This is a genomic window from Streptomyces sp. NPDC090445 (assembly GCF_044769385.1).
Taxonomy (GTDB): Bacteria; Actinomycetota; Actinomycetes; order Streptomycetales; family Streptomycetaceae; genus Streptomyces.
The window spans coordinates 53896-110083 of sequence record NZ_JBIVXV010000023.1 but is presented as its reverse complement, the minus strand read 5'-3'; the positions used below and the strand labels follow the sequence as shown (position 1 = coordinate 110083).

General features: G+C 72.8%; 45 protein-coding genes and 3 pseudogenes (2 of these 48 running past the window's edge). 23 read left to right on the top strand and 25 right to left on the bottom strand.

Annotated elements, in window-relative coordinates; all coding sequences use genetic code 11:
• Positions 1 to 770: the 5' portion of a hypothetical protein gene (locus tag ACIQUT_RS31130; RefSeq protein WP_403567763.1), read on the bottom strand. 2059 nt of this gene lie to the left of the window's left edge; only the first 770 of its 2829 coding nucleotides appear in the window; its start codon is at positions 768 to 770; the stop codon falls past the left edge of the window.
• Between the two features lie 168 nt (positions 771 to 938).
• On the opposite strand from ACIQUT_RS31130, the gene ACIQUT_RS31125 reads away from it, so the two are divergent.
• Both ACIQUT_RS31125 and ACIQUT_RS31120 read left to right on the top strand, forming a co-directional pair.
• Entirely contained in the window at positions 939 to 2162 is a 1224-nt protein-coding gene (locus ACIQUT_RS31125) for a M20 family metallopeptidase (protein WP_403567761.1), read from the top strand.
• A 142-nt stretch (positions 2163 to 2304) separates the two neighbouring features.
• A complete protein-coding gene (locus tag ACIQUT_RS31120) occupies positions 2305 to 4125 on the top strand; it encodes a protein kinase (RefSeq protein WP_403567759.1) in 1821 nt (606 codons plus the stop codon).
• Positions 4126 to 4180: 55 nt separating this feature from the next.
• On the opposite strand, the gene ACIQUT_RS31115 is transcribed toward ACIQUT_RS31120, so the two are convergent.
• Positions 4181 to 7963: a hypothetical protein gene (locus ACIQUT_RS31115; protein WP_403567757.1), complete on the bottom strand. Its 3783-nt coding sequence runs from the start codon at positions 7961 to 7963 to the stop codon at positions 4181 to 4183.
• Positions 7964 to 8111: 148 nt separating this feature from the next.
• Between ACIQUT_RS31115 and ACIQUT_RS31110 the strand changes: the two genes are divergently transcribed.
• From ACIQUT_RS31110 to ACIQUT_RS31100, 3 genes are all read left to right on the top strand, one after another.
• Positions 8112 to 8579 carry an RICIN domain-containing protein gene (locus ACIQUT_RS31110; RefSeq protein ID WP_403567755.1) on the top strand — a complete coding sequence of 156 codons (468 nt, stop codon included), beginning with the start codon at positions 8112 to 8114 and terminating at the stop codon, positions 8577 to 8579.
• 153 nt (positions 8580 to 8732) lie between these two features.
• Entirely contained in the window at positions 8733 to 13445 is a 4713-nt protein-coding gene (locus tag ACIQUT_RS31105) for a HEAT repeat domain-containing protein (RefSeq protein WP_403567753.1), read from the top strand.
• Between the two features lie 299 nt (positions 13446 to 13744).
• The gene (locus ACIQUT_RS31100) at positions 13745 to 14248 is read left to right on the top strand and encodes an RDD family protein (protein WP_403567751.1); all 504 of its coding nucleotides are present in this window, start codon (positions 13745 to 13747) and stop codon (positions 14246 to 14248) included.
• A 39-nt stretch (positions 14249 to 14287) separates the two neighbouring features.
• Here ACIQUT_RS31100 and ACIQUT_RS31095 read toward each other — a convergent pair whose 3' ends face one another.
• Positions 14288 to 14479 carry a hypothetical protein gene (locus tag ACIQUT_RS31095; protein WP_403567749.1) on the bottom strand — a complete coding sequence of 64 codons (192 nt, stop codon included), beginning with the start codon at positions 14477 to 14479 and terminating at the stop codon, positions 14288 to 14290.
• Positions 14480 to 14697: 218 nt separating this feature from the next.
• On the opposite strand from ACIQUT_RS31095, the gene ACIQUT_RS31090 reads away from it, so the two are divergent.
• Both ACIQUT_RS31090 and ACIQUT_RS31085 read left to right on the top strand, forming a co-directional pair.
• On the top strand, positions 14698 to 15393 hold the full coding sequence (locus ACIQUT_RS31090) for a VC0807 family protein (protein ID WP_403567747.1): 696 nt from the start codon (positions 14698 to 14700) through the stop codon (positions 15391 to 15393).
• Positions 15390 to 16598, top strand: a complete 1209-nt coding sequence (locus ACIQUT_RS31085; protein ID WP_403567745.1) for an aromatic ring-hydroxylating dioxygenase subunit alpha — start codon at positions 15390 to 15392, stop codon at positions 16596 to 16598. The genes ACIQUT_RS31090 and ACIQUT_RS31085 overlap by 4 nt, the downstream gene beginning before the upstream one ends.
• A 254-nt stretch (positions 16599 to 16852) precedes the next feature.
• Here the strand turns inward: ACIQUT_RS31085 and ACIQUT_RS31080 are convergent.
• A pseudogene (locus ACIQUT_RS31080) lies at positions 16853 to 17479 on the bottom strand (class I SAM-dependent methyltransferase); the annotation flags it as partial.
• 138 nt (positions 17480 to 17617) lie between these two features.
• A pseudogene (locus tag ACIQUT_RS31075) lies at positions 17618 to 17728 on the bottom strand (class I SAM-dependent methyltransferase); the annotation flags it as partial.
• A 94-nt stretch (positions 17729 to 17822) separates the two neighbouring features.
• On the opposite strand from ACIQUT_RS31075, the gene ACIQUT_RS31070 reads away from it, so the two are divergent.
• The 4 genes from ACIQUT_RS31070 to ACIQUT_RS31055 all read left to right on the top strand — a co-directional run bounded on the left by ACIQUT_RS31070 (position 17823) and on the right by ACIQUT_RS31055 (position 22576).
• The gene (locus ACIQUT_RS31070; RefSeq protein WP_403567743.1) at positions 17823 to 19526 is read left to right on the top strand and encodes an immunity 49 family protein; all 1704 of its coding nucleotides are present in this window, start codon (positions 17823 to 17825) and stop codon (positions 19524 to 19526) included.
• A 106-nt stretch (positions 19527 to 19632) separates the two neighbouring features.
• Complete coding sequence (locus ACIQUT_RS31065; RefSeq protein ID WP_403567779.1) at positions 19633 to 20322, top strand: HEAT repeat domain-containing protein; 690 nt, start codon at positions 19633 to 19635, stop codon at positions 20320 to 20322.
• 6 nt (positions 20323 to 20328) lie between these two features.
• On the top strand, positions 20329 to 21333 hold the full coding sequence (locus tag ACIQUT_RS31060) for a HEAT repeat domain-containing protein (RefSeq protein ID WP_403567741.1): 1005 nt from the start codon (positions 20329 to 20331) through the stop codon (positions 21331 to 21333).
• Between the two features lie 160 nt (positions 21334 to 21493).
• Positions 21494 to 22576: an alpha/beta hydrolase gene (locus ACIQUT_RS31055; protein WP_403567739.1), complete on the top strand. Its 1083-nt coding sequence runs from the start codon at positions 21494 to 21496 to the stop codon at positions 22574 to 22576.
• Here the strand turns inward: ACIQUT_RS31055 and ACIQUT_RS31050 are convergent.
• The 5 genes from ACIQUT_RS31050 to ACIQUT_RS31030 are packed head-to-tail and all read right to left on the bottom strand — an operon-like array spanning position 22566 to position 29238.
• A complete protein-coding gene (locus ACIQUT_RS31050) occupies positions 22566 to 23876 on the bottom strand; it encodes an NAD(P)/FAD-dependent oxidoreductase (protein WP_403567737.1) in 1311 nt (436 codons plus the stop codon). The two genes, ACIQUT_RS31055 and ACIQUT_RS31050, sit on opposite strands and share 11 nt — an antisense overlap.
• Entirely contained in the window at positions 23876 to 24664 is a 789-nt protein-coding gene (locus tag ACIQUT_RS31045; protein ID WP_403567735.1) for an ABC transporter ATP-binding protein, read from the bottom strand. The genes ACIQUT_RS31050 and ACIQUT_RS31045 overlap by 1 nt, the downstream gene beginning before the upstream one ends.
• On the bottom strand, positions 24661 to 26634 hold the full coding sequence (locus ACIQUT_RS31040; RefSeq protein ID WP_403567733.1) for a dipeptide/oligopeptide/nickel ABC transporter permease/ATP-binding protein: 1974 nt from the start codon (positions 26632 to 26634) through the stop codon (positions 24661 to 24663). Before ACIQUT_RS31040 ends, ACIQUT_RS31045 begins: the two co-directional genes overlap by 4 nt.
• A 7-nt stretch (positions 26635 to 26641) precedes the next feature.
• The gene (locus ACIQUT_RS31035; protein ID WP_403567731.1) at positions 26642 to 27634 is read right to left on the bottom strand and encodes an ABC transporter permease; all 993 of its coding nucleotides are present in this window, start codon (positions 27632 to 27634) and stop codon (positions 26642 to 26644) included.
• Between the two features lie 14 nt (positions 27635 to 27648).
• Positions 27649 to 29238 (bottom strand): ABC transporter substrate-binding protein, encoded by a 1590-nt coding sequence (locus ACIQUT_RS31030; RefSeq protein ID WP_403567729.1) that lies wholly within the window; start codon positions 29236 to 29238, stop codon positions 27649 to 27651.
• 210 nt (positions 29239 to 29448) lie between these two features.
• Between ACIQUT_RS31030 and ACIQUT_RS31025 the strand changes: the two genes are divergently transcribed.
• Entirely contained in the window at positions 29449 to 31149 is a 1701-nt protein-coding gene (locus ACIQUT_RS31025; protein WP_403567727.1) for a DUF885 domain-containing protein, read from the top strand.
• Between the two features lie 288 nt (positions 31150 to 31437).
• Positions 31438 to 31821: a DUF5132 domain-containing protein gene (locus ACIQUT_RS31020; RefSeq protein ID WP_403567725.1), complete on the top strand. Its 384-nt coding sequence runs from the start codon at positions 31438 to 31440 to the stop codon at positions 31819 to 31821.
• A gap of 145 nt (positions 31822 to 31966) precedes the next feature.
• On the opposite strand, the gene ACIQUT_RS31015 is transcribed toward ACIQUT_RS31020, so the two are convergent.
• The 4 genes from ACIQUT_RS31015 to ACIQUT_RS31000 all read right to left on the bottom strand — a co-directional run bounded on the left by ACIQUT_RS31015 (position 31967) and on the right by ACIQUT_RS31000 (position 35621).
• Entirely contained in the window at positions 31967 to 32704 is a 738-nt protein-coding gene (locus tag ACIQUT_RS31015) for a class F sortase (RefSeq protein WP_403567723.1), read from the bottom strand.
• Positions 32701 to 33528 carry a hypothetical protein gene (locus tag ACIQUT_RS31010; protein ID WP_403567777.1) on the bottom strand — a complete coding sequence of 276 codons (828 nt, stop codon included), beginning with the start codon at positions 33526 to 33528 and terminating at the stop codon, positions 32701 to 32703. The genes ACIQUT_RS31015 and ACIQUT_RS31010 overlap by 4 nt, the downstream gene beginning before the upstream one ends.
• Positions 33529 to 33726: 198 nt before the next feature.
• The gene (locus ACIQUT_RS31005) at positions 33727 to 34497 is read right to left on the bottom strand and encodes a ribosome-inactivating family protein (protein WP_403567721.1); all 771 of its coding nucleotides are present in this window, start codon (positions 34495 to 34497) and stop codon (positions 33727 to 33729) included.
• A gap of 89 nt (positions 34498 to 34586) precedes the next feature.
• Entirely contained in the window at positions 34587 to 35621 is a 1035-nt protein-coding gene (locus tag ACIQUT_RS31000; protein ID WP_403567719.1) for a GlxA family transcriptional regulator, read from the bottom strand.
• A 158-nt stretch (positions 35622 to 35779) separates the two neighbouring features.
• Between ACIQUT_RS31000 and ACIQUT_RS30995 the strand changes: the two genes are divergently transcribed.
• The 5 genes from ACIQUT_RS30995 to ACIQUT_RS30975 all read left to right on the top strand — a co-directional run bounded on the left by ACIQUT_RS30995 (position 35780) and on the right by ACIQUT_RS30975 (position 41027).
• On the top strand, positions 35780 to 36610 hold the full coding sequence (locus tag ACIQUT_RS30995) for a dienelactone hydrolase family protein (protein WP_403567717.1): 831 nt from the start codon (positions 35780 to 35782) through the stop codon (positions 36608 to 36610).
• A 277-nt stretch (positions 36611 to 36887) separates the two neighbouring features.
• A complete protein-coding gene (locus tag ACIQUT_RS30990; RefSeq protein ID WP_403567715.1) occupies positions 36888 to 37868 on the top strand; it encodes a GNAT family N-acetyltransferase in 981 nt (326 codons plus the stop codon).
• Positions 37865 to 39205: an ABC transporter substrate-binding protein gene (locus ACIQUT_RS30985; protein ID WP_403567713.1), complete on the top strand. Its 1341-nt coding sequence runs from the start codon at positions 37865 to 37867 to the stop codon at positions 39203 to 39205. Before ACIQUT_RS30990 ends, ACIQUT_RS30985 begins: the two co-directional genes overlap by 4 nt.
• Positions 39199 to 40161 (top strand): carbohydrate ABC transporter permease, encoded by a 963-nt coding sequence (locus ACIQUT_RS30980; protein WP_403567711.1) that lies wholly within the window; start codon positions 39199 to 39201, stop codon positions 40159 to 40161. The genes ACIQUT_RS30985 and ACIQUT_RS30980 overlap by 7 nt, the downstream gene beginning before the upstream one ends.
• Positions 40158 to 41027 (top strand): carbohydrate ABC transporter permease, encoded by an 870-nt coding sequence (locus ACIQUT_RS30975; RefSeq protein WP_403567709.1) that lies wholly within the window; start codon positions 40158 to 40160, stop codon positions 41025 to 41027. Before ACIQUT_RS30980 ends, ACIQUT_RS30975 begins: the two co-directional genes overlap by 4 nt.
• A 61-nt stretch (positions 41028 to 41088) precedes the next feature.
• On the opposite strand, the gene ACIQUT_RS30970 is transcribed toward ACIQUT_RS30975, so the two are convergent.
• The 5 genes from ACIQUT_RS30970 to ACIQUT_RS30950 all read right to left on the bottom strand — a co-directional run bounded on the left by ACIQUT_RS30970 (position 41089) and on the right by ACIQUT_RS30950 (position 48565).
• The gene (locus ACIQUT_RS30970) at positions 41089 to 43887 is read right to left on the bottom strand and encodes a glycosyl hydrolase 2 galactose-binding domain-containing protein (RefSeq protein WP_403567707.1); all 2799 of its coding nucleotides are present in this window, start codon (positions 43885 to 43887) and stop codon (positions 41089 to 41091) included.
• Between the two features lie 189 nt (positions 43888 to 44076).
• Positions 44077 to 44736, bottom strand: a complete 660-nt coding sequence (locus ACIQUT_RS30965; RefSeq protein ID WP_403567705.1) for an HAD family hydrolase — start codon at positions 44734 to 44736, stop codon at positions 44077 to 44079.
• A 122-nt stretch (positions 44737 to 44858) separates the two neighbouring features.
• Positions 44859 to 46391 (bottom strand): sensor histidine kinase, encoded by a 1533-nt coding sequence (locus ACIQUT_RS30960; protein ID WP_403567703.1) that lies wholly within the window; start codon positions 46389 to 46391, stop codon positions 44859 to 44861.
• Between the two features lie 9 nt (positions 46392 to 46400).
• Positions 46401 to 47525 carry a mechanosensitive ion channel family protein gene (locus ACIQUT_RS30955; protein WP_403567701.1) on the bottom strand — a complete coding sequence of 375 codons (1125 nt, stop codon included), beginning with the start codon at positions 47523 to 47525 and terminating at the stop codon, positions 46401 to 46403.
• Positions 47526 to 47623: 98 nt separating this feature from the next.
• Complete coding sequence (locus tag ACIQUT_RS30950) at positions 47624 to 48565, bottom strand: SigB/SigF/SigG family RNA polymerase sigma factor (protein ID WP_403567699.1); 942 nt, start codon at positions 48563 to 48565, stop codon at positions 47624 to 47626.
• A 181-nt stretch (positions 48566 to 48746) separates the two neighbouring features.
• On the opposite strand from ACIQUT_RS30950, the pseudogene ACIQUT_RS30945 reads away from it, so the two are divergent.
• Positions 48747 to 48890, top strand: a pseudogene (locus tag ACIQUT_RS30945) (AsnC family transcriptional regulator); the annotation flags it as partial.
• Positions 48891 to 48963: 73 nt separating this feature from the next.
• Here the strand turns inward: ACIQUT_RS30945 and ACIQUT_RS30940 are convergent.
• Both ACIQUT_RS30940 and ACIQUT_RS30935 read right to left on the bottom strand, forming a co-directional pair.
• A complete protein-coding gene (locus ACIQUT_RS30940) occupies positions 48964 to 49914 on the bottom strand; it encodes a DNA alkylation repair protein (protein ID WP_403567697.1) in 951 nt (316 codons plus the stop codon).
• A complete protein-coding gene (locus tag ACIQUT_RS30935) occupies positions 49911 to 50387 on the bottom strand; it encodes a MarR family winged helix-turn-helix transcriptional regulator (protein ID WP_403567695.1) in 477 nt (158 codons plus the stop codon). The genes ACIQUT_RS30940 and ACIQUT_RS30935 overlap by 4 nt, the downstream gene beginning before the upstream one ends.
• A gap of 119 nt (positions 50388 to 50506) precedes the next feature.
• On the opposite strand from ACIQUT_RS30935, the gene ACIQUT_RS30930 reads away from it, so the two are divergent.
• Positions 50507 to 50938 carry a DUF1398 family protein gene (locus tag ACIQUT_RS30930; protein ID WP_403567693.1) on the top strand — a complete coding sequence of 144 codons (432 nt, stop codon included), beginning with the start codon at positions 50507 to 50509 and terminating at the stop codon, positions 50936 to 50938.
• Positions 50939 to 51261: 323 nt separating this feature from the next.
• Here the strand turns inward: ACIQUT_RS30930 and ACIQUT_RS30925 are convergent, their stop codons facing one another.
• From ACIQUT_RS30925 to ACIQUT_RS30915, 3 genes are all read right to left on the bottom strand, one after another.
• A complete protein-coding gene (locus tag ACIQUT_RS30925; protein WP_403567691.1) occupies positions 51262 to 51597 on the bottom strand; it encodes a hypothetical protein in 336 nt (111 codons plus the stop codon).
• Positions 51598 to 51683: 86 nt separating this feature from the next.
• Complete coding sequence (locus ACIQUT_RS30920; protein ID WP_403567689.1) at positions 51684 to 51959, bottom strand: isoamylase early set domain-containing protein; 276 nt, start codon at positions 51957 to 51959, stop codon at positions 51684 to 51686.
• Positions 51960 to 52115: 156 nt separating this feature from the next.
• Positions 52116 to 53267 carry a PP2C family protein-serine/threonine phosphatase gene (locus ACIQUT_RS30915; RefSeq protein WP_403567687.1) on the bottom strand — a complete coding sequence of 384 codons (1152 nt, stop codon included), beginning with the start codon at positions 53265 to 53267 and terminating at the stop codon, positions 52116 to 52118.
• Positions 53268 to 53675: 408 nt separating this feature from the next.
• Between ACIQUT_RS30915 and ACIQUT_RS30910 the strand changes: the two genes are divergently transcribed.
• Both ACIQUT_RS30910 and ACIQUT_RS30905 read left to right on the top strand, forming a co-directional pair.
• Positions 53676 to 54146 carry a flavodoxin family protein gene (locus ACIQUT_RS30910; protein WP_403567686.1) on the top strand — a complete coding sequence of 157 codons (471 nt, stop codon included), beginning with the start codon at positions 53676 to 53678 and terminating at the stop codon, positions 54144 to 54146.
• Positions 54147 to 54583: 437 nt separating this feature from the next.
• A complete protein-coding gene (locus ACIQUT_RS30905) occupies positions 54584 to 55153 on the top strand; it encodes a hypothetical protein (RefSeq protein ID WP_403567684.1) in 570 nt (189 codons plus the stop codon).
• 290 nt (positions 55154 to 55443) lie between these two features.
• Here the strand turns inward: ACIQUT_RS30905 and ACIQUT_RS30900 are convergent, their stop codons facing one another.
• Positions 55444 to 55857, bottom strand: a complete 414-nt coding sequence (locus tag ACIQUT_RS30900) for a DUF4345 domain-containing protein (protein WP_403567682.1) — start codon at positions 55855 to 55857, stop codon at positions 55444 to 55446.
• A gap of 92 nt (positions 55858 to 55949) precedes the next feature.
• Between ACIQUT_RS30900 and ACIQUT_RS30895 the strand changes: the two genes are divergently transcribed.
• A protein-coding gene (locus tag ACIQUT_RS30895; protein WP_403567680.1) for a TetR/AcrR family transcriptional regulator crosses the window boundary here: on the top strand, positions 55950 to 56188 show its 5' portion. It continues 370 nt past the right edge of the window; 239 of the gene's 609 nt are visible here — the first part of the coding sequence; the start codon lies at positions 55950 to 55952; its stop codon lies beyond the right edge, outside the window.

Sequence of the window (56188 nt, the reverse complement as noted above, 5' to 3'; positions counted from 1 at the left end):
CCCCGGTCCGGCTGCCCGCTGTTGAGGCCGATGAGCAGCCACTCGTTGACCTGGGGGTCGTCCCGCGTCAGGAAGGCGCGCTCGAACTCGGCCTCCCGGGAGCCGCTGCGGTACTGCCGCCCGTACGAGCCTCCGAGCAGCCGCTGCCATACCGCCCGGTCGCCGGTGTCGATCAGCGCCTGCAGGAGCGGCCCGGCCGTGCTGCCGGAGGCGAGCTCCAGCCGGGCGCCCGGGGCCAGTCGGCGGAGCAGGCGCTGCGGCAGGTCGCCCGGCGCCATGCGGATCAGCCACGCCACCTCGTTCCTCGGGCTGACGGGGGTATCCGGGTCGGCGCCGGCCGGGTCGTGGCGTGCGGCGGCGTCGAGCAGGGCCGGAAGATCGCCGGTGAAACCGTCCGCGAGCAGCTCGAACGCGCTCTGCCAGGCCTGCTCGTCACCGCCCAGCCGGGCCCGGATCCGCCGCTCCACCTCCGGCAGCGGCGCGGTTGTGGCGCCGGCGCGCCGGAAGTCCCCGGCGGGGACGGCACGCCACTGCGCTTCGGCCTCCCCTGCCTCGCCGGCCTGCCCTGCCTCGCCGGCCGCGCCGCCCTCGCCGTGTTCGGCCGCCCAGTCGCGCAGGCCCTGCGGCAGTGCGTACCGCCTCTGCCGCAGGATGCCCGCCCGCTCCTGCGGCGTGAGGGCCTCGGCGACCCTGGCTGCGGCGCCCGGCCCGGCATGGGCGAACAGGCAGAGGAACGCCTCGTCGAGCGTTTCGGGTTCTGGTGTGCTCACATCACCCCACGCTACCCGCGGAGCCTGAGTGTTGATCAAGAGGGGCCGGTCGGACCGGCGGCCGCGCGCGGCGTACGGCCGCCGCTCCACCGGCGTGGCGGCCGGCGATGCGTGGGATACATGGCAGTCGCCGTACGACTCACGACCCGCTCTCGTCGAGGAGATGCCATGCGTGTCGCTCCTGTGGCCGGCGCCCTCGAAGGGCTGCTGGCGGAGGCGCAGGCCGCCCTGCCCGGCATGGTGGCCCTGCGCCGGAGCATCCACCGCTTCCCCGAACTGGGCCGGCACCTGCCCCGTACGCAGCAGGCCGTCCTGGAGGCACTGGGCGGCCTGGGGCTGGACCTGGCCACCGGCGCGCACCTGAGTTCCGTCACCGCCACCCTCGAAGGCGCCCGGCCCGGCCCGGCGGTCCTGCTGCGGGCCGACATGGACGCGCTGCCCCTGGACGAGCAGACTGGTCTGGACTTCGCCTCCCGGCTGCCCGGCGCCATGCACGCCTGCGGACACGACACCCACACCGCCATGCTCGTCGGGGCCGCCCGGCTGCTCGCGGCCCGCCGCCCACGGCTGGCCGGGTCCGTCGTCTTCATGTTCCAGCCTGCGGAGGAATCCGGCGGCGGTGCCCTGCACATGATCGACGAGGGAGTGCTGGAGACGGCCGACGGCACAGGAGTGGCGGCCGCGTTCGCCCTGCACATCACCTCGCGCTTCGACAGCGGCACCGTCCACCTGCGGCCGGGCCCCGCTTTCGCCGCCTCCGACGGGATTCGCGTGACCGTGCGCGGCCGCGGCGGACACGCCTCGGCACCGCACCGGGCCCTCGATCCCGTCCCCGTCGCCTGCGAGATCGTCCAGGCCCTCCAGTCCATGGTCACGCGGACCGTCGACGTCTTCGATCCGGCCGTGCTCACCATCGCCTCGATCCACGCCGGTACGACGTCCAACGTCATCCCCGAGACCGCCGAGATCCGCGGCACCTTCCGTACCCTCTCCCCGACCGCACGGCAGCTGGTACGTGACGGCATCACGCGTGTCGCCCACCATGTCGCCACCGCCCACGGAATGCACGCCGACGTCGGCCTGACCGAGGGCTACCCGCCCGTCGTCAACGACCCCCTCGCCACCGCGGCCCTCCGCGACACCGCGACCGCGCTCCTCGGTCCCGGCCGGGTCCACGACCTGGCCGCGCCGTTCATGGGCGCCGAGGACTTCTCGTACGTCCTGCAGCGGGTGCCGGGCGCGATGGCCATCCTCGGTGCCCGCCCGCCCGGCATCGAGCCCTCGGAAGCCCCCGACCTCCACTCCGACCGCGTCGTCTTCGACGAGGACGCCCTCGCCACCGGAGCCGCCCTCCACGCGGCCGCCGCCCTGCAGGCCGCCCATCCCCGGTGAGGGCCCGGAGGGTGGCGCCCTTTGCCGGGTGCCGGTCGATCCCCTCTGCCTGACGCGGGCATCTGCCGACTGCCCCAAGTACCCTGTTCCCGGCTGCACTTGAACGGATCATGGGCCTGGCCGGCGTTGCGGGGGAAGACGCATGTGGGGACGGGGCACGGTCCTGGGGGACCGGTACACGCTGACCGAGCGGATCGGCGGCGGCGGAATGGGCGAGGTGTGGCGCGCCGATGACGCCGTGCTGCGGCGGCAGGTCGCCGTCAAGGTCCTGCTTCCGGCGCTGCTCGACGATCCGGCGTTCGCGGCGCGGTTCCGGCGGGAGGCCACGGTCCTGGCCTCGCTCAGCCACCCCGGCATCGTGAACGTGCACGACTACGGGGAGAGCCCGATCGACTCGGGTGAGCGGATCGCCTTCATCGTCATGGAGCTGATCGAGGGACGGCCCCTCAACGAGGTCCGCACCCGGTCCGGCCCCCTGTCCCCCGAGCAGGCGCTCGACATCGCCGCACAGGCCCTGGACGCGCTGCACGTGGCACATCTGCAGGGTGTCACGCACCGCGACATCAAGCCGTCGAACCTGATGCTGGGGAGCGGCGGCCGGGTGACCGTCACCGATTTCGGCATCGCCCGTTCCAGCGCGGCCAGTACCGCCATCACCGACTCCCACGCGGTGCTCGGCACGGCCCTCTACATGGCTCCGGAGCAGGCCGAGGGCCTCGGCGCGGTCGCGTCCTCCGACCTCTATTCCCTGGGTGTGGTCGTCTACGAACTGCTGACCGGGGAGCCGCCGTTCACCGGCGGGTCGGTGGTCGAGATCGCGCTCAAGCACGTCCGGGAGCCGGCGCCCGCCCTGCCGGACGCACTGCCCGGGCCGGTGCGCGCGTTCGTTGCCCGAGCGCTGGCCAAACAGCCCGAGGAGCGGTACGCCGACGCTTCCGTGATGGCTGCGGCGGCGCGCCGGGCGGCGGCCGGGCGGCCGCTCGGTGAGCTCGACGCGCCGGCGGGTCCGGTCGTGGCCCGGCCGGCCGAGGAGCCCGCGGCGGGCGGCGTCGGCAGGAAGAAGTGGTGGCGGCTGGGTCTGCCCGCCGGGGTGGCCGTACCGGTCGTCGTACCGATCGCCGTCTCGGTGACGGTGACGGCGACGGTGGCCGTCACCGTCTTCCAGATCGCTCCGTGGGCCCGGGGTGCCGACGCGCGGGACCGCGCGGGCGGGCAGCCGTCCACCTCGGTGTCCGCGCCGTCCGCTGCCGGCAGCGCGGGCGGGGGTCCAGGGGCTTCCGCTTCCCCGGGGCCCTCGCAAAGCGCCGTACCCGGGGCTGTCCCGGGACAGGATCCTGCTGCTGCGGCGCAGGGCGGCGCCCCGGGCGGGGCCGCTCCGGGCGGGGCCGGTGTCGGCGGCGGTACACAGCCGGGCGGTGCGCAGCCGGGCGGGCCGGGCGGTGGATCGCCCGGCGGGGGCGGCGGCAGCCCTTCCGGCGGTGGTCAGCAGCCGACCAGTGGCTCCGGCCCCGGCCCCGGCGGAGCCGGGGGTGCGGGCGGCGGATCCGGGCCGGCTCCGGGGTGCGGCGGAGGGGTCTGGGGCGCCATCACCAACGTCGGGGACGGCCTCAAGGTCGGACTGGACTCCAGCAGCACCGACACGGGCACCAAGGTGGTCATGGGCGGGACCACGGCCCTGGGCTGGGTGTACGAGCGCAGCAACTACGAGTCCTTCCGGGCCTGCTCCCCCGGTGGCGCCCACCTGGCCCGGGCCCTGACGCAGTTCGGCGACACCGTACGCGTCGAACTGAACGGCGGGGGAGGCGGATGGTGGAACCTGGAACGGATCCCGGGGAACGGCGCCTACTCCATCAAGGACATCGCCTTCCAGGGGGGGTGCCTGACCGACAACGGCGCCGGCAGGCAGCTGACGGTGGTCCCCTGCGTTGCAGGGAACAAGGCCCAGCAGTGGCGGATCCCCTGAGCCGGGCTCGTCGGGCACCGGTCGGGCCGTCGGATGGATCGGGAGACGACGGATGTCATGGCGCCGGGCAGGGTGGGTTGAAGTCGACCGCCGGGAAGTACTGTGCCCATTGGGCTCCGGTGATCCGGGGGTGGGCGCTGTCGCAGATGCGGGCGGCGACCCTGTCCAGGCCGGTGTCCCACAGCCTGATCGTGAAGTCGTTGCCGCCGGTGGCCAGGGTTTCGCCGTCCGGGCCGAACGCCACGGCCGGTACGGGGTTCGAGTGGCCGGTGAGGACGGCGGGGGCGGCCGCAGCACCGCTCACGTCCCATAGCAGGGCCATGCCGTCCGCGGCGCCGGCTGCCAGTCGGCGGCCCTCCGCGTCGAAGGCCAGCGTGTAGAGCCAGGAGCCGGACGCCGGAAGCCGCGCCGCCTTCGCCGGTCGGCGGATGTCGCTGACGTCGATCAGCCAGACCGTCTTGTCCGCTCGGTGGAAGGCGGCCAGTCTCCGGTTGTCGGGGCTGAACACGCCGGCGGTCAGAGGGTCGGATCGGAACGGGGACGGCAGTTCCCGGGGGCTGCGCGGATCGCCGATGTCCCAGAGCCGCAGCGAACCGGACTCGCCGCTGCTCGTCACCAGCGTGCGGCCGTCCGGCCGGAACGAGGCCGTCGTGACGTCCGGCCCGTCCTCGGCGATCCGGCTCAGTGGCCGGGGATGGCCGGGATCGGTCAGGTCCCACAGGCCGGCCGTGCCCAGTGCCCAGACGGCCAGCAGGCGGCCGCCCGGGCCGAAGCGGACGCCGCCGACTTCGCCGGCGCCGGGGGTGAGGACCGATGCCAGCCGCGGCCTGCGGGGATCGGTCACGTCCCAGACACGGACGGTGGTGTCCTCACTGGCGGTGACGAGGGTGCGCCCGTCCGGGCTGAACGCCACGGACCGGACGAACTTGGTGTGCCCGTGCAGGACCGACAGCGGCCACAGGGCCCGGCCTCCGGTGACCTGCCACAGGCGTGCGGTGCCGTCCCAGCTGGCGCTGGCGAGCAGCCGGCCGCCGGGGCCGAACGCCAGGGACGTGACCACGTCGTCGTGGGTCGCGAGCGAAAGATCCCGCAGGTCCAGGAGCCGGTCGGAGTTGGCGAGCATGCGGCCGTCGGGGCTGAACGCGGCTTGGTAGAACCCGCCCTGGACCGTGCTGATCCGCTTCGGGTTCGCCCGGGCGGCGACGTCCCAGAACTGGGTGGACCCGCCTACCGAGACGAGCGTGCGGCCGTCCGGGCTGAATGCCACCGACCAGACGATCGCGGGATGGCCGGGCAGCACGGCCGGCGGCTGCGTACGCGGGCTGCTGCCGATGTCCCAGACCCGTGCGGCGCGGTCCCAGCCCCCGGTCGCCACGCTCCGGCCGTCAGGGCTGAAAGCGGCCGAGGTCACCGTGTCGGTGTGACCGCGCAGGACGTCGCGGAGGAGCGGATGCGCGGGGTCGACGACATCCCACAGTCTGGCGGTGGTGTCGCCCGTGGTCGCCAGCGTGCGGCCGTCCGGGCTGAACGTCACCGAGGTGACCGTGCCGGTGTGGCCCGGCACGGCGGCCAGCAGTCGCGGGCGGCGGGGATCGCTCACGCTCCACAGCCGCGCCGTGCCGTCGGTGTGGCCGGTGGCGAGGACGCCGCCGGGCCGGTACGCCACCCACGTCGGCGCGGCGGACGGCTGCTCGGGCAGCGTGCTCAGCTCGGCGGGCGCACGCCGGTTCGCCACGTCCCACAGCCGCACCGCGCGTTCGCTCGCCGTGGCCAGGACACGGCCGCCGTCGCCGAACGCCACCGCCCTCAGCTGCTCCGGCTGGTGCAGCACGGCCAGCTGTACGGGATGGCGGGCGTCCCCGATGTCCCAGAGCCGGACCGTGCGGTCCCAGCTCGCGGTGGCCAGGACCGTGCTCTTCGGGGCGATGGAGATCGAGACCACGTCGGAGGTGTGGCCGGGGAGCCGGCTCGTGTACGGCGCGGCGAACGCGCTCATGAGCTGGTCGCGTACGTCGCCGGCGGCTGCCAGCCGGTACGCGGCCAGGTTCAGCTGCGCAGCGAGGGAGGGGTTCTGCTGCCGCACCGCGGCCGCGTCCGCAGCGGCCTTCCGCGCGATGGCCACGTTGCGCTGCCGGATGGCCGAGTCGCGCGAGTCGGCGGCCAGCCCGCCCGCGGTCGCCGCGATGACCACCAGCACGGTGAGCAGCGTGACCAGCTGCCGCAGGCGGACCGCCCGCCGCCTGACCGCGGCCGTCTCGCCGGCCTGTGCTTCCCGGCTCTCGTCGAGGAAGCGCCGTTCCCTAAAGGTCAGCCGGCTGCCGTCCGCGGCGGCCAGGTCCAGCGCCGCGGCCAGGCGGGCACCCCGGTACAACGCGTGCGGGTCGCGGCCCTGCACCTCCCAGGCGGCGGTCGCCTCGGTGAGCTGCCGGTGCAACAGCAGCCGGTCCCGGTCCTCGGTCAGCCAGCCGCGCAGCCTCGGCCAGCACCGGATGATCGCCTCGTGGGTGATCTCGACACAGCCCTGGTCCAGCGTCACCAGCCGTTGCCGGGCGAGGGATTCGAGGACGAAGGCGGTGTCGGGGTTCGGGTCCAGCTCGTCCCTGGTGATGCGGCGCCTGGTGTCCTCGGTACCGTCGCCCAGCGCGGTCAGCCGGAGGAACAGCGATCTGGCGAGGTCCTGCTGCGCCGGCGACAGCGCCCGGTAGGCGGTCTCGGCGGTCTGTGCGAGGGCGTGCTGGATACCGCCGGCCGCCAGGTACCCGTCCAGGGTCAGGCGGCTGCCGCTGCGGCGGCGCCAGGTCTCCGCCATCGCGTGCGAGACCAGTGGCAGCGCGCCCGGCTGACCGGTCGCGTCCGCGACCACTGCCGCCAGCAGCGGGCCGGTCACCGTGCAGTCGGCGAGCACGGCCGGGCGGGTGATGGCCTCGCGCAGCTCCTGGCTGCTCATCGGGCCGACCGCGATCTGCGCGTCGCGCATCGCCTCGACCAGCCCGGGGTCCTGGACGCAGTGGCCGTAGAAATCGGCGCGTACGCCGAGTACCACCCGGGTCCGGCTGGTCGGCGCCGTGGCGGCGGCGATCAGCAGGGTGAGGAACGCATCTCGTTCGTCCCGGTCCCGGCAGAGGGTGAAGACCTCCTCGAACTGGTCGGCCACGATCAACGCGTCCATGTCCGGTGCGCGGTCGATCATGGCCTGCCGGATCCGCAGGTGCAGCGCCACGGGATCGTCCAGCAGCTCGGTCATCAGCGCGCCGGGACTCTCCCCCGTCACCGCGGCCAGGTGGATCGCGCACTCCTCCACGGGATGCGGGCCCGGCGTGAACAGCATCACCGGCCACCCCGATGCCCGCGCGCGGGCGACGAGCCCCGCCCGCAGCAACGAGGACTTACCCGATCCGGACGGCCCGAACACCGCCAGGAAGCGGCGGTCACGCACCTTCGCGAGCAGCTCGCCGGTCAGCCGCTCGCGCCCGAAGAACCGGTCGGCGTCCTCGGGCTGGAATGCCGACAGCCCCGCGTACGGTGTGCCCTGCCGGCCGGTTTCCCCGGGATCGCCACCTTCTGCGCTCGCCGCGATCTCGGCGGCGACCGCATGCCATCGGGCTTCCCATGCGCGGCGGTCGCCCCGGCACGCCTCGACGTACGCGAGGGTGACGGCAAGGCTCGGGAACGTGTTGCCGCCCGCGGCGTCCGACAGTGTCGTGGACGAATAGTGTGCCGTTTTGGCCAGTGCCCTATAGGGCGGCCGTCCCGCCGCCTCGCGCAGCTTCCGAAGGTCGGCCGCGAACCGTGTCAGCGAACCGGTGTCCGGGTCGAGCGGGCGTTCGGGACGTGGCATGGCCTTCCTCTCTGCGCCTTTCCGCAGCCGTGCTGGGTGGTGTTTGTCCAGCTTTTGATGTCCGGAATCCCCGTTCCGGCGCCGGACAACAACCGGGAGCTAGACATGGGCCTGCGCAACCGCGCAAGGGCAACACGAAGGAGAAATCATGAGGTCTGTGCGACGACTGATGCTGCTGGCGGCGGTCACCGGGCTTCTGGCCGGCGGTATCTTGACGGGCGCGCCCGCGTTCGCCGCCGCACCGCTGCTCAAGTCCAACCTCAACGGAAAGTGCGCCGACATCTTCATGTGGCATCAGGACAACGGCGCCACCACCGTGACATGGGACTGCACCGGCGACACCAACCAGCAGTGGTACTGGGACGGTGAGCAGATCCGCTCCAGCATGAACGGCAAGTGCCTGGAGATCTACGGTCCCCATCTCGGCGACCAGGGCTCGGTGGCCACGTGGGACTGCAACGGCGGTCGCCACCAGAAGTGGTACCGGAACGGCAGCGAGATCCGCAACCGGGTGAACGGAAAGTGCCTCGACATCCTGTTCGGCCGGCCGGAGAACGGCCAGCTCCTGGTGAGCTGGAGCTGCAACGGCGCGCTGAGCCAGAGCTGGAACTTCTGAACGCCGGCCCCGGCCCGGCACCTCGCGTGCCGGACCGGGGCCCGGTCCGGCGCGACCGTGGTGGCGATGCGCGCGCGTTCCACCGCAACCGGCGCGAACCAGGCGGGCGGATCTCGTTCGCGGGGCCGGGAACGCCCCGGTTAGCATCCGATGATGACGACCACGGCAGACGAGCCCTTCCACGACGCGATGCGTCGAGCCGACGTCGGCTGGTTGTCCGACCGTCTCGACGCGCAGCCCTGCCCGCCGGCCGTCTTCGCAGATCTCGTCCGGCACGAGGATCCCCGCCTGCGGTACCTGGGGTTGGTCCTGCTGGCCGAGCGCGTCACATCGGGCCGGTCGGGCGACGACCTCGAGATGGCCGAGCTCGCGGGACTGCTGCCCGTGTCGTTGGAGGGGCCGCCGGAGGAGGCGCTCGTCCTGGCCCGGCTCCATGAACGGCTCGGGCCGTACCGGCAGGGGCTCCCCCGGCCGTCGTGGCGTACAGCCGGGCTGCCGGCACGGGTGCGGATCGCCTGGCTGCGCGCCGAGCTCCTGAACGAGCCGGCAGTGATCCGGAAGGAGTCTGCCGGCGAACTGCTGTACCAGGCCGTGCGGGACGTGACCGTCACCGACGCGCACCGGCCTGTGGAACTCGTCGACGCGCTGGTGGAAAGCGGTGACCCGGTGCTGCAGGCCGCGGCGCTGCGACTGGCCCGGCAGGGACTGCACGCCGGTCTGCTGGCTCCCGCGCTGGTCCGCAAGCTTGCGATCAGCCTGCTCGGTGCCCGCAGCACAGACGTCGTCGCCGCCGCACTGGGCGAACTCGCCGAACCGTGGGCGGCGTTGGATCCCCTTCCGCAGGGACGCCTTTCGCCCTTCCTCGCTGCCGATTCGGTGATCGCACGGCCCGAGCCGGCTGCTGCCGCACTCGCGGCTGCGGCCCGCCACGGGCACTGCGGACTGCTGCGGCAGGTCATCGACGACCCGGACCTGCCGCCGGGTCTTCGTCGGCACGGGATGAAACTGCTCGGCGACCTGGCGGACCGCAGGGACATCGGCGCATTGACAGCCGTCGCCGCACGGGACCCGCTGCTGTTCGGCGGGCCGGCGGTGACGTGCCTGCGCGGACTCCACCGGCGCGGGCACTTCCCGGACGGCCCGCATGCCCCGACCGTCATCGGCCTGGCGCTGGCCGATCACTCGATTCCGGCCCACGAGGTCGCGACGATCCTGTTCACCTGCCGGCAGGTGATGTTCCGCGTACTGGTGGATGCGGCCGCCGACGATCCGAGCTGGCCGCGGCGGCTCGCGCTGCTGGTCGCCCTCGCCGGACAGGGGGCAGGGGAGCTTCCGATCGGGGAGGCGATCACACGCGTTCTTCCCTCGGCTCCCGTGCCGGGGCCGTTTCTCGACGCCATCCGTGCGTTGCGCCATGCGCATGCCGAGGACGCCGTGATCGCTGTCCTGCCGTCGGCGCCCGGAGCGGCCCTGGACGCGCTGGAGGCCATCGGCGGGACCCGGACGGTGACAGCGTTGCGGGAAGGGCTGGGCCTCGCCACGGAGGAGAGCACGGGCGTCATCGCGCCCCCTCTCCGTGCGGTACGCAACAAGGCCCTTGAGGTGCTGTGGCATCTGACCGGTGATCCGTCACAGCGGCGCGCCCTCCTCACCCGTCTCGATCCCGCCGACCTGCCGGCTCGCATCGCGGCGGATCTCGGCGGCCCGGACGAGCAGGAACTGGCGTTTCTGAGCTCCCACCTGGACCCGGACGATCCGGTGGCGGCGCTGTGCACACTGGCCGCCCACGGCGGCGCGGGCACCCTGCCGGCCATCGCGGACCTCCTCCTGCGCGTCGTGGCCGAACTGGCGGCGTCCCGGGAGCCGGGCCGAGCCGCTCCACGACCCGACAGCCGCCCGTCGGCCGGGGAGCCCGTGGTACCCCAGGAGGTCCTGGACGCCGTACACGGCCTGGGCCGCCGTCTCCGCGAGCGGGGGCGGATCAGGCCGTCCTGCCTCCTCGGCTCGGCGACTGCACGAGAGGCCGGACACGCACTCGTCGCGACCATGGCACTGGATCTGCTGGAGCGGCCCGGACTGTCGAGCGGCGAGCAGGCGATCCTGCTCGAACTCCTGCTCCGATCCCCCTACGCAGGCACCCGTGCGCGGGTGCACCGCCTGCTGCGGCACCGCGACCGGCACGTGCGCAAGCACGTGATCGCACTGCTCGCCCGCGACGCCACGGGTGACGATGCGCAGGCACTGTCGGCGACCTTGATCGCGCTGACCTCCGCCCGGGACATCCAGACCGTCCGGCAGGCGCTGATCGCGCTCGGTCACGCGCGGGCCCGCTGGGCCTCCACCACGATCGCCGCATGCCTCGGCCATCCGAACATGAACGTCAAGAAGGCCGCCGCCAAGGCCCTGGTCCGCGCAGGCACGCCCAAGGCGGTACCGGCACTGCTCTCCTGGCTCGGGCGTCACGACAACCCGGGTCTGCGCGGCACACTCATCGAGGCGCTGCGCGCCGTCCTCGGCGACGCCTACCCGGCGACCGTTCTCGCCGCAGCCGAGCACAGCGAAGACGGCCGCGCCCGCGAACTGCTGCTGGAGGGCCTCGACGGCACTCTGCCGGCGCGCTCGGTCCTCGCACTTGACGACCAGGGATCACGGATCGCACCGGCCCTGCTCGCCTTGGTGGCGACCGGCCGGGTCGGCCTCGCGTCCGGGACGTTCGAGGACCTTTCGACGGCCATGGCCCGGCACGGGATCACCCCGCCCGCGGCGCCGCCGTCGGCGGTGGACATCGGAACGGACCTCGACGCCCGGTCGCTGACGGCGGAGGGCTGGAATCCGTCGGTCGCGCTGCGTCTCGCCCAGCGGAACGAACTGCCGCATCCCGCCCGGCTGCGCGCGCTGCGGCCCCTGCTGTCGGACTGGCTTCGCCTGGCCGGCTCCGAACCCGCTTTCCGGGGCCGCGTACTGCGGCTCACGCTCCGGCTCTGCCCTGCACCGTGGACGACCGGGGAACTGACGGAGTTCGCCCGGTTCACCAGGGTCCTGCTCGACGGGCTCGCCGAGGCCTCGGCCGGAGACCGGCACGGCCTCATCGCGGTACTCGAAGCGGTCGCGCCGACGCTGTCGGCGGTCGAGAAGCAGGCTGTCGCCCGCACGGTACGCGCCCTCCCCGCCCCGCCCGCGGAAAGGCTGCCCGCGGGAAGGCTGCCCGCGGGAAGCCCGTCCACGCTGACGCTGCTGCGCAGCCTCGGCGCGGTGCTGGTCAGCGCCGACCTCGACCAGGCACTCGCCTCGGCCCGGCTGGGCCCGGATCCGCGGCAGGCCGAGACGGCTGTGCTGCGGGACGTGTTGGCCGCCCCGCAAGCCCCTGCGGCCACCGCGCCGGCCGAGGGCGGGGCGTGGCGAGCCGCGCTGGATGCCGCCGTGCGCACACCTCGCACCCTGGAGGAATTCCGCCGCCTCGGCCGACAGCACGACGACGTACCCGGCTCCCGGGACCGCCTGACCGCCCTGATCGATGTCTACGCCTCTGCCGGCCCCGAGGTCCGCTCCGCCCTCATCGACTGGATGACGGACATCCAGCCCCTCGACGCACCGCCCTGGACCATCACCGAGACCACCCGCGCGCCCGCGCCGCGACCGCGGACCGTGCGCATCGACGACCTCGACCAGCCCCGTTCGACCGCGCTGCGGGAACGCCTGCTGGCCATGCTGCGGGCACCCGCTCCGGACCGCCGGCACACTGCGGCCCTGGCGCTCTCGGAGTGGCCCGAGCCCGAGGCCGGGCTCCCCGTCCTCCGGGCGTTCCTGCAGGGCCGCATCGACATACCGGTCGGTGCCGACCTGGCCCGCACGCTCGGCGCCATCGGCGAGGCCGAACTCCGCGCAGACGGCATCCTGCACGACAGAGTGGCTCTCGTAGCGAGTCGGCTCGACCCGCGGCACCTCGAACCGCTGGTCCCGCTGCTGCTGGAATGGTGGGAGCACGACCCGCCGGCCGGCAGGTCCGCAGCCGGGCGGGCGCTGCGCCGGGTCCCCGCCGACGTACTGGCGGAACACCTCGGCGACCGCCTCCACGCCGGCGCCTGGGGGTTCCTCGACCTGCTCTGCGGGCGTCCCCTGCTGCGCACCCCGGCGCTGACGCAGCTCTGTCGGCGGCTGCGCGCCGAAGGGCACGACGACCTCGCCGACGGGCTTGTCCTCGTCGCCGGTCCCCTGCGCCGCCCGGACGCCGTACCGCAGGACACCGCTGTGCCCGCATCGCTCCGTGACCACGGCCCGGCCGGGTCCGCGGGAGTGTCGCCACCCTCGCCCCCGTCCCGGCACGAGCTGCTGGACCTGGCCCGCACCGGCGACCAGGTGCACATACGCCGGGCACTCACGCGACTGGCCGAGGGACACAGTGGCCCGGACCCGGACCAGGACCCCGGCCTGCGGGACCTGATCGGCGAATTGCTGCGTCACCCCAAGCCCAAGGTCCGCCTGCACGCCCACCGGACCTCGCGGGCCATGCTGGACCGGCAGACCTACCTGCACCACACGGCGATCCTGCTGGACGACCGGCGGCCGGAGCTGGTGCGCACGGCGATCCGGACCCTCTGCCATGCGACCTGGGTACCCGCGATCCCTGCCGTGACCCGGCTGCTGGAGCACTCCCATCCCGTCGTCCGCAAGGCTGCGGCCGAGGGGCTCATCGCCATGGGCACGCCTGCGGTCCCCGCTCTCAGGCATGCCGCCGGCCGCGTCCGCCCCGACAAACGCTCCCTCTACGCAGAGGTGCTCGACAGGATCACGACCGCCGAAGGAGCAATGCCCGGAACCTGCGGACCGGCCGGGGAGAACGTACCGTCCCCGGTGACCGATCGATAGGTCACCGGCAAGGCCGACGCGGGCGGCCCGCCGACCGGCCCGTCCGCACTCACCGCGGCCAACACCGACGGCGCGAGATGAACCAGTTGCCGGCGGCGACGATGGTCTGCCTGTACGGACCACTACGCCTGCGTCAGTATGACCGGCGGATTCCTGCTGGCCAGCATCGCCTACAACGCCTCTCAGGTCTCTGCCGGCAATCGGGAGTTGGCGCCCCGGCCCAGAGGCCCGGCGTCGCCCGCCCGCCCACACAAGCGGAATGTAGGATTCCCTTCTCGGTGGGCAGAAGAAGGAACGGCATGTTTGACTCCATTTCCTCCGGCGGCGGCCTCGGTCGGTTCCAGGCGGCCTCGGGCACCCGTCCCGGGTCTCCGGCGGGTCTCATGCCGCGCTGCGCCGCCACTGCCGTCGACCTGGTCATCGCCGTCGCCGTCATTCTCGTTCCCCTGGTCGGCCTCGACCGGATCCTCACGGCCGCCGGTGTCGCCGATGGTGATGCCCGTGTGGTCTGGCGCGCCACCGCCGCGCTCTGGGTCGCGGCCTTCCTCCTGCTCTACTCTCCGCTGAGCGTGTCGCGCTGGGGCGCGACTCCGGGCAAGCGGGCCCTGCGCCTCGAAGTGGTGCGCTTCGCGACCGGCGATCGCATCGGCTACGGCTCGGCCGTGGCCCGGCACCTCACGAACCTGGTGGTGACCGGCATCCCGGCACTGTGTGTCGCCAACGTCTCGTCGATCAACCTCAACACAGACCGCCGCGGCATGCACGACAGGGCTTCGGGCAGCGCGGTGATCCACCGCCGGTGACGGTGCGGTCAGCGCCGGTTCAAAAGGGTGGCACGCCCCTCACCGCTCCACGAGCGACAGGGGGTTGGAGGCTGCACTGGCCACGCAGGCGTGGTGGTCGTCCGGGGGCAACTCTCCGTCGGCCGTGGCGACGACGCAGCGGCTCGACGCGGGGTCGACCGTGACGGGCCCGCCCGGCGGGTCCTTCGCGGGCGGGAAGGCGTTGCCCGCTGTCGTGGCGTAGGCGACCACGTTCGATTCGCCTGTTCCGTCGAATTTCCGGCGCTTGAGCTCGACCCGGACCTTGGCGACGGTGCCGTGTCGGCCTCGGCGGGCGTGTCGCCACGCCTCGGGGCATCGAAGCACTCCACCATCGGCAATCGAGATGAGTCAGTACATAGAAGGATGTACCCGACATATCGCCCGTTGCGTCGATTCGGTGATCTTCGCCGGTCCCTACGGTTTTTCGTATGGCATCACTGAACGGTCGGACCGGAACATACGGCGTGCCGGCGTGGCGGGCAGCGGCCACTGCGATTGTCGTCGCCGCGGCTCTCCCGCTGGCCGTGTTCTACGTTCTGCGGTCGCAGGGCATCAGCCAATGGCTGGCACTGACGCTCAGCGGGGCGGTCCCGGCGGTGCGCATGGTGGTCATGGCCGCCACGCAGCGTCGCGTGAACAACCTCGAAGCGTTCATGATCGGCATGCTGGCGGTGCGCATCGTCACGTCCCTGCTCGTCGGGAGTCCGCGGGTCATCCTCGTCAAGGACGCCGGACTCGGGGCGGCTGCCGGGCTCTGGATCCTGGGCTCGCTCCTCGTGGCGAAGCCCTTCGCCTTCCAGGCGGCCCAGTCCTGGCACGGGCCCACCGCCGTTGCCGCCCGCGAAGCGGCCTGGCGTGTCTCGCCTGCGCTGCGCAGCGGACTGACACGGCTGACGGTGCTGTGGGGCTGCGCCCAGCTGCTGGACGCAGCTGCCGGAGTGCTCGTCGCCCTGCTGCTGCCGGTGGAGGCGGTTCCGGCACTCAACCGGGCCAAGGGGCTGGTGCTGCTGAGCGCTGTCCTCCTCGCCACCGTCTCCTGCAGCCGCCACTACAGGCGGCGGCACGCCCTGTCCCTCTTCGGCCCGACACCTCTGATCACCGGAAAGGAAGGCCGATCACCATGACCATCCACCACACCACCGCCAAAGAGCCCGCCACCCCCGCATCCGCGCCCGAGGCCCTGCGTGAGACGCTCGCGGAGCTGCGGCGTCTGGCCTCGCTCCCCCTCGAACGCGGCCAGACACTGCCACCCCGCGCCTACACCTCCCCCGAGATGTACGCATGGGAAGTCGAACGGATCTTCCGGCGGGAGTGGCTCTGCGTGGCACGAACCGAGGACATTCCGCAGCCGGGGAGCTATCTGCGGCTGGACGTCCTCGGCACACCGCTGGTGATCACCCGGGACGAGGAGGGCGAGCTCCATGCCCTGTCCCGGGTGTGCCGCCACCGGTTCATGGACCTCCTGCCGCCGGAGACCGCACCCGAGCGCGGCTGCCTGAAACGGCTGACGTGCCCGTACCACACCTGGACCTACCGGCTGAACGGCCAGTATGCGGGACAGCTCGCCGGCGCTCCCCTGATGCAGCGCGTCGACTTCGACCGGGCCGGCTGCCGGCTCCCGGCCCACCGCGTCGAGGTCTGGAACGGTTTCGTCATGCTCAACCTCGACCCCGACGCGGCACCGGCGGCACCCGCATTGCGCGGGCTGGACCTGCGGCTGAGCAGCCACGGCATCGCGGACTGGGTGAGTGTCCACACCCAGACCTGGGAAGGCGTACCCGCCAACTGGAAAGTGGCGGTGGAGAACGGTTCCGAGAACTACCACCACATGGGCACGCACGCCGCGTCCCTGGATCCGGTACTGCCTGGTCGGGACACGGAAGTCGACGCATGCGACGGCCGCTGGTTCACCATGTTCACGCCGCTGTCCGACCCCGAGCAGGACGGCACCGGCCTCGGGAGGCGTTCCGCCGGTTCCGGTCGGGAATCCCAGCCGGGCATGCTCGTCGCCGGGATCTTCCCGCAGTTCGTCCTGGCGGTCCTGCCCGACAGCGCAGTCAGCATCCGCTGGCTGCCCACCGGTCCCGCCACCCACGACACGCAGATCACGGCCTTGGTCCCGCCCGGAGCGCGCGGCACACCCGGTTTCGCGGAGCAGCTGACCGCCATCCGCGCCCAGATCGCGCACATCCAGGAAGAGGACCTCGTGGCCATCCGCGGCGTCCAGCGCGGCCTGGCCTCCGACCCGGCTCCGTCCAACGGCCGGTTCTCCCATCTGGAGCGCCCGTTGTGGCAATTCCAGCACTACCTTGCAGAGCGATTGCTGTGACCGGCGTCAGGCGCCCACGGAGACCTTCGACGGCCACCGTGGGCGCCGACATGTTCGACTCGATCGGTGCTGGGGCGATTTAGATAAGACGCGTAAGAGCGTTGGCCATGGCATGGTCCTGTTTCCGAGGATCAACGAGCCTGAGCCGCAGGGAGGTTGGCTTCGTTGGGGCCCTGGTCGATGAGGAGCCGGGTGGCACGGGAGTGGAGCGCCTTCTGCACCGACCCGCCGCCGGAGGCCGCCGGCACGCTCTGCTGGAGACGGGCCAGCAGGTGGGCGTCGAGGAAGCCCCGCTCGGACGCCGGGTCGTGGAGCAGCCTGGCGAACGTGACGAGCCCGGCCCCGGCCAGCAACTCGGCGAACCGGTCCACCGGCCAGCTGTAGGCGGGCGTCACCTTGTGGTCGAAGCGGACCGGCTCCGGTCCGTCGGTCGCGAAGAACGAGACCAGGAGCAGGCCCCCTGGCGCCAGGACACGCGCCTGCTCGGCGAGCAGCGCCGGCAGTTCCCCGGGCGGGGTATGGATCATCGAGTAGTGGGCCAGCACACCGCCGAGCGCGCGGTCCTCGACCGGCAGGGCCTCCATCCGCGCCTCCTCGAACCGCAGCGCCGGATGGGCCCGCCGGGCGTGGTCGACCATGGCCGGGGAGAGGTCGAGCCCGAAGGCGTCCAGCCTCAGGTCGTGCAGCATGGCCGTCAGATGTCCGGGCCCGCACCCGACGTCGGCTGCCCGCAGGTTCCCGGACCCGCGCACGAGCTCGGCGAAGGTGCCGATCATGGCCCGCGTGAACGGCTGCGTTTCCAGCCGATCGGCGAACATCGACGCGTACAGCTCGACGATGCCGTCGTAGGCTGCCCTGGTCTCGTCCTGATGCTCCACCACGCGGAAGAGGCTAACACCCGTGCACGTTCGCCGTTGTCCGGCACCTACGGGCGCGAGTGACTCGGCGGTGTGGCCGGAGGTCAGGGACACGGCGCCGAGGGCCACGAAAGGGTGGTCCACCGACGCGATCAGCCGGCCGCCGGGCCTGAGTACTCGACGCATCTCGGCCGGCGTCGGCCCCCAGTCCTCCAGGTAGTGCAGGACCAGCGACGCGACCACGTCGTCGACCGCACCGTCGTCGAACGGCAGGCGGTCCCTCTCTGGCGGTCAGGAGGGCGGAGGCCGACGGCGGCGGTCGGTCCCGCCGGGGCGCCTGTCGGTGGCGGGTCGTAGGGTCGTGGGGATGGAACGAAACGAGATGACCGGCACCCCGGACGATGTCTTCGGCCCGGCCTTGCCGATGCTGACTCCCTCTCAGGACGCGTACCTGCGGCGGCTCGCCGCCCCTCATGCCGAGGACGGGTACCACTACGCGATGAACGGCCTCGCGGCCCGCTGCGCCCGGGCTCCGCAGGAGCAGTGGCCCCAGCTGGTGGCCGCACACTTCGAGATGCTGCGGCAGGCGAGCCGGGGCGGCAGGAGCGCCGAGGAGCTGCTGCGGGGCGCGCACGCCCGGCTGCTGCCGGTCGACTCCCTCACACCGGATCTGGTGGACCGCATGCGCTACGCGCGGGTGGTGGCGGAGGGGCTGGTGTTCGCGTACGCCCTCGACCTGCCGGACAGCGTCCGGATCCTGACCGACGCCGACGTGGAGCGGGCCGGGCTGGAGGCCCTGGGGCCGGCGGCCTACGAGAACCTGATGGACGTGCAGGTCACGTACGAGGACGTGCCGGTCGAGGGGCGGGCGACGCTGCACTCCCTGTACGGCGACTCGCCGTTCGTCGCGAGCCGGGCACTGTTCCTGGCCGAGACGGTCCGGCGGCTGACCGGTGAAACGCTGCCGGAGGCGGGCGCGCTGGTGGTCGTACCGACCCGGCACCTGCTGGCGTACCACCCGATCGTCGACGGCACGGTGATCGACGCCCTCAACGACCTCGCCACGTACGCCCTGCACGCCTACCAGGAGGGGCCGGGCCCGCTCTCGCCGCGGGTCTACTGGTGGCACCAGGGCGGCCTGACCTCCCTCACGGTCATCGACGAGGAGACCCGCACGTTCTCCTTGCGGCCGGAGCCGCCTCTGCTCGGCCTGATGAAGGGTCTGGTCCGGCTGGACCGTGCCGGGCGGACGACCACCAGCCCGGCTGCGCGCAACCCCTCCGACGCGGCCGGGCTCGAACGGGCCGCGGCCGGGGCGCTGGAGGAGGTCACGCGGGACCCGTCGGGGCTGGGCGACGCCTTCGCAGCGGCCCTCGCCCTCGCCCACGCGCGCTGCGCCGACGACCCGAAGGCGTCGCACCTCACCACCTGGGACCCGTGGGCCACCGCGGTGCAACTCGGCTGCGCCCTGTTCACCGGCACGGAGCCGGTCGAGTGCTACCTGGGCGAGGACATGGTCACCCGACTGCCCGCCCTCCCGGCCGCTCCCCCGGCGGACGCCCGGGCCTGGCTCGACGCGTTCTACCTGGCGGTGGTGTGCCGCCAGACGGAGCGGATCGACCGGCTGTGCGGGGTGCCGATGGAGCGGCTGCGGGAGGACGACTCGGTCGACGAGTACGTGCTGCACTGGATCGACACCCTGCAGACGTACTTCGCGCGGCGGAACATGGACGAGGTCGTGGACAAGCTGCTCGCCACGATCCGGACCTCGATGCCGGAACGGATTGACCGTGCCCCGAAGGACTTCGTGAACCGGATCGACTACCAGCCGGTGGCGCTCCTCCACCGCCTGATCACGGGCGACCGGGACGCCTTCGCGGAGACGCTGGCCGAGGCGGTCACGGAGCACGCGGGCTACTGGGGCTCCTCGCAGGCCCCGCGCGCCCGGGTCGCACTGGGCCCCCTGGCGATCGCGGCGATGGCCCACGAGAACGGCTTCCCGGTCGCGACGGACCATCCGCACCTGCCGGTGTACCTCCTCAACGGGGAGCGGATCGAGGACATCCCCTGATCCGGGGTGCCGGCGCGGGTCCCCGTGCCGCGGCGGTGCGGCTTCCGGCTTGACCTTGACACCGTGACAAGGCCTTCACTGCTGCACAGGAGGTGGTCCGGTGATCATTCGGGCAGAGGAAACGAACGAGGATCCGAACGAGGAAACGAACACGGTGCGTGCTCTCCAGGGGCTGGAGAGCAGCAGTTCGTCGGTGCGGCTGCGGGCGGCCCTGGCAGTCGGCGCGGCCGCGGACGCCCGCTCCGTGGACATGCTGATCGAGCGGTGCGCGGTCGAGCCCGACTTCCACGTGCGGGACATGCTGACGTGGGCGCTGACCCGTCATTCGTCCTCGGTGACGGTCCCGAAGCTGGTCGAGGTGCTCGGCTCGGAGTGCGCGCAGGCGCGTGGTCAGGCGCTGCACACGCTGTCGAAGATCGGGGACCGGCGGGCGTGGCCGGCGATCACCCGGGCGTTGCTGGCCGATGCCGACGACGAGGTGGCGCGGTGTGCCTGGCGGACAGCGGTCGTGCTGGTACCCGAAGGTGAGGAGGCCGGTCTGGCCGGGGTGTTGGCGACGCAGCTCGGACGCGGCGGGCGAGAGGTGCAGTTGAGCCTGAGCCGGGCGTTGGTCGCGCTGGGTGAGGTGGTCGTGCCGGTCCTGCGCGCCGCGGTGACGGATCCGGCCCCTCGGGTGCGCCGGCACGCGATCGCCACGGAACGGCTGCTGCGTGACCCCGATGCCGGGTTCGGGTTCGCCATCGAGGAAGCGAAGCGGATCGTGGCCCTGGGCACGACCGGATCGCGGGAGGAGTGACAGGACGTGTTGATCGGTGATGTGGCACGGCGGTCCGGGGTCAGCGCCCGCATGCTCCGCCACTACGAGTCGCTCGGCCTGCTGCGGCCGACGGGGCGTACCGGGGCGGGGTACCGGGAGTACTCGGGCGATGACATCCGGCGCATCTTCCACATCGAGAGCCTGCGGTCCCTGGGCCTGCCGCTGCGCGACGTCGCGCGGGCGCTGGACGATCCCGGTTTCACCCCCTCCGGGCTCATCGAGGCCCTGGTCCGCCAGACACGGGAGCGCATCGCCGCCGAGACGGAGCTGCTGACGCGGTTGCAGCGGATCGGTGCCGCGGAACCCTCCGACTGGGAGGACGTCCTGCGCAGCGTCGCGCTCCTGCACGCCCTGGCATCGGAGCACGCGGGGAAGCGGCAGCGGGCGGCCATGTCCGCGGCCGACGGGGGTGCGGTGCCGGTGGAGGCCCTGGTCGAGGCCGCGTTGAGCGAGACGGAGCCGAACGTCGCCGGGGCGCTCCACTGGGCGCTGGCCCAATCGGGCGGTGCCGCACTGGCTCTGCTGGAGGAGGGTCTGGGGTCGCCGGCGGCCGAGGTGAGAAGACGCGCCGTGCAGGCCGTCGCGAAGCTCCCGGACCCCGGGGCGACCGCGCTGCTCAAGGAGGCCCTCGCGGACTCCGACATCGGGGTCCGCCGGTGCGCGGCGCCGGCGCTCGGGGCACGCGGGGCGGCCGAAGCGGTCCCGACGCTCACCGACATGATCGCCGACGGGGTGAACGACGTCGAAGCAGCCGACGCCCTCGGTGCGCTGGCGGGTGACCCCGCGCTGGCGGACGGCATCGCCGCCGGGCTCGTCGACCGCCTCGGCACCGACGCCGTCGGACCGTCCGCCCGGCTGCGGCTGGCGCAGGCCCTCGCGGACATCCCCGGCAGCACGGCCTCTCATGCGCTCGCCGACCTGTCACAGGACGAAAACCGTGCCGTCGCACTCACCGCGGCCTACGTTCTGGAGCTCCGCGACACACGCTGACGGATCCTTCCGGCCGGCCCGGCGCCACGCCGCGGTGGGTGGTAACCCGGAGTCCTCGTCCGGGTACAAGGTGTTCCGGGCGGCTGTGGGGGGTGCGGGTACGGGCAGCCGCGGGAAGAAGAAGTGCAGGGATCTCCATCGATGCTGCCGCGGAGGACCGATGCGCCGGGACGGACGGGTCGCGAATTCCATGCTCGCGCTGCTGAGCCGTGACTGGGCGGGCGTGCCCGTCGCGCTGCTGGTGGCGGCGGCGGGCGCCGGCCTGATCGGGCTCGGCACGACCTGGGCGGTGACGCTCGGTGTCCTTTTCCTGGCTGTCGGTGTGCTGTTGCTGTCCGGGGCGGTGCGTCACCTGGTGCTGGTCGCCCGTGAGGCGGGGGCGCGGCCGGCGCCGGGGAAGCTGGTCGACGTCGGAGGGCACCGGATGCACGTCCTGGCCGAGGGGCCTGCCGGGGACGGGCCGACCGTGGTCTGGATGCCCGGCGGGCACGCGCCCGGTGAGGAGTTCCGGCAGTTGCACACGATGATGGCGGCCCGGACCCGCTCGGTGCTGGTCGACCGGTTCGGCTCGGGCTGGAGCGATGCCGGGCCCTTCCCGCGGACGACGGCGGCCGAGGCGGAGGAGCTGGTGGCGGCCCTGGAGGGGGCTGGGGAGCGGGCCCCGTACGTACTCGTCGGCCACTCCTTCGGTGGGTTGCTGGTCGCGAACACGGCGAGGCGCCGGCCGGATCTGGTGGCCGCGCTCGTGCTGCTGGACCCCACGCCTCTTGAGGTCATCGCCTTCGGGCCGCCCAACCGGCTGGTCGCCGGGATGCGCCGCAGGTTCCTGGTGACGGCGGTGCGGCAGCTGTTCGGTGTCCATCGGGGCAGTGGCGGCCGGACCGGCGGGCACTGCGCCGCCGCGTCGATCTTCGCCGAGCTCTCGCCGTCCGGCCTGGCGGAGGCGGGCTGGGAGACCGTGGTCTACGACGGGGATCTCGGCGATATGCCGCTGGCGCTGGTCATACCCCGGGATCTCACAGGCGGCGAGGCGGTGCTGGCCGCCGCCCGGGACGCGGTCGAGGCCGAGCGGATCGCGCGCTTCTACCTCCGGGCCAGGACCCGGTACCTGGCCGCGTCGACCACGGCACGGCTGGTCTACACACCGTGCGGCACCGGCCACGACTTCCCGCGGGAGGAGCCCGGGTTCGTGGTCGGCGTTGTCGGGGATCTGCTGCTGGAACTTCGTCCGGTCAGCCCATGACCGTACGGGCGGAGTCGGCCCGGAGCGGGCGCCGGCGGGAGAAGGCACCCAGGTTCACGACGTTGCCGGTGTGTTCGCAGCGGTAGCGGACCGGGTCTGCGTCGTGGTCGTGGCCGGCTTCGACCCGGTCGATCAAGGCTGCGAGGTAGCGGCCCACCAGCGGGGCGTTCTTGAACTGGTTGCCGCTCGTGCCCATGGCCACGTAGTAGCCGTCGAGGTCGGTGCGGTCGTAGATCGGGGTCCAGTCGTCGGCGACGTCGTACACGCCGGCGATGCCGAGGGGCCGGTTGGGGACGCCGATACCGGGGAAACGGCGGGCCGCCCTGGTCACCTGGGTCCGGAAGCGGTGGGCGGTGGGGCGGGGGTCGGCCTCGTTCGGGTCGTCGATCCACTCCGGCGGGTCGCAGGCCGGCTGGGTGCCGCCGACGAGGACGTGGCCGCGGGAGGCCGCGCGCAGGTAGGTTCCGAAGTCGAGGTCGGCGACCACCGGCCCCGGGCCGGACCCGGTGGCGTAGCCGCTCGGCACGGCGACCTGGTGGACCTCCTCGCGCAGCGGGCGCACGCCGACGGTGAAGTCGCTCCCGACGCCCGCCAGCCGGTTGAAGCCTCCCGACCACGGCCCGGCGGCGTTGACCACGACCGGCGCCGCGATCCGCGTCCCGCCGGCCAGGCGGACGCCCGCCACCCGGTCCGCGCGCCGGTCGACGCCCACCACGGTCTGGTGGAACAGGAATTGCGCGCCCAGCTCCCCCGCCGCGTCCGCGAGGTTCTGGGCGGCGAGCTGGGGATCGTCGACGAACCCGGCGTCCGGGGTGAACAGTGCGCCGAGCTCGCCGGTGGGGCCGTCGAAGAAGGCCTCGTCGTCCACTGGCTTCGGCGGCCAGTACCGGCCGGGGTCGATCCCGGGGAGGTGCCTGCGCAGCGTCGGAGTGTCCCACCGCTCGTACGGGACGCCGGCGCGGTCGAACAGGGCGGTGGTGTGGGACGGTTCGGCGGAAGGCGAGTCGAGGAGCACGGCTCCGGTGCGGTGGAAGGCCGCGAGCGGACGGCGGCCGGGGAGCCGCAGGTGGTCCGGCCAGGACGCCCACAGGTGGCGGGCCTCCCAGGCCGTGGCGCAGCCGTCGAAAGTGGAGTAGTTGAACCGGATGATCGCACTGGAGGCGCTGGTCGATCCGTGGCCGGCGGCGCCGGCCTTGTCCACGACGACCACCCGCCGCCCGGTGCGGGCCAGTTCGAGGGCGACGGCGGCGCCGATCACACCGGCCCCGACCACCACGGCACAGGGCTGTTCGAGGGGCATCAGGACCTCCGGGAGGGCAGCGGGCCGGACGGACGGGGCACGGACGCGAGCAGCGTCCTGGTGTACGGGTGTTGCGGGTCGCGCAGGAGGGCCTCGGCGGGGCCCGTTTCGACGATCCGGCCGCGGTGCATCACCGCCACCGCGTCGGAGACGTAGCGGACCGCGGGCAGGTTGTGGCCGATGAACAGCATGGACAGGCCCAGCCGGTGCTGGAGGTCGCGGATCGTGTTGAGGACGGATGCCTGTACCGAGACGTCGAGCGCCGAGGTGATCTCGTCGGCGATCAGGAGGCCGGGCTCGACGGCCAGGGCGCGGGCGATGGCGACCCGCTGGCGCTGGCCGCCGGACAGCTGCTGCGGCAGGCGGTCGGCCAGTCCGGGATCGAGGCCGACGAGGCCGAGCAGGTCGGTGACGCGCTCGGCGCGGGCGCGCCGGTCGAGGCGGTGGAAGACGGTCGCCGCTTCGACGAGGGTCTGGCGGACCGTCATCCGGGGGTCGAGCGCGGTGTCCGGGTCCTGGAGGACGACCTGGACCAGGCGGCCGAGTCGGCGCCGGGCACGGACGGTGTGGACGCGGACCTCCCGGCCGTCGAGCAGGACCCGGCCGCTGTGTACAGGGGTGAGCCCGACGATCGCGCGGGCCAGGCTCGACTTGCCCGAGCCGGACTCGCCGACGAGCCCGAGCGTGGTACCGGACGGGACCTCCAGCGACACGCCGTCCACCGCGGTGACCGGGCCGTGCTGACCAGGGTGGCGGACGGTGAGGTCGCAGAGCCTCAGGCAGGTCATGCCGGGTCCGCCTTCACCGGGGCTCCCGTCACCGGGGCCGCCTTCACGGGGTCCGTCTCCACGCGGTCCGTCTCCACGCGGTCCGTCTCCACGCGGTCCGTCTCGACGCGGTCCGTCTCCACCTGAGCCGCTTGGACCGGTAGCGGATACCAGCATGCGACCCGGTGGGCCGCGTCGAGGCGGCCGTCGAGCGGCGGAGCCTCCCGCGCACAGCGGTCCTGCCGGGAGGGGCAGCGGGGCTCGAACGGGCAGCCCCGGGCGGGTGCGAGCGGATCGGGCGGCGCACCCGCCACGGTCGGCAGCGGGCGGTCGCGGTCCGCGGCGAGGTCCGGCACCGACGCGACCAGGGCCCGTGTGTAGGGGTGCCGGGCGGTGGCGGCGAGCCGGTCGGCGGGCAGGGTCTCGACGATGGTGCCCGCGTACATCACCAGCACCCGGTCGCAGAACTCGCCCACGAGCGCGACGTCGTGGCTGATGAACAGGATCGCGGCGGAGGTTTCCCGCCGCAGGTCGGCGAGGAGTCCGGTGATCTGCCGCTGCACGGTGACGTCGAGGGCGGTCGTCGGCTCGTCGGCGATGATCAGGCTGGGCCGCAGCATCAGGCCGGAGGCGATCATCACGCGCTGGCGCTGGCCGCCGGACAGCTGGTGCGGGCGTGCCCGCAGGAGGGCCGGGGGGAGGGCGACCGTGCGCAGGGCGTCGGAGGCATCCCGCAAGGCCTGCGCGCGGTCTGCTCCGCGATGGGTACGGACGGCCTCGGTGAGCTGGGTGGCGATGCGCAGCGACGGGTTGAGTGCCGAGGCCGGGTTCTGGAAGACCATCGCCAGGCCGGTCGCGAGGTGGTGTTCGCGCTGCTTCGGCGTCATGGCGGCGAGGTCGGCGCCGAGCAGGCGGAGGGTGCGCCGGGACACCCGGGCCCGGTCCGGGAGCAGGTCGGCGATCGCGAGCGCGGTGAGCGACTTGCCGGATCCGGACTCGCCGACGAGTCCGACGATCTCGCCCGCCCGCAGGGACAGGCTCACGCCGCGGACCGGCCGGATCACGCCGTCGGGGGTGGGGAGTTCGACGCTGAGGTCCTCGACCTGGAGCACGAGGCCGTCCTCCGCGGGCCCGCTCGCCTCGACCGGTTGCGGGGGTGTACGGGGGGACGGGCTGCGCCGGGCGGCGCCCCCGGCGAGGACCTCGCCGAGCAGTTGGAACGTCAGCGCCGCGTAGAGGATGGCCAGCCCGGGGGCGAGGGCGGGCAGCGGCTGTACGTAGATGCGGTCGAGCCCCTGGTTGAGCAACTGGCCCCAGTCGTAGTCGGGCGGTTGGACGCCCAGGCCGAGGAAGCTCAGCCCGGAGAGCGCGATCAAGGCCGTGCCCGCCGCCGTGGTGGTGCTCAGCAGCAGCGGCTCCGCGATGTGGGGCAGCACGTGCCGCCGGAGCAGCCGGTGCCGGCGCAGGCCGAGGACCCGGCCCGCGGCCAGGTGGTCGGTGCCCGCGACGGCGGCGGCGAGGGTCTGGGAGAGGCGGGCGAAGCCGGGCACTCCCGCGACGGCGAGGGCGAGCATCGCCCCGCCGGCGCCCGCGCCGAACACGACCGTGAGGAAGAGCGCGACCAGGAGCGCGGGAAAGGCGAGCAGGAGGTTGATCAGTGCGGCGAGCGAACGGCGGGCCCGGAGACCGACAACGGCGCCGGACGCCCCGAGGAGAACGCCGGCGCCCGCGCCGATCAGGACCGCCCCCAGCGCGAGCAGCAGGGAGGGCCGGGTGGCCGTCAGGACCCGGGCGAGGATGTCCCTGCCGAGGTTGTCGGTGCCGAACGGGTGTGCCCGGGAAGGGCCTTGCAGCACCGCGAAGGGGTCCGGGCGGTCGGCTGCCGCGCCCCAGAGCAGCGGGCCGGCCAGTGCGAGCACGAGCAGCGAGGCCAGTATGGCCGCGGCGGCCCAGGCCATGGGCGAGCGGAGGCGCCCGGGGGGAAGGGACATCGGTTCCTCAGCTCTCCCGGATCGCCGAACGGGGGTCGAGCACCGCCAGCAGCAGGTCGACCAGGAGGCCCGCGAGCAGCACGGTCGTGCCCAGGACCAGCACCATGGCCTGGACCACCGGGTAGTCCTGGGCGGCGACGGACTGCGCCATCGCGGAACCGATGCCGGGCCGGGCGAAGACCTTCTCGACGAGCACCGTGCCGGCGATCAGGGCGGGCAGCAGGCTCCCGGCGACGGTGAGCGCGGCGGTGGCCATGTTCGGGGCCGCGTGCCGCAGGTAGCGGCGTGCGGAGGGCAGGCGCTTCCCCCGGGCGGTGCGCATGTAGTCCTCGTTCAGCACCTTCAGTGCTTCCACCCGGACGATGCGCACCAGGACGGCGGTGGGCGCGAGGGAGAGCGCGAGGACCGGCAGGACGAAGGATTCGATGCCTGCCGCTCCGGCCACCGGGAGCAGGGGGAGGCCGACGGCCAGCAGTGCGGTGAGCCCGGCGGCCAGGACGAAGTCCGGCACCCCGGCCAGGCCTGCGGTCACGGCCGTGAACGCCAGCTCGGTGCGCGGATGCCGGCCGTCGCGGGTGCGGATGGCGGCGAGCAGACCGCAGGGCAGGGCGACGGCGAGGGTGACGAGGAAGGCGAGGCCGGCGATTTCCAGGGTGGCGGGCAGCCGGGTGCGGACCAGTTCCGCGACCGGTGTCCCGGTGACCAGCGAGGTGCCGAGGTCGCCGTGGACGAGGCCGTCGAGATAGTGCCGGTACTGGGACAGGAAGGGCTCTTCGAGTCCGAGTCGGTGCCTGCGGGCGGCCACCAGGCCGGGGGCGGCGTCCACCCCGAGCGCGGCGCGGACCGGGTCGCCGGGGATCAGCCGGATCATCACGAACGACGCGGTGAGCACGACTCCGAGCGACAGGACCAGCCGGGCGGTGCGTCGGCCGAGGAAGGCCGTCCAGGGATGCCGGAGCAGACCCGTCCAGGGATGCCGGAGCAGGCGGCGTACGGACATGGCGGGTCCCCCGGTCATCGGTGGAGGCGGATGCTGGTGGGGACGATCCCGCCGCCGAAGGTGGTGGCGAAGGTGGTGCGGTGGCCGTACACGGTGCTGCGGCCGTCGGCGATCGGCAGGGCGGCGGCCGAGCGGAAGAGCGCGGCGGCGGCCCGGTGCCAGGTGTCACAGCCTGCCGTGTCCGTCTCCTGGAGGGCCCGGGCGACCAGCGCGTCGTACTCGGGGTTGACGACGCCCGCGAAGTTGAGGCCCCGGGCGGGGGCGGGGCCGGAGAAGAACGGGATGAAGCCGACCGGCAGGGCGAAGCCCGGTGAGGTGCCGACCACGACGTCGAAATCGCCGGTCCGGTACATGGCGTGCACGAGGGCGGGCAGGCTCTCGGTGACCAGCTCGACGTCCGCGCCGAGCGCCGTCCAGGAGCGGGCCATCAGCTCGGCGACGGGCGGCAGCGTCGGGCCGAGGTCGGGGCTGGTGATCAGGCGCAGCCGGAGCGGCCGGCCGGCCTTGGCCAGCGGGCCGTGGGCGGTGCGGGTCCAGCCGGCGGCGCGCAGTGCCGCGACGGCATCCTGCGCAGGCACGGGCAGGTTGGCGGCGGCGAGGTCGGCGTGGCAGACGGCGCCTTCGGCACCGAAGTCGGTGGCGGGCCTGCCGGTGCCCCCGACGGCGACGTTGGCGAGCCCCTGGCGGTCGAGGGCGGACACCAGGACCCGGCGCAGCGCCGCGTCGGCGAGGGGGCGGCCCGGGCGCTGGTTGAAGAAGGTCAGCCCGACGACGGTCGCCACGTCGGCGGCGGCCAGGCCGCGGCCGGTGAGCCGGGCACGGTCCGGCCCGTTCACGCCGGCGATGTCCACGCCCCCGGTGAGGAGCAGGTTCGCGGCGGTGGCGGCCTGGGGCACCACCGAGATGACGATGCGTGCGGGGAGGCCGGGCTCCGCCGTCGTCGCCCCGGCCGGGCCCCAGGAGTAGCCGTCGCGGACGGTGAACTCGTACGGTCCGCCGGGGGTGTAGCGGGTCAGGACGTAGGGGCCGGTGCCCTGGGTGGTGCGGTCGAGTGATTCGGGCCGGGCCAGGCCGGCGGGGCAGACGATCGGCAGCAGGCCGAGCGTGCGGGTGAGGAACGGGTGGGGGGTGGAGCTGGTCGCCGACACCGTGCCGGTCCGGTCGTCGGCGCTCGCGGTGAAGGGGACGTTGGGGAGGATGGTCTGGGCGCCGGCGAGCTGGTGCGCCGGGTCGGCCGCGTAGGTCAGCGCCCGGGCCACGGCCGAGGCGGTGAGGGGCGTGCCGTCGGAGCAGGTGATGCCGGGGCGGAGGGTGAAGGCGGCTGTGGTGGTCGTGGCCTGCCAGGACGAGGCCAGGCCGGAGGCCAGGGTGCCGTCGTCGGCGATGTTGACCAGTGAGTCGTAGGCGTAGCGGGCCTGGCCGGCGCCGAAGGCGGAGTACGGGTTGAAGCTCGGGGTCTCGCTGGCTGCGGCGATGCGGACGGTGCCGCGGTGCACGAGGGGGGTGGTCGTCGAGGACCGGACGGCGCCGTCGCAGCCGCTCGACGCGACGGCTGCGGCGGTCATCGCAGCTGTCAGGGCGACCGGCAGGGCGCGACGGGGCATGGCGTCATGGTGGCACCGGGCGGTGACGGGGGTGACCCGACGCGCACGCGTCGTCCAGGCGTGCGATCGGCCGGAGGGCGCCTGCCACCTGGGGCGGGAGACCTCGGGGCGGGCGGGGGCGGCGGGTGCGCCTCACTCGTTCGAGGGATTGAGCGGTCGCCGTCACACGCAGCGGGGGCCGGACGGTCCGGCAACGCCACACTGGGCCGCATGAGGACGAACGAACCGGGTCGTGAGGTCGGTCATCTGGGGGATCGCTACTGGGAGTTCCTGCTGGAGCGCGACCCGCTGCTCAGAGTCCGCCGGGGACTCCCCGTCGAGACACTGCCGGGGGCATCGCCCGCCGAGGCCGCGGAGCGGGCGCGGTTCGCCGAGGGGGTGCTGGAGCGGGTCCGGGTGCTCGACGACGCCGGGCTGTCCGGTGCCGACGCCGACACCGCCGCGTTCATCACGGGGCTGGCCGAGCAGGAGCTGCGGGCCCACCGCTGCTACTGGCTGACGCCCGCCGCCACTCCCTACCGGCTGTTCCCGCTGTCGCTGTACGTCGACGCGGTCCTGCGGCCCTTCCGCTTCGCCGCGCAGCCGGATGCCGACCGGTACTGCGCGCTGCTCCGGGAGCTGGCCCGGGTGGTCGACTCGGTCCGCGACAAGGTGGTGGGGCAGGCTGCCCGCGGCTTCCGGGTGCCCGCCCCGGCCCTGGCCGGGGCGCGGGCCACCGTCGCGGGCCTGGCGCCCTCCGTGGCGCGCCGGGTGGAGGTGGACGAGGACCGGCTCGGAGGACTCGGGCCGGCCGGGCGCGGACGGCTCCGGGACGGCGTACGGCAGCTGGTGGAGACCGAGGTGGCTCCGGCCTTCGACCGCCTGCTCGCCGTCGTCGACGATCCGGGATACCTGCGCGGGGCGCCGCAGGCCGTCGGCTGGGCGCAGTACGAGGGCGGTGAGGAGGCGTACCGGGAGTTCGTGCGGTCCCACACCGGGGACGGCATGCCGCCCGAGCGGCTCCACGAGCTCGGCCGCGACCAGTGCCGCGAGCTCGCCGAACGGATGCGGGAGGTCCGCACCGTCCTCGGGTTCCAGGGCCCCGAGGCCGAGTTCCACGACCGGCTGCGGACCGAGCCCCGCCTGTACGCCCGGACGCCCGAGGAGGTCGAGGCCCGTTTCCGCGGTCACCTCGACCGGCTGGCCCCCCTGCTGCCGCGGTGGTTCGCCACCCTGCCGGCCGCCCCGTACGGGCTGGCCCGCCTGGATCCGGCGCTGGAGGCGGGGATGACCTTCGGGTACTACGAGGCGCCGACCGCGGCCGACCCGGTCGGGCGCTACCGCTACAACGGCTCGGACCCGGACCGGAGGTCCCTGCTCGGGTCGGCCTCGCTGATCTACCACGAGCTGGCGCCGGGACACCACTTCCACCTCGCCCGGCAGGCCGAGAACGGCACGCTGCCGCAAGTCCGCCGCGAGGTGGCCGAGTTCGGCGCGTTCAACGAGGGCTGGGCCGAGTACGCGGCCGGCCTCGGCTGGGAGATGGGCCTGTACGACGACCCGTGGGACGCGTACGGTCGGCTCGCGCAGGAGCGGTTCACGGCGCAGCGGCTCGTCGTCGACACCGGGCTCAACCTCGGGACGATGGGCCTGGAGCAGGCGCGGGACTTCATGCGGGCCAACTCCACCGAGGCGGACGGCCAGATCGCCTCGGACCTGCTGCGCTACTCGACGGACCTGCCCGGGCAGGCGCTCTCCTACCGCGCGGGCTTCCTGGAGTTCGTCCGGCTGAGGGCCGGGGCCGAGGCGGATCTCGGCGCCGGGTTCGACGTAAGGACCTTTCACGAGACGGTACTGGGGGGCGGCGGGCTGCCGTTTCCGGCCCTCCGGCGGCGGGTGGCACGCGAACTCGGAAATAATCTTCGAGTCTGACAATAGGGCCGCGGATTCTCCACGGGTGCGGATCCCGCGATTCACGTCTCGCAGCAAGGTGCGGGCACTCACACGAGTGAAAGCGGGGAAGGCTGTTTGGCCCTGATGGTCTTGGTTCTACTACGGTGGCCGCAGGAGCATGCGGTGGGTGCTGTCGACCGGCGACTCGGCTCGGTCGGTTAATCTCGAATTCCGAGGTGGAATGCTTTCATCCGCCCAGCTGTGCGCTGCTCTGGTGTTCGCAGTGCCTGGGTTCCCCGTCATACGTTTGCGTAGAGAGGATGGAGCATGATGCCGCCCCTAGTACCGCCCTTCCTGATCGGCCTCGTCGTCGCGCCACTGGCCAAGCGTCTCCTCAAACCACTGGTGCGCGGTGTCGTCAAGACATCCGTCGGCCTCGCCCTTGAGGTGAAGCAGGCGGCCCATGAAGCCGGAGAGAACATCCACGACCTTGCGGCGGAAGTGGCCGCCGATATGGTGGCGGCGCAGATCGCCGCAGGTCACACCGGAGCCCGTTCGGGTGACGGCCAGCGGGGCACCACCGAGAAAGCCGCCCCGAACGGCGAGAGGGGCGGCGGGGCCACCGACCGGCCCGAGGGCGAGTCGAGGAACCCGAAGATCCGCACGACCGCTGCCGCCGGCACAACCGGCGGCGCCGAAAAGTCACGCTGACGACTTGTCCGGCGGCTCCGGTCGCCGCCCGGGCGCGTATTCCGATCGAAATCGGAGAAAAAACGCGCCCGGGCGGCGACCGGCTGTCGCTCGACCTCGCGGGTGCGGACGGCGCCCGGAGGAGGCCCGTCGCCCTCTGTCCTGGTTACGCGGTACCCGTCATGCTGGCGAACACGACCACGTTGCTGTTGTAGTAGTGCGTCTTCGGGTCGAAGTCGCCGCCGCAGGTGACCAGGCGAAGGCCCGCGTGGTCGACGTTCTTGTAGACCTCCAGCGTGGGGAACTTGGCCTTCGGATATTCGGCCACCCGGTTCACCGTGAACGTGACCGTCTTGTTGTCGCGCCGGGTCACCTTGATGGTGTCACCGGCCTTCATCGTCTTCAGCTTCTCGAACACGGCCGGCGCGCCGTTCCACGTGACATGACCTGCGATCACCGCGGGCCCTTGGGAGCCGGGGGTCGGCCCCGGCTCGTACCAGCCTGCGAGACCCGGGTCCTTCGGGGTCTCCATCGCTCCGTCGGGGTTCAGCCGCAGCGTCTCCAGGGAGCTGGAAACACCCAGGGACGGAATCGTGATCTTCTGGGGCTCCGAACGGGCGAGGGCGGGCACGGCCTGGCCCGCACCGCTCTGCGCACCGCCCTCGGACGCTGCGCCGTGGCCGCCGGCGGACGGCTTCCCGGTGGGAGGGCTTCCGGCGGTGCCGGCGGCAGGCGCCCCGCTCTGCGCGGCTTGCCCCTGAGGGGCGGGAGGCGCCCCCTCGTCCTGGCCGGCGCACCCCGCGAGGAGCAGCATGGCCACGGCGGCTGTGGCGACGGGGCCCGTGGTCCGGCGGCGGGGCCGCGCGGCGGACACCGCAGGGGCCGGGACGCGGTTGCTCTTCACGCGGCGCCTCCCGGCGTCTCCGTACGGACGGGGACCGCGGCGGTCCGCTTCCGCGCGACGGCGATCCCGCCCGCCGTCGCCGCGTACACGACGGCCGCCGCGCCCGCCATGATGGCGATCGGCAGCGCCGTGCTCTGCGGGGAGCCGCCGCCGGTCTCGATGCCGCCGACCGGAACGGACCCCACGGCCGCGCCCTTGACCTCGCCGCAGTTGGTCGGCGCCGTGGCCTCCTGGGGCAGCTTCGGGTCGAGCTCGCTCTTCCCGGCGCCGTCGAAGTCGTACTTGCCGTTCTTGTTGCGGTCGATGCCGTGCTGTACGACGTGCAGGTCCTTGATGTGCTCCACGACGTCCTGGCCGACGCTGATCGTCCGCTCGTAGACGACCTTGCCCTTCTTGTCGGCGACGGGCATGCGGTCCACGGCGAGGCCGCTGGTCGCCTTGGTGTCCCCGGACGTGGTCAGCGAGATGTTGATGTCGCCGTAGTCCTTGGTGGCCTCGGTGTTGTCGAGGATTCCATCGCGGTTGGTGTCGTCACTGGCATCCGGGCAGTGGAAGTCGTGGCCCTTGGTCGAGCCGTGCAGATGCTGGGCCGATGGCTGTCCGGGCACCATGCCCTCGGACTCGATGCGCACGGTCAGCTGGTTGCCCTTGAGGTTGAGCATGACAGTGCCTCGGGAACCGGAGTTGTTCAGCTGCGCCAGGTCGATCTGATACGCCTTCCCGCCCTCGGCGAGGGCCGCACCTGGAACGCCCAGCGCCAGGAACACGGCGGCGGCGGGCACGGTGGCCCGGGCCACGAGACGGCGACCAGCGCGCTTGACTATCACATTCACTCCTGTTCCATGGATTCCCAGGGAGGGAATCGAAGATCGTACGAGGGTGGAATGGTTTTCCGAATGGCCGACGACCCGCGCCCCGGGCAATGAAGACGCTCCGGAACCAAGGGCCGGGCGCGTCGCGGAAGATCCCGGTTCGGCCGGTCGGCCGTTGCCACCCGCTGCAAGAAATTGATCGTTCGGTGGTTACGCGACGGCCCGTCTCGCCGTCGACAGCGGTGCACCGGTCATCCAGATGCGTGACACCTCGTCTGCCAGCAGGGGGAAGCGGGCAGCCGCACAGAGCATCTCCGAAAGCACGAGGATCCCGCGTGCGGTGCACTTCGGATCACTGTTCCGGTGCAACCAGATGACCGCATTGATCATGGGGCGGCGTCCCAGGGGAAGGGCCGCGTGCCGGGCGTCGGCCGCCACCTCGAGGGCGGGGCGTCCTCCGCCGAACGGCAGGGCCGCCGTTCGGCGGATTCCCGGCGGCACGGCCGAGTCCCGCACGTGACGGAAGTGCGCCTCCGGCGGGGCCTGACCGTTCTCGAAGGTGTTGCGGAATCCGACGATGCGGGCGCCTGCGTTCTGCGCGGGGAACTCGACGTGGAGTTCGATGGACAGGCCTCTCAGCCGAATGTTCACGGGGAGGTAGCGCACCCTTCCCTCCCCGTGCCCCGCCTTCCCGGGAAAGCCCGCCTCCGCCGCTCTGGCCCGGATGGCAGATACCAGGAGCCGGTACTCCTCCGCCGAGGCGTCCTCCACGGAAAACGACACGGGTTTCAGCACGACAGCATCCGTCAGGTGGATGAGCTCAGAACTCGGACTTCCCGGCGGACATTCCACCGCAGCGGGTTCGATCCTGTTGTACTGGCGCACTACACAACCACCGCCTTCGACATGACCCGATCGACGACAGCTCGCCTCATCCGTGTCGCCGGGCCTGGTTCGGTCCAGTTCTTTGTAGCCGGTCATACGGCGGAGGAGTGAATAGTTGCCCTCTGATGCTAAGAACTCATCGAATGAGGTGGAAAAGGCATAGAGCCACCTGCGGGAGTTCTCCGTCAGCCGCCCCGTGCCCGGTCCGTGCGGCGGAAGGCGGCCCGGTAGGCGCTCGGGCGGTGGCCGGTGTGGCGGGCGAAGAGGGCGGCGAAGGTGCCGGGGTCCCGGTAGCCCACGGCCGCGGCGACGGCGGCGACGGTGCGGTCGGTGGTCTCCAGAAGGTGCCGGGCGCGGCGGACCCGGGAGTCCTGCAGATGGGCCAACGGGCTGCGTCCGGTCTCTTCGGCGAAGCGGCGCAGCAGCGTTCGGGTGCTGACCCGGAAGGCGTCGGCGAGCCCGGTGAGGTCGTACCGCTCGGCGAGGCTCTGGTCGAGCCGCCGCATGACCTGCTCGGAGAACTCCCGGCCGGGCTGCGGGAGGAGCAGCGGGTCGACGTACGGGGTCTGGGAGGTCCGCGCGTCGTCGACGAGCGCCACCCGTGCGGTGGTGCGGGCCACCCGGGCGCCGTGGTGCCGGCTGATCAGGTCCAGCGCGAAGTCGTACATGGCGCTGAAGGCGGCCGTGGTCGTCACCCCCGTGTCGGTGACGACCAGGTGCTCGGGCCGCACGTCGGCGTCCGGGCAGCGCCTGGCCAGTTCGCCGGCGTGCAGCCAGGAGGTGGTGGCCCGGCGACCGTCGAGGAGCCCGGCCTCGGCGAGTAGGAACGCGCCGACGCAGAGGGAGACGACGGCGGTGCCGGAGGCGGCCTGGGCGCGGACCGCCGCGATCTCGGGGGCGAGCCGGGCGAGCCGCGCGTCGAGGTCCGCGTCCGGGAGCAGTTCGAAGCCGGGGACCACGAGGACGTCGACCTCGCGCAGGGGACGCACGTCCAGGCTCGCGCCGCCCGACGCGGTGACGCGGCGGCGCGGCGAGACGACCGACACCCGGTAGCCGGGCGCGTCCGGTCCGGCGACGTGCCCGGCCATCGTCAACAGGTCGGGTACGCCGAACACTTCGGACGCGAAGCAGCCCGGGTACGCCAGGACCCCGACCCGCAGCGCACCCGGTCCGGTGCCCGGCCTCGCACCGTCCTGCGCCTGCCGCGCCGCCTGCGCCATCGCTCCCGTACCCCCCTGGTGTCCGCGGCTCCGGGTCGCCGACCGCGTACCGGTCGCCGAGCGCGTACCGGTCGCCGCTCTCGCGTGTGGCGAGATTACCCCCGGCCTTGGCGATCCCGCCCCTCACCCGGCGGCCGGTCCCGAGCCAGGCTGGCCCCATGAGCGACGACGATCCGATCACCGACTTCACCCGCCGGAGCGTGGCCGTGGAGGGGGTGGAGAAGACGGTGTACGCGGCCGGGGCCGGGCCCGCGGTCGTGGTGCTGCCCGAGATGCCGGGCATCAGTCCCGATGTCCTGAGGCTCGCGCGCCGGGTGCGGGACGCGGGCTTCACCGTCCTGGTGCCCTCCCTGTTCGGGACGGACGGCGCCTTCCCCACGGCGGAGGGCGGCCGGGAGGTCGTCCGCCGCGCCTGCGTCAGTGCGGAGTTCCGCGCCTTCGCCGGGGGCGGCACCAGCCCGGTGACGGTCTGGCTGCGCGGCCTGGCGCGCCGGGCCCACACCGAGTGCGGCGGGCCGGGGGTGGGCGCGATCGGCCTGTGCTTCACCGGCAACTTCGCCCTCACCATGGCCCTGGAGCCGGCGGTGATCGCCCCGGTGGTCAACCATCCGTCGCTGCCGCTCGACGACCCCGGCGGACTCGAACTCGACCCGGCGGACGCGCGGGCGGTGCGCGACCGGCTCGACCGCGACGGACTCACCGTCCTCGCCTACCGCTTCGAGGGCGACCGCTGGTGCACGGGGCGGCGCTTCGCCGCCTACCGGGCACTGCTCGGCGACGCCTTCGACGGGCGCGTCCTGCCGGACAGCGCCGCCAACCCGGCCCCGCCGCCCTTCTTCGCCGACCTCGTCGGCACCCCGCACAGCGTCGTCACCGCCCATCTCGTCGACGAGGCCGGCCACCCCACGGTCCGGGCCCGCGACGAGATCCTCGCGTTCCTCACCGCCCGCCTGCACCCGCACGGGACCGGACCGCGGCCCGCCGCCTGAAGGGTCCGGGCTGACCTCGGCACGACCTGTTGGTAAATAATTGCGGAATTACCGGACATACCAGTAGATTTCTCGCCGTGGCTTCGAGATGTCACTGGCAGACGGGGCAAGGGATGAGCGCGGACGACCGCGTCCCGGTGACGACCGGGATCGCACGGTGATCGAGGTCGTCGGACGGCAGAGCGCCATGGACGCGGAGGCAACCGCCCTGCCGTGGGTCGCGCCCTCGCCGAACCGACGCCGTCCCTGACCTCCGCATGGAAGGACAACCCCGCCGATGACCGACCGCACGACGACATCCCGGGCCGACATCCGCGGCTTTCGCGCGGGCGACGGACCGCAGGTGGTGGAGGCGTGGCGGCGCAGTGCGCCGGCCGACCCCATCACCGCGGACCGCTTCCGCTCCCTGGTGCTGCTCGACGCCAACTTCGATCCGGAAGGGCTTCGGGTCGCCATCGAGGGCGACCGTGTCGTCGGTGCGGCCTACGCGGTGCGCCGTCTGACGCCGATGGCCGGCACCGACCTGGAGCCGGAGCAGGGCTGGATCCCGTTCTTCTTCGTCGACCCATCCGCCCGCAGGCGCGGTCTCGGCCGCCGGCTGCTGGCCGACGCCCTCGACTGGCTGCACGGCCACGGCCGCACCCGGGTGGACTTCTCCTCGTACACCCCGGACTACGTCCTCCCCGGCCTGGACGCCGACACGTACCCGGAAGCGGCCCGGCTCCTGGAGTCCCTGGGCTTCCACACGCTGTACGAGGCGGCGGCGATGGACCGCGGCCTGGTGGGCTACCGCTTCCCGGAGGACGTCACGCGCCGCCTGGAGGAACTGACGGCACAGGGCTACCGGTTCGCCACCCCGTCCGACGACGACCTGGTGGATCTCCTCGCGCTCGCCGGGAGCCGCTTCGGGCCGGACTGGGCGGCGACGATCCGGGCGAGTCTGGCCGCGGGCACGCCGCTCGACCGGATCGTCGTCGTCCGGGACCCAGCGGAGCGCATGGTGGGCTGGGCGATGCACGGCGCGTTCGACGCGGTGGACGAGCGGTTCGGTCCGATCGGCGTGCTGGAGGAGATGCGCGGCACCGGACTCGGCGAGGTCCTCCTGCACCTGGTCCTGGAGAGGATGCGGGCGCGCCGCGCGCACTCCGCGTGGTTCCTGTGGACCGGCGCGCAGTCCCCGGCAGGGCACATGTACCGCAAGACGGGCTTCACCACGACCCGCGTGTTCCGCGTGATGCGCCGGAATGCCGCTCGATGACACCGGCACGCCGCACCAGCGGCCTGAGCCGCCGTCATTTCGCGCTCGCGCTCCCCTCGGCGCTGCTCGCCTCCGGATGCGCCGCGCCGCACCGGGGCACCGGGCGGCCCGGGGATCCGATCGTCCTCACCCTGCTCTCCCACTACGCGAGCGGGGTGCTCAAGGAGGCCCTGCAGGGCCCGGTCGACGAGTGGAACGCCACCCACGACCGGGTCAAGGTGCAGACCAAGGCCGTCGAGTTCACCGACCTGCTGACCACGTTCATGGTCCGGCAGGCCGCGGGCCAGGGCGCCGACATCCTCCACCCGTACTGCTTGTGGAACGGCCAGCTGGTCCAGGCCGGTGTCCTGCGGCCCGCTCCGCCCGAGCACGCCGAGGAGATCACACGCGGCTACAGCGGGGCCGCGGTCGACGCCGCCTCGGTGGGCGGCCGGGTCTACGGCTACCCCACCGAGGTGCAGACGTACGCCCTCTACTACAACAAGCGGCTGCTGCGCGAAGCCGGCATCGCCGGCCCGCCGCGCACCTGGCGGGAGCTGGAGGAGACCGCCTACCGCACCGCGAGGCGCGACCGCTACGGCAACACGCTGGTGCAGGGTTTCGGACTGTCGACCGCTGACGACTCCACGACCGTCGGCCAGACACTCGCCCTGCTCAACGCCGCCGGCGGAACGTTCGTCTCCAAGGACGGCCGGAGCACCGCCATCGACTCGCCCGCAGGACGGGCCGTGTTCGATCTGGAGCACCGCCTCGTCGCCGGCGGCGCGAGCTCCCCCGGTGTCAACGTCTACAAGGCGTTCCGGTCCGGGCAGGTCGCCATGGTGGTCAGCGCCGGCTGGTGGACCGGGAGCCTGAAGACCCTGATGGGCGAGGACTACCGCGACGTCGGCGTCGCGCCGCTGCCCCTCCCCGCGACGGACGGCAAGCGCGCCACGCTCTCCACCGGCTTCATGCTGGGGGTCAACGCGGCCGGCAGGCATCCGGCCGCGGCCTGGGAGTTCCTGCGCTGGCTCAACACCGAGAAGGTGAACGTGAAGAGCGCCAAGGGGGATGGGAAAGCGACCCGGATGAGCTCCCTGCAGGTGTCGGCCGGCTCCCTGACCGGCCGCGCCGACGACATGCGGACGCTCCTGGGCGTGCACGGCGACGCGAATCTGCGCCCCTTCGTGGACGCGCTGGCGTACTCGGTGCCGGAGCCGAACGTGCCCGGAGCACAACAGGCCAAATCACTGCTGCGCAAGAACATCGAGGCGCTGTGGACCGGTCAGCAGTCGGTCGACCAGGCACTGCGCGCCACCCGCCGTCAGGTCGACCGAGAGGTGTCGCGCTCATGGTGAACACGCTGACGCCGGCGAAGACCGAGCGGGCGGCACCCGGCACGCGCTCCGCCGGGCCCGCCGTCGACGGCCGCGCCCGGACCGGGCGCCGCCAGGCCGTCGTCGCCTATCTCTTCCTGGCGCCGACGCTGCTGTTCTTCGCCGTCTTCCTGATCCTGCCGCTCGGCTTCGCGCTGCTGCTGTCGCTGTCCAGCTGGGCCGGGTTCGACCTCGGCGACGTCCGACCGGTCGGCGCGGACAACTTCACGGACCTCTTCGCGGACGGATCGACGTTCCTGGCGCCGATCCTCACCAACACGCTGCTGTTCGCCCTGGGCACCGTGGTCCTCGCGCTCGCCGGCTCCGTGGTGGTCGCCACCTGCATCGACAACCTGCGGCTCCAGGGGCTGTGGCGCACCCTGTACTTCCTGCCGATCGTGACGACCGTCGTCGCCGTCGGCAACGTGTGGAAGTACATGTACGAGCCGGGCGGCCTCGTCAACGGAGTGCTCAACGCCCTCGGGCTCGGCTCGGTGGCCTTCCTCCAGGACCCGGGCACCGCCCTGCCCTCGGTCGTGGTCGTTCAGGCCTGGGCCTCGGTCGGCTCGGCGATCCTCGTCCTGACGGCCGGGCTGAAGTCCATTCCGGAGTCGTACTACGAGGCCGCGGCGCTCGACGGCGCCGGGCAGGTGACCGTCTTCCGGAAGATCACTCTGCCGCTGCTGCGGCCGTCCCTGCTGCTCGTGTGCATCACCCAGCTCATCAGCGGCCTGCAGTCGTTCGCGCTGATCACCGTGATGACCAAGGGCGGGCCGGGTGACGCGACCAACGTCGCTGCCCTGGAGATGTACCGGCAGGCCTTCTCATACGGCCGGTGGGGCCCTGCGAGCGCTGCCGCCTTCGTCCTGTTCGTGGTGGTCCTCGTGGTCACCCTGGCGCAGTTGTGGATCTTCCGGCGCAAGGGGGAGGACGCATGATCCGCCGCCGTTTCCCGTGGTTCTCGTACCTGGTGGTCGTGACCGGTGCCGTGCTCACGGTGGTGCCGTTCCTCGACATGGTGATGACGTCGTTCAAGGGGGCGGGCGAGGCGGGCACGCTGCCGTACCGCTTCCTGCCCGAGGCGTTCGACCTGTCGAACTACCGGGCGGCGATCGACCAGCTCGATCTGCCGGTGCTCTTCCGCAACAGCGTCGTCGCAACCGCCGTGATCACCGCGTCGGTGCTGTTCACGTCATCGCTCGCCGGCTACGCGCTCGCCAAGCTCCGCTTCCCCGGCCGGACCTTGATCTTCCGACTCGTGCTGTCGACGATGATGTTCCCCCCTTTCCTCTTCTTCATCCCGCACTTCCTGATCCTGGTGCACTGGCCGGGGGCAGGCGGCAACGACTTGTTCGGGCGCGGGGGCGCGGGCCTGACCGTCAGCATCGCGGCGCTCGCCATGCCGTTCCTCGTCAACGGCTTCGGAATCTTCCTGATGCGCCAGTTCATGGTCTCGATCCCGGACGAGGTCCTGGAGGCCGCGCGCATCGACGGGGCCGGCGAGTTCGGCGTGTGGTGGCGGATCGTCGTGCCGCAGACCAGGCCGGTCGTGCTGACGCTCGGTCTGCTGACCTTCGTCCACGCGTGGAACGAGTACATCTGGGCGCTGCTCATCTCGACCGCCAACCCGGACGTGATGACCCTGCCCGTCGGCATCCAGCTCCTGCAGGACTACGTGGACCCGACCCGCACGATGCCGATCGTCATGGCCGGTCTCGTCCTGAGCACCCTGCCGATCCTGGTCCTCTTCCTGCTCCTGCAGAAGTACTACATCCGCGGGGTGATGCTCAGCGGCCTCAAATGAGGGGCAACCGCACGAGGGGGGCGTCCGCTCCGGCGGACGCCCCCCCTTCTGTTGCGCTTCGTCAGTCGGACGGGACGGTGACGGCCCGGGCGTTCCATCCGGAGACACGTACGCGTGGGGTGCGGTCCGGGCCGACGGTCCGGTGGGTGGCCTGCAGGGTTGCCGATTCGCCCGGCCACAGGCTGATGTGGTTGTCGCTCCAGCGCACGGGGAGCACGGGAGTCCTCCCGTCCGCGGAGACCAGGTCGACGTCGGTGAGCAGTGCGGGGGTGTTCGTGGTGCCCGGGTGGCGGAGGGTCACGGTCGTGGTCGCCGTGCCGGCCTCGGCCACCGCCGTCGTGGCTGTCACGTCCAAGGCGACCTGTGGCATCGAGTTCAGTCCGGTCAGGTCGGCGTAGGAGGTGGTGGGGGTGTGGTACCAGTCGGTCTTGGCGTGGTCGAGGACGTCGTTGCGGGTGGAGAGCCAGTAGACGTTGCGGCTCAGTTCCCGGCCGGCGGTGTCGGTGAGCACCAGCCGGGCCAGGTACGTCCCTGCCAGGCCGGGGACCGTGGCCGGGAGGGTCAGCGGGGTGGTGGTCACGCCGCGGGCTTCGACGCCGACACCGGTGACCGTGCGGTCGTACTTCTCGGTCCCGTCGGTGTGGTAGAGCGTGACCCGGGCGTTCAGCCCCGAGACGGCGGTCGTGCGGTTGTTGACGATGCTCACCGTGCGGTTGTCGTACCCGTACTGGATGTGGAGGGGTTCGTTGGCCTTCTTCGCGCCGAAGTAGGCTCCGTTCTGGTCGAGATAGCGGTCGATGAGCTGCCAGTGGAGGGAGGTCCAGCCGCTGTTGAGCATCCAGTGGATGACGCCGGTCGCGGGGGCGGTGGTGTCCTTGGCGTTGCGTGAGTACGCCTCGAACTGCGCCCGGACGTTCTCGTACTGGGCGAGCTGGGCCTTGCGCACGTAGTCGCCGAGATCGGTCGGGCGTCCGTAGCGGCCGGCGAGGGCGGCGTTGTACAGCTTGAGCGTCGAGAACGTGGGTGAGGGAGAGCGGTGGTACTGGGGAGCGGAGGGCTGCTTCCAGAGGGTCTCCAGCTCGGCCGGGGTGAGCATGCGCCGCAGGGTGTCGAGGGTGGGGATGCTCGGGCCGGCGCTGGTCTCCGAGTTGAAGCCGGTGGCTCCTCCGTCGCGTTTGTCGTACCAGTAGCCGGGCGGCACCCAGTCGTAGGGGCCGGTCATCCGCATCCCGGAGGGCCCGGTGACGGGTGTCGGCTTCCCGGAGGCGGAAGGGATCACGGGCACGCTCCAGTCGGCGGCCCGCAGCGCTTGGAGGTATTCCGACTCGATCTCGGCGTTGGGCGCCGCGTCGCTGCCGATCAGGAACGAGATCACGCTGGGGTGGTGGCGCAGCCGGGCCGCCTCGGCGGCCATCGACGCCTGGGCGACTGCGTGGTCGGCGGCGTCCCACACCTCCCCGGACTCCGAGCGGTTGACCTCCCCCTCCCATTTGTCGCAGCACTCCCATCCGGGGATCGTGAGGATTCCGTACCGGTCCGCGAGGTCGAAGAACTCGTCGGGTTCGAGGTGGCCTTCCAGGCGCAGTGTGTTCAGGCCCAGGTCACGGACGTACTGCATGCGGTCCTCGGCGTAGGCGGGGTCCCAGCGCAGGAACTCGTCGGGGGCCCAGCCCGCGCCCTTGACCAGCAGCGGGCGGCCGTTGATCCGGTACTGGCGCGCGCCGTCGGCATTGATCGGTGCCTGCACGTCGCGGATGCCGAAGGCGGTGTGTGCGGTGTCGGAGGCGGCCCCGTCGACCGTCACGGTCAGGTCGAGGTCGTACAGGGGCTGCCCGCCCATCCCGGCGGGCCACCATACGCGCGGCGAAGGAATGTGGAGTCCGGGGTGGTCCGCGGGTGAGTAGACCACGGTCCGGCTCTCCCCGGGCGTCAGCGTCACCTGCCGGCTGAGGGAGGCGGGGCCGGCCCTGCCGGAGAGGAGCGCCGTGACGGTGCGGGGTGAGTCGTTGCGCAGGTCGGCCTTGACGGTCAGGTCGGCGGAGGCCAGCGACGGCACGGCCAGGTCGGTGACGACGTGGGCGTCACCGAGCACCACCGGGCCGCTGCGGCGGACGAGGACGTCGCGGACGATGCCCATGTTCCGGTCCGGTGGCGGCTGCAGCCAGTCGAGCCAGCCCACGGTGAGGTGCTTGCGCGGGTCGTTGGGCCGGACCCGGAAGGCGACCGTGTTGGTGCCCGGCCTGGTCAGGGCGGTGATGTCCAGCTCGTGCCGGGTGTACGTCCCGGCGACCGTGCCCGCCGTCGCGATGCCGCGGCCGTTGACGAAGACGTCGGCGGCCGAGGTCACCCCGCTGAAGTCGAGATACGTACGGGCTTCCCGACCGTCGACCGAGAAGTCGGACCGGTACCACCACGGGACGGTGAAGTCGGCGGCGGGGATCAGCTTCTGGTTGGTCGAGTGGAACGGGTCGGGGTGGATGCCGGCCGCCAGCAGGGCGGCGAGGACGGTGGAGCGAGGTCCGGCCCGGTGCCAGCCCGTGGTCGGATAGCCGGGGCTGGACACCTCGGCTGCCGGGTCCGTCACCAGGGCAGTCGACTGGATCATGAACCCGGCCAGAGGCGTGTCGGAGTCATGGCCGACGGTGACCGCGGCCGCGGCCGACGGACCGCTCACCGCCCGGCCCGTGGGGCCGGCCGGGGTGAGGGCGGGGGCCAGGAAGACCAGCAGGCCGAGGAGGGCTGCCGAGGCGACGGACCGGCCGCATACCCGAGCCCGGCGGGGTGGCGGGCCGCCGGCCGGGCTGGACGGGAACGGGGACCCGGGGCGGCACGGGGACACCCGGCCCAGCTGTTGGGGCATGCGGTTCAGCATGCTGCCGGAGCCTTGGCAGCCGATGCTCCCCATGCCGCGCGTCGCCCGATCGCAGCAACGTGAACGCAGCGGACAGCACGAGCGTCGCCACCTTGGCGGTCAAGGCGGTCAGGTCCCGCTGACACGTGATCAAAATGCGATCTTACAAGGCGCGTCCGCCGATCCGGCGGCGGGCGGCTACCGGCCGCCGATGAGTGCGGAAAGCCGGCGCATGTCGTGGAAGACGACGGTGTCCCGGCCTTCGAGGCGCTCGGCCGGGGTGAGCCCGCCCGCGTAGCCGAAGGCCCGCATCCCGGCGGCACGGGCCGCCTCGACGCCCGGCCGGCTGTCCTCGACCACCGCGCAGGCCGCCGGATCGACGCCCATCTGCCGGGCGGCGTACAGGAAGAGATCGGGGGCGGGCTTGCCGCGGGCGACCTCGGTGGCGCTGTGGATACGGCCGGCGAAGCGGTCGTACAGCCCGGTACGGCCCAGGGTGTGGCGCATCTTCTCGTGGGAGCCGCTGGATGCGACACAGGTCGGCAGGGCGAGGAGGTCCAGGGCGTCCAGTGCCTCCGGCAGGCCGTCGACCGGGGCCAGTCCGGTGTCGACGGCCTCGCGGTGGAGCAGTTCGAAGCGCTCCGACCAGAGCGCGGCCGTGTCGTCGCCGAGCCGGGCGGCGATCTGCTCGCGGATGGCGGCGTGCGACCGCCCCATGAAGCGGTCCACGACCTCCCCCTCGGTGAGGGGCCAGCCCAGTTCCGCGCCGAGGGCCACCTGGATGCGTACGGCGATGCGTTCGCTGTCGACCAGCACACCGTCGCAGTCGAATATGACGAGTTCAATCGGCTTGATCATCCCCGCAGCATAAGAGCGCCGAGCCCTCGGCATGCCGTCGGCCCGGGCGACGACCGAGAGGCCGGCGGCGGGGGCGGGGGGCGGCGCGGATCACGGGCTCGTCGGCGGCGATCAGGATCAGGTCATCGGACGTCGTTTCCGGTGTAGGTGTCGGCCGAGACCAGGTGCCCGGCCCGGAAGCAGAGCCGGTACAGGTCTCCCGAGCGGTCGTCGAACGGGTCGGCGGTCTGTACGTAGAACTCGCACGCCGCGTCCCGCGGCGCCGGGGTGGGCGCCGCCGGGCGGTGGGTGGTCTGGCGTTCGGGCAGGTACGGGGCCACCTCGGCCCGGGGCTGCCCGACGCGCAGGCGGGCGTAGTCCTGTCGATCGAGGACGGACCGGCGGGCGGTGGCGACGTCCCACGCCCGCACCGCGCCGATGAGGACCGCCGCGGTGCACAGGGGCACCAGCACGGCCGCGGCGGCGGTCCGGCCGAGCCGGCGGCTGGCGGTGCGGTGCTCGGCAGGCAGCCGCGTCCCGAGGACGTCCACGCCGCCCGAACCGCCGGTGCCGCCGCGGCCGTCGGCGGCCCGCTCCGGCGCGGCGGCGGACCCGGTGGCGTGGGGGAGGGCGGCGCGGACGGAGAAGCCGGCTCCGTCGGGGCCGGCGGAGAAGGTGCCGCCGGCCAGCCGCACCCGCTCGTGCAGGCCGATCAGCCCGAAGCCGTGGCCCCCGCCGCCGGGGAAGGGACCGGCAGCCGGGACCGCGGCGGCCGCCGCAGCACGGGGGCCGAGTTCGTCCGTGACGGCGACATCGGTGCGTCCGTCCCCGTACCGGACGACCACGGTGGCCCGGTGACCGGGCGCGTGCCTGGCCACGTTCGTGAGCGCCTCCTGCACGACCCGCTGAACGGCCGCCCGTCCCGCGGACGCCGCCCCGTCGGCACCCTCCGGGTCCCCCTCCACGCGCAGCCGGACGTCGAGCCCCGCCGCGGCGGCCCGCTCGACCAGACCCTGCAGCGCGGGCAAACCCGCCCCGCCGCCACTGCTGCCGCTGCCCGGCTCGGGCCCGTACTCCGACGGCCCGCGCAGCACGCCGATCACCTCGCCGAGCCGCTCCACGGCCGCCCCCGCCCGCGCACGGACGTCCCCGGCGGCGGCCCGGCCTTCCTCGGACAGACCGGGGGACAGCTTCAGCGCTCCCGCCGACAGGGCGATGAGGCTGAGGTCGTGGCCCAGGAGGTCGTGCATGTCCTGGGCGATACGGGTCCGCTCGCGCAGCCGTGCCTGCTCGGAGACCAGACGCTGCTCGCGCTCCAGCTGCGCGGCCCGTTCCCAGCCGGCCCGCACCAGTTCACGGTACTGGCGCAGGAACCGGCCCGCGAACCACGGCAGCATCGCCCCCACCAGCAGCAGCCCCACGAACCGGCTCGCCAGGCCCAGCCACGCCGGCACCAGCAGCACGGCCACCACGGCGGCCACGAGCACCGCGGCCAACGCCACCGGCGCGCCCGGGCTCCGGCCCGGCTGCCGGCCGGCGGCGAAGGCGCACACCGCCGAGGGAACCGCCCACCACAGGACCGGGTCGCCCGTACAGGCCGCGACCACCGCTCCGCCGAACAACACCGCCGCCAGCAGAGGTGCCGCCACCCGGTTCCCGATGATCACTGAAGCCATGGACGAACCCTATGAAATCCCGCCGCGCGCCGAGCAGTCGGACGTCTCCCCCGTCCGTGGGGCTCGCGGGTCAGCGGCCTGGGCCTCCTCCCGGGGTGCGGGGGCGGCCTTGGACGTGGCGACCCGCGGCAGGGCGTACGGGTGTTTCTCGGCCAGCCAGCCGACCAGCTGTTCGCGCACCGTGCAGCGTGCGGTCCACAGGTCGTCCGGGTCCCGGGCGGTGACGATGGCCCGCACCACGATCGTGCTGGGGGTGGTGTCGGTGACCGCGAGGTCCCAGCCGCGGCCGTCCCAGGCCTCGCAGCCGTCCAGGATCTCCTTCAGCTTCTCGCGCATCAGCGCGACGGGGGTGATGTGGTCGCAGTGGAGGAACACCGTGCCGGTCATCTGGATCCCGCCGCGCGACCAGTTCTCGAAGGGCCGTCCGGTGAAGTACGAGACGGGCATGGTGATCCGGCGCTCGTCCCAGGTGCGCACGGCCAGGAAGGTGAGCGTCACGCCCTCCACCACACCCCACTCACCGGCGACGACGACCGTGTCGCCGATGCGCACCATGTCGCCGAAGGCGATCTGGAACCCGGCGAAGAGGTTGCCGAGGGTGGACTGCGCGGCCACACCGGCGACGATGCCGATGATGCCGGCCGAGGCCAGCACGGAGGTGCCGAGGGCGCGGAAGGCGGGGAAGGTGAGCAGCATCGCGGCGGCGGCGACCACGCCGACGACGGCGGTGACGATCCTCATGATGAGGGTCACCTGGGTGCGGACCCGGCGGACGCGGGACGGGTCGCGGGTGCCCAACGCGTAGCGCGCGTACGAGGATTCGACCACTGCGGAGGTGACGCGGACGACGAACCACGCACCCGCCCCGATCAGTACGAGCGTCAGGGCCCGGCCCACGGCCGTCTCGTGGTCCCGTAGCGGCTGCCACGCGATCTGCCGGTACGCCCCGCGCAGTATCGCCGTGAGCAGGAGGACTCGTACCGACGGGCCGCAGCGCCGCAGCATGTTCCAGAGCGGTGTCTCGGGGTGTCGGGCGTCCGCGCGCCGCAGCAGCAGGTCGATGAGCCAGCCCGCGGCGAGGGTGAGCAGGATCGAGCCGCCCATGACGGCCAGCAGTCGGAGAAGGCTGTTCATGACTCCTCGAAGAAGGGGTGGGCTTGGAAGGCCGGGATCGACGCCGAGCGCATGCGGACCGGCCGCCCCGGCGCGGCCGACCAGTCCGGGGCGGCGGGTCAGCCGTGCAGCAGTTCCCGGCGCAGGGCGTCCAGGGTGCGGGAGAGCAGACGGGACACGTGCATCTGGGAGAGGCCGATCTCCGCGCCGATCGCGGCCTGCGTCATCTCCTCACCGAAGCGCAGTTGCAGGATGCGCGTGGAGCGCTCGTCCAGGTCGGCGAGCAGGAGCGCCAGGGCGTGCCAGTCCTCGACCGCCTCCAGGGCGGGGTCGACGTCGCCCAGGGTCTCGGCGAAGGTTCGCGCGGCCCGGCCGGGCGCCGGCGCCTGCGTGCCGGGGGCGGTGGACTCCTGGGGTGCGTCGAGGGATTGGGTGGAGTAGCCGTTGGCGGCGACCAGGCCGTCGCGGACCTCGTCCTCGGTCAGGTCCAGGTGTGCCGCGAGTTCCGCGGGGGTGGGCTCGTGGTCCTGTACGGCGGTCAGCTCCTCCGCGGCCTTCGCCAGGTGCGAGCGCATCTCCTGCAGGCGGCGCGGGACGCGCACGGCCCAGGCGGTGTCGCGGAAGTGGCGTTTGATCTCGCCCGTGATGTACGGCATGGCGAGCGTGGTGAACTGCGTGTTGCGGTCGGGGTCGTAGCGGTCGATGGCCTTGATCAGGCCGATGGTGCCGACCTGGAGGATGTCCTCGGTCTCCGGGCCGCCGGGGCGGTCCCGGAACGGGCGGGCGGCGAAGCGCACCAGTGAGATGTTCATCTCGATCAGCGTGTTGCGTACGTACTGGTACTCCCGGGTGCCCTCCTCCAGGCTCCGCAGCCGTTCGAAGAACACGCGGGTCAGGTCCCGGGCCTCGGACGTGGACAGTTCGCTCGGGCAGGACACGTCCGGCAGCCCGCGGAGCGCGGGTGCGCCCGCTCCACCGTCGGCGGGGGTGTCGATCGTCGTCGGGGTCGTCGGGGTCGTCGTCGCCTGGGCCGCGGCTTCGAGCGTGGCCGTGAGGGTCATCGTCTTCGCTCCTTGGGCACGGGTGCTTGGGGCGCGTTGTGCGAATGCTCGGTCGTCTCGGTCATGCGGAAGCCTGCTTCCGCTTACCGGCACCCTGCCGGGGCCACGGACACACGTCAAGTGATACCGGAAAAATGGTTCGGGATTTGCTTTTCGCGAGTCACCACTCAAGAATGCGAACGTGGAGAACGAGCACACGGGTCCCCGCCGGAGCCGCTGGACCTTCCTGACGAACCACGCCCGGGTTCTGGTCACCATCGCGCGGGACCCCGGGATCCGGCTGCGCGACATCGCGGCGAACTGCGACCTGACCGAGCGCACCGTGCAGGCGATCGTCACGGACCTGCAGGCGGACGGGTACCTCACGCGGATACGGGACGGCCGGCGCAACCGCTACGTCATCGCCCCCGCTGCCCGTTTCCGCCACCCCGCGGAGGCCGACCGCGAGATCGCCGGCCTGCTGTCCTATCTCGTCGGCCCGCTGATCGCCCCGGCGACGGCTGCCGGTGAGGAGACGGCCGACGCGCCCGGCAGTCGGACCGACGACATCCCGGCGGCCGACAGCCCCGCCTGACCGTGCCGCTCCCCGCTTCCCCTCCCGGTCCTTCCTGGTCGTGCTGTCGCGGCGCCTCGGGCGGGAGGCGGCGCAGGGCCTCCTTGCGGGTGAGCGGGGCGACGCGGGTGCCGTTCCGCTCCACCCAGGCGATGACGAACCCGGGGTCGCGGGTGGAGGTTTCGCGCAGCACCCAGCCCAGGGCCTTGCGCAGGAAGAACTCGCGCTCGTCGACGAGGGCGTCCGCGTAGCGGGTGAGGCGGTCGCCGTCGGGGCGGCCGGTCCGGATCGCGGGCAGCAGCGCCAGGAGCGCGGAGCGGCGGAGCCAGAAGTCGGGATCGGCGACCCAGCGGTCCAGCACGGGCCCGGCGGCCGGGTCGCGCAGGGCGATCACGCCGGCGCAGTGGACGGCCAGCGGGTCCACCAGGGCCCAGGTGTGGCACTCGCGGAGCAGGGCTTCGACGGCCGGCAGGTGCGTGGCGTCCAGGGCTCGCGCGTACTGCACCAGCAGCTCCACGGCCGCCCAGCGGTACTCGTACACGGGCCGCTCGGCGTCTTGGCGGCCGGACCACAGCTCCGCGGCGAGCGCGAGGACGTACGGGGCAGGCCGCGCTCCGAGCGCCCGACGGGTGCGGGTGACGCTGCGGCGCATGTCGGGCACGCCGACGCCCAGGTGGTGGAGGTCGCTGCGCAGGTAGGCGCGCTGCTGCTCGGCGCGGACCGGGTCCGCGGAGGCGGACAGGGCGGTCCGGAGCTGCTCCGTCGGCCCCTTCGGGTCGCTGTCGTCCACTGTCATGCCGTCTCCTCCCGTCCGCCCCCGGCACGGCCGGCTGCCGCGGATTCCGCCCAGGCGTCCGCCTGCCGGGTCAGGCGGCGGAGCAGCTCGCGTACGGCCGCGAGATCGGCGTCCGGCAGACCCTCCCCCATCGTCCGGTGCGCGGTCTCCGCGCGGCCGGTGATCGCGGCCAGGGCGCGTCGGCCGACGGCAGTGAGGGCGAGCAGGGGCGAGGTGCGGTGGTCGGGGTTGTCCCGGAACTCCGCGAGGCCGTCGCGTACGAGCTCGTTGGCGATGCGCTGGACGCCCTGCCGGGCGACGCCCAGGCGGCGCGCCGCCCGGGCCACGGGCAGGGGCTCCTCGCTGACCACGCTCATCAGCTGCCAGCGGGCCTGTGTCTGCCCTTCGGCCGCCGCCAGCGCCTCGCCCGCTCGGCGCAACGCGCCCGCGGCCTCGAACACGTCGGCCACGAGGAGGGCCAGTTCCTCCGCCATCCGCTGCTTCCACCTCTCACACATTCGACAATGTGTTGTCCGTTTGTCATCATGATGGCATATTCGGCGTGACACCTCCACGTAGTCGCGCACCCCACCGGAACTCCACGGAGAACACCATGACCAGCACCGATGCGATCAGCCGGCTCCGGGCCGCGATGGAACGGGGCGCCGCGGTCCGCCCCCGGGTGGGCGGCTTCCCCTACCTCGCCGAGAGCCTGCGCCAGGCCGGGGTGACCCGGTGCCGCATGGCCGTCCCGGCCAACGCCTTCCTGTACCTGACCGCGCACGGCAACGTGGTGGTCCAGGGCGAACCCCTGGTCAACGGCTTCGCCGTGGCGGCGCCGCTCGACCGGGAGGCCCTGGTCGCCGCCCTGCGCGCGGACCAGGCGGGCGAGACGACGTTCCCCGAGTTCGTGCGCGGCTGCTGGGACGCGGGGATCGTCTGGTACGAGGTCGACACCGCGGCCCGCACCTGCACCTACCACGGCGCCGACGGCGCGTCCTACAGCGAGGACTACCCCGCCGTCACGCTCCCGGAGCACTCCTGACCTCGTACGGCGACGAGGACGCCCTGCCGTCCGCGAGTTGGTCCGCCGTCGTGCCGTGGAGTCGGGTCAGCCGGACCAGGGCGGTGAAGCCGTCGTCGGTGCCGGGCCAGTGCGCGCCAGGCGGCGCAGCAGGCGGAGGAGGTCCGGCAGGAGGCGTACGGCCTGCCTCGGCGAGCAGGGCGCCCCTGGGGCGGATGAGAAGCAGGGCGAGGGCCAGCCAGGCGGCGAGCAGGCCTGCGCCGCGGCGCGGATCACGGCGCCCTGCACGGCAGACCCGGGGAGTGGGACAGCCACGGCGAGCGGATCGACCCGGCTTCCGCCGCCTACAGCTCGGGGCGGTGTTCGGGCTGGACGACGAGGAGCCAGTCGTCGCCGCGGGTCTCGACGGTGAAGCCGGCGTTCCGGAATGCCGCGGCGAGGGCCAGGCCGAAGGCGTGCCGGAGCCCGGGGAGGTCGTTCCGGCCGACGTTGCGGCTGCGGCGCGGCCCCCGACGCCTCACCCGCACACTGCGAATCTCTTCCGGCATCCAGCCGACCATCACGCCGCGAGCGTGCTGCACGGTGCGGATGCCCTCCGCCCCCGCCTCGCCCTCGGTGAACCCGGCCTCCGTCAGAAGTGCGCGAACCGCGGCCAGGAACTGCCCTTCTTGATCAGTCACGGACCGCACTGTAGACCGAGGGCGGCCTGCTCGGCGGAGCGCGCGCCGGTCGGCGCGACACGTTGCGGCGGGCGCAGGGGCGGGTGTCAGGTGTGGAGGCGGCTGTTGGTGCCGTCGTGGCCGTCGGCGCTGTCGTCGTCGAACCAGTAGTCACCGGCGGCCAGGTAGCGGAAGGCATGGGTGGTGTGGGAGGGAAGGGCGATGGTGACGGCGCGCGTGCCGTCACCGCGCGCCTTCAGCGGGTGAGCCGCGGGATTCCAGTGGTTGAAATCTCCCACCACGCTGACCGGCCCGTCCGGAGCGTTCTCGGGGAGGACGAAGGTGACCTGGGTGCGGCCCTTGACCTGCTTGCGTTCGAGCACCGGAGAACTCCAGAAGACGGAGGGAAATGACGGCCCTGTGGATCGTCGCACCGGAGTCCGACCGCTCGGCACGGCACACGCAGGCGAGCGCCAGGTCATCACCCGCCCAGCCGCCGACCGTCGTCAGACCGACCGGGCCCACGGCCGGACCGGCGGCTACGGCTTCGGCCATACGAGGCGCTCGACCGCAACGAGTGCCGCGTCATCGCCGAGATGGCCACCCGCGTAGGCCTGCAGGTCGGCCCGCAGACGGCTGAGCAGCGTCGGCGGATCGTTCCCGGCCCAGGCCGTGAGCCGCTCCGCAAGGGGGTAGAAGGCTCGCCTGCGGTCACGGGCCTCGACGACTCCGTCCGTGTAGAGCAGCAGGACGTCGCCGACGTCGAAGGGGAAGGTCTCCACCGTCACGTCGGGGGAGAGGACGTCCGACAGTCCCAGCGGAGGGCTCGCGTCTGCCGTGTCGAGGGGGATCACCCGCCCCTCCCTGAGGAGCAGCGGCGGCGGGTGCCCGCAGTTCACGAGCCGTACCACCGGCTCGCGATCGGGGATGTCGAGCACCAGCGCGGTGACGAACGCCTCGCCCGTGTCCGTGCTGTCGGCTGCCTCGTCGGCATCGGATCCGGCCCCCGTCACTCCCCCGGCCTCCTCCGCCGATCCGACTCCTGCCTCCAGGTGCCCGACCAGTGCCGGCAGCTCCTGCTCGCGGCGGGCCGTGACCCGGAAAGCGCCCAGGACGAGTGACGCCTCGCTGATCGCGTCGAGCCCCTTGCCTCTGGCGTCCCCGATCAGCAGCCGGGTCCCGGACGCCGTACGGGCCGCCGCGTACAGGTCGCCTCCCATCTGCGCCTCCTCCTCGGCTGCCAGGTAGACCGAGGCGATGTGCAACGGCCCCGCCCGGCTGGGGAGCGGGCGCAGGACGACGCTCTGGGCGGCGTGGGCGATGGAGCGCAGCCGCGTCAGCCTGCTCTCGTCCCGCTCGCGCAGGTAGGCGAAGAAGGTCGCGATGATCGAGATCAGGACCAGCGCAATGATCTGGTACGTGTGGTTGAGGTCCGTGAGGGTCGTCCGCGCGACCGCCACCAGCGACTGGGCGAGTACGGCGACCGCGCCGACGAAGGCCGTCATACGCGGGCCCGCGAACGACGCCGTCACCGCGGGTGCGGCGATCAGGAACGGTCCCAGATGGACGTCGGGGGGCACCAGGACGTCCACCACGGTGACCGCCGCGATCAGCGCGAAGGGCACGGCGAGGAGCAGCCGCCCGCCACGCCGGGAGAGGCGGGCAACGAAGGATCGCCAGCGGAAATCCATGCGCAAGGCATACATCAGGCGATGGAGGCATGTCGCGTTGCCCCACCCCACGGCGCGGCACGTCCCCTGCGGGCGACGCTCCGTGTCCAAGCCGCCGGAACCGGAACCGGAACCGGAGTCTTCACCCACCGACGACAAGACCGCCGAGCACTTCGCGAGGCGCACGGTCGGCTCCCCACCCCAGCTGCCGCCCCTCCGCGATCGGCACCGCCCACGCCGCCTCTCCCCCGCTCCCCACCCGGGCTCCCGCCGGCACGCGCACCGCCACCCGCGCCCAGGCCGGGGCGAACGCTGCGGGCTGTGGGCCGCCTGCCCCCATGCGGTGTGTCTGCCATCACATTCGAGTGGTGTCACATCTGACGCCGCTGCACTGTCCTCGTCACGGAAGCGAGAGAAAGGATCGTGAGGATGAAGACCGTCATCGTGTGCGCCTCCGTGTCGCACGGGAACACCCGTCGCGTCGCCGACACCATGGCACAGGCACTCGGCGCGAACGTCGTCTCCCCCGAGCAGGCCGACCTGGCGGAGCTGGCCGGCGCCGACCTCGTGGGATTCGGCTCGGGCGTCTTCTACAGCAGGCTCCACCCCCGCCTGACCAACTTCGTCAAGGCACTTCCCTCCGGGCGGGGGCGGGCGTTCGTGTTCGCCACCAGCGGGCTCCCCGAGCTACCGCTGGCGCCTTTCACCCGCCCCGTGGTCCAGCTCCTCGAAGGCAAAGGCTTTGAGGTGGACGGGAGCTTCTCGTGCCGGGCGTTCGACACCTGGACGCCCTTCAAACTCGTCGGCGGCATCAACAAGGAGCGGCCGAACGCCGGGGACCTGGCCGCCTCGCGGGCCTTCGCCGAGCGGCTGCGGGACGGGCGCGGGCCGGCGTCCTGACCCATGCCGCTCCCGGGGTCCTGCCGGATCACCGTCTCGGGCACCGCCCGCAGCCGCTGGGCGCGCACGCGCATCCGTCGACAGGAATGCGCGAACCGGACCGGCCCGGAAATGGAAAAGCTTCGGCCCTCCCGTGGGGAGGGCCGAAGCTTGGATGGAGCGCTGGGCAGGCCTTGCACCTGCATCCCCCCACAGGAAGTGGGGTGCCTTTCCTTGGACCACCAACGCCAGTCCCACAGCCACTCATCACGGCCGCGAGCTCAAGATCAAGCCTACAGCACCTGACAGGCTGCCCCTGCCCCTGCCCGTGCCCGTGCCCGTGCCCGTCGCGGCAGCGAACCCCCTGAGGGGCATTTTCCCCAAAGTGTCCCGGCAGCCCTCAGCGTGCGGCATCGTCGCCGCAGGCGCACCTCGCGGTGCGGAAGCTGGAGGCACACATGTGGCAGACGAACGAGTTCGCCGGCGAGCACGACGGTCGGCCCGCTGCCGTCCTCGACGACGGCAGCGAACCCAAGCCCCTGATCCATGACGTGGGCAGCGGAGCCGACTTCCACACCAGCACCGACTGGTGGGACTACGACGGCACCCTCGGCAGCCCCAGGGCCACACGCGTACGGGCGGCATGCTCCTGCGGATGGCGCGGCGAACAGTCGTACCCGATCGACTGGGACGTCGACGAGGAGCTGCTGCCGGTCTCGCTGGACACCGGCGGGCCGCAGGACGACTGGCAGGAGCACATCGCCGGCATCGAGGCCGGGGCCGTGCCCCTGCCGGCAGGTCTGCAGGAACTGCTGGTACAGGTCGACGCCGAGCTGGAGAAGCTCACCGACTGCGACCCGCTTGCCGCGCTGCGGGCGGTCGCCGTGCCGGAGCGATGCATCGCCCGAACTGCCGGTACCGCCGCCTACCACCTCATGCAGGACCAGGTCCCGGACGACCGGATCGCTGCCGGCCTCGGCATCAGCCCCGGGAAGGTTCTCGGCCGAATGCTCCGCTACCGGTCCTGAGCTCCCCACACGCACGCGAACGTGTGCAACAGCCTGTGGCGTTTGTTGGCGCAGCTTCCCGGGCGGAACCGGTGGCGCCACGCCTGATCGCCGATGCCGAACGAGTGGCGGGGTGGCGGTCAGGCCGACCGGGGTCCGCGTCCTCCGGGCACGTCTGAGGCCGCGGCGCCGGGGACCCCGCGTTCACCGTCCGTACGGGCGCGGGAGTCCGCAGTGCGGTTCGGCGTCCCGGCCGGATGCCAGTGGATGTCCGGGACGGCGGGCGGGAGTTCGAGCAGGACGTGGCGGTGTCATGCGCCCGCCCGTTCACCGCCCACGGCGAGCGCCTTCTCCTCCGCGTCCGCCAGCCAGAAGAGCACCGGGGACAGCACCAGTTCAAGGGCCGCCAGCACCACCTGGAACCAGTGCGGCCATCCGGCTACGGCGAGCGAGAGCAGCCGTCCGAGAGCACCCAGCAGGAACACCCCGGCCAGCCCGCGCACTGCCCACGCGGGGATGGGTGACTGCCGGGCTGCCCAGAGCCAGGCCAGCCCGTACCCGGCGAAGATCGCCCCGAGGAACCGTCCGAGGCTGTCTATGGTCGGTCCGGCCGAATCGGCGCCCAGGATCGAGCGGTTGCCGAGCAGTACGTGCAGGAGCCCGATCGCGAGACAGGTGTACCCCATCGTCCGGACGAGCCCCCGCAGGATCTTGGCTTTGGCCATCGTTGATCACCATCCCCTTCGCCTTCGCCTACTAGACGCGTGTCTACCAAGCTAGCCGCCCCTACTGGACGCATGTCAAGTAATCTGTTCTCGTGTCTCCCCGCAAGCGGCTCAGTCCCACCGAACGCCGTGCCCAACTCCTCGGCGTCGCCGCGCAGCTCTTCGCCGCGCACCCGTACGACGACGTGCTGATGGAGCACGTCGCCGAGCGCGCCGGGGTCTCCCGCGCGCTGCTCTACCAGCACTTCCCGAGCAAGCGGGACCTCTTCGCCGCCCTCTACCGGCAGGTCGCCGAGCAACTGCTCGACAAGACCCGGCTCGACCCCGCGGA

What these genes read in the sequence shown, in the direction of transcription:
- ACIQUT_RS31005 (WP_403567721.1), bottom strand. Translation starts at nt 34,497, where the DNA reads ATGACCGGCTACAAAGAACTGGACCGAACCAGGCCCGGCGACACGGAT.
- ACIQUT_RS31040 (WP_403567733.1), bottom strand. Translation starts at nt 26,634, where the DNA reads ATGTCCCTTCCCCCCGGGCGCCTCCGCTCGCCCATGGCCTGGGCCGCC.
- ACIQUT_RS31030 (WP_403567729.1), bottom strand. Translation starts at nt 29,238, where the DNA reads ATGCCCCGTCGCGCCCTGCCGGTCGCCCTGACAGCTGCGATGACCGCC.
- ACIQUT_RS30975 (WP_403567709.1), top strand. Translation starts at nt 40,158, where the DNA reads ATGATCCGCCGCCGTTTCCCGTGGTTCTCGTACCTGGTGGTCGTGACC.
- ACIQUT_RS30995 (WP_403567717.1), top strand. Translation starts at nt 35,780, where the DNA reads ATGAGCGACGACGATCCGATCACCGACTTCACCCGCCGGAGCGTGGCC.
- ACIQUT_RS31110 (WP_403567755.1), top strand. Translation starts at nt 8,112, where the DNA reads ATGAGGTCTGTGCGACGACTGATGCTGCTGGCGGCGGTCACCGGGCTT.
- ACIQUT_RS30990 (WP_403567715.1), top strand. Translation starts at nt 36,888, where the DNA reads ATGACCGACCGCACGACGACATCCCGGGCCGACATCCGCGGCTTTCGC.
- ACIQUT_RS30950 (WP_403567699.1), bottom strand. Translation starts at nt 48,565, where the DNA reads ATGACCCTCACGGCCACGCTCGAAGCCGCGGCCCAGGCGACGACGACC.
- ACIQUT_RS31085 (WP_403567745.1), top strand. Translation starts at nt 15,390, where the DNA reads ATGACCATCCACCACACCACCGCCAAAGAGCCCGCCACCCCCGCATCC.
- ACIQUT_RS30970 (WP_403567707.1), bottom strand. Translation starts at nt 43,887, where the DNA reads ATGCCCCAACAGCTGGGCCGGGTGTCCCCGTGCCGCCCCGGGTCCCCG.
- ACIQUT_RS31035 (WP_403567731.1), bottom strand. Translation starts at nt 27,634, where the DNA reads ATGTCCGTACGCCGCCTGCTCCGGCATCCCTGGACGGGTCTGCTCCGG.
- ACIQUT_RS31105 (WP_403567753.1), top strand. Translation starts at nt 8,733, where the DNA reads ATGACGACCACGGCAGACGAGCCCTTCCACGACGCGATGCGTCGAGCC.
- ACIQUT_RS30960 (WP_403567703.1), bottom strand. Translation starts at nt 46,391, where the DNA reads ATGGCTTCAGTGATCATCGGGAACCGGGTGGCGGCACCTCTGCTGGCG.
- ACIQUT_RS30915 (WP_403567687.1), bottom strand. Translation starts at nt 53,267, where the DNA reads ATGGATTTCCGCTGGCGATCCTTCGTTGCCCGCCTCTCCCGGCGTGGC.
- ACIQUT_RS30905 (WP_403567684.1), top strand. Translation starts at nt 54,584, where the DNA reads ATGTGGCAGACGAACGAGTTCGCCGGCGAGCACGACGGTCGGCCCGCT.
- ACIQUT_RS31000 (WP_403567719.1), bottom strand. Translation starts at nt 35,621, where the DNA reads ATGGCGCAGGCGGCGCGGCAGGCGCAGGACGGTGCGAGGCCGGGCACC.
- ACIQUT_RS31070 (WP_403567743.1), top strand. Translation starts at nt 17,823, where the DNA reads ATGGAACGAAACGAGATGACCGGCACCCCGGACGATGTCTTCGGCCCG.
- ACIQUT_RS31055 (WP_403567739.1), top strand. Translation starts at nt 21,494, where the DNA reads ATGCGCCGGGACGGACGGGTCGCGAATTCCATGCTCGCGCTGCTGAGC.
- ACIQUT_RS31020 (WP_403567725.1), top strand. Translation starts at nt 31,438, where the DNA reads ATGATGCCGCCCCTAGTACCGCCCTTCCTGATCGGCCTCGTCGTCGCG.
- ACIQUT_RS31025 (WP_403567727.1), top strand. Translation starts at nt 29,449, where the DNA reads ATGAGGACGAACGAACCGGGTCGTGAGGTCGGTCATCTGGGGGATCGC.
- ACIQUT_RS31090 (WP_403567747.1), top strand. Translation starts at nt 14,698, where the DNA reads ATGGCATCACTGAACGGTCGGACCGGAACATACGGCGTGCCGGCGTGG.
- ACIQUT_RS30935 (WP_403567695.1), bottom strand. Translation starts at nt 50,387, where the DNA reads ATGGCGGAGGAACTGGCCCTCCTCGTGGCCGACGTGTTCGAGGCCGCG.
- ACIQUT_RS30955 (WP_403567701.1), bottom strand. Translation starts at nt 47,525, where the DNA reads ATGAACAGCCTTCTCCGACTGCTGGCCGTCATGGGCGGCTCGATCCTG.
- ACIQUT_RS31045 (WP_403567735.1), bottom strand. Translation starts at nt 24,664, where the DNA reads ATGACCTGCCTGAGGCTCTGCGACCTCACCGTCCGCCACCCTGGTCAG.
- ACIQUT_RS31115 (WP_403567757.1), bottom strand. Translation starts at nt 7,963, where the DNA reads ATGCCACGTCCCGAACGCCCGCTCGACCCGGACACCGGTTCGCTGACA.
- ACIQUT_RS30980 (WP_403567711.1), top strand. Translation starts at nt 39,199, where the DNA reads ATGGTGAACACGCTGACGCCGGCGAAGACCGAGCGGGCGGCACCCGGC.
- ACIQUT_RS30930 (WP_403567693.1), top strand. Translation starts at nt 50,507, where the DNA reads ATGACCAGCACCGATGCGATCAGCCGGCTCCGGGCCGCGATGGAACGG.
- ACIQUT_RS31050 (WP_403567737.1), bottom strand. Translation starts at nt 23,876, where the DNA reads ATGCCCCTCGAACAGCCCTGTGCCGTGGTGGTCGGGGCCGGTGTGATC.
- ACIQUT_RS30985 (WP_403567713.1), top strand. Translation starts at nt 37,865, where the DNA reads ATGACACCGGCACGCCGCACCAGCGGCCTGAGCCGCCGTCATTTCGCG.
- ACIQUT_RS31100 (WP_403567751.1), top strand. Translation starts at nt 13,745, where the DNA reads ATGTTTGACTCCATTTCCTCCGGCGGCGGCCTCGGTCGGTTCCAGGCG.
- ACIQUT_RS31120 (WP_403567759.1), top strand. Translation starts at nt 2,305, where the DNA reads ATGTGGGGACGGGGCACGGTCCTGGGGGACCGGTACACGCTGACCGAG.
- ACIQUT_RS30965 (WP_403567705.1), bottom strand. Translation starts at nt 44,736, where the DNA reads ATGATCAAGCCGATTGAACTCGTCATATTCGACTGCGACGGTGTGCTG.
- ACIQUT_RS31125 (WP_403567761.1), top strand. Translation starts at nt 939, where the DNA reads ATGCGTGTCGCTCCTGTGGCCGGCGCCCTCGAAGGGCTGCTGGCGGAG.
- ACIQUT_RS30940 (WP_403567697.1), bottom strand. Translation starts at nt 49,914, where the DNA reads ATGACAGTGGACGACAGCGACCCGAAGGGGCCGACGGAGCAGCTCCGG.
- ACIQUT_RS30910 (WP_403567686.1), top strand. Translation starts at nt 53,676, where the DNA reads ATGAAGACCGTCATCGTGTGCGCCTCCGTGTCGCACGGGAACACCCGT.
- ACIQUT_RS30900 (WP_403567682.1), bottom strand. Translation starts at nt 55,857, where the DNA reads ATGGCCAAAGCCAAGATCCTGCGGGGGCTCGTCCGGACGATGGGGTAC.